Below are 56,266 nucleotides of genomic sequence, written 5' to 3' on the forward strand. Positions count from 1 at the left end.
GCGAATTCGGCCTGTCGGCCTATGACGCCGACGTCCTGGCTGCCAGCCGCGAAATGGCTGACTATTTCGAGGCGGTACAGCAGGCTTGCGGCGACGCCAAGTTGGCCGCCAACTGGGTCATGGGCGAACTCTCCAGCCTGCTCAACAAGGAAGGCCTTGAGATCGACCAGTCGCCGGTATCGGCCGAGCAACTGGGCGGCATGATCCTGCGCATCAAGGACAACACCATCAGCGGCAAGATCGCCAAGATGGTCTTCGAAGCCATGGCGACCGGCGAAGGCTCAGCCGATGAGATCATCGAGAAGAAGGGCCTCAAGCAGGTCACCGACTCCGGTGCCATCGAGAAGATGCTCGACGAGGTGCTCGCCGCCAACGCCGAGCAGGTCGAGCAATACCGCGCCAGCGATGAAGCCAAGCGCGGCAAGATGTTCGGCTTTTTCGTCGGCCAGGCGATGAAGGCGTCCAAGGGCAAGGCCAACCCCGGCCAGGTCAACCAGCTGCTCAAAAGCAAGCTGGAAGGCTGATTGACGGGGCGGGTCGTCAGGCCCGCCCCGCTTGCCCCGCCGCGCACCGCGCCGCTCGACGAGCGGCGACAGGTTGAACGGCTGTCTGGGTTGACGTTCAAAAGCTTTCCAGGCCATAGAACTGATCAGTCCCGCCCGGGAAGGATTGACGCATGCGAACCAGACTGCTGCTCATTGCACTGCCCTTGGCGCTGTTTGGTGGTTGTGGCGACACCCAGGAGGCCTACTCCAAAGCCAGAAACAGTTTTACCCAGCAAGGCATGGCTTCCTACTACGCGCGCAGCTTTCATGGCGAGGAGACTGCCAGCGGCGAAACCTTCAACCAGAACGAACTGGTCGCTGCGCACAAGACGCTGCCATTCGGTACGCAGGTGAAGGTAACCAACCTGGACAACGGAAGACAGGTTACGGTGCGAATCGTCGATCGCGGCCCGTTCGAACCAGGACGAATAATCGATCTATCGAAGGTCGCTGCTGCCAGGATCGACCTGCTCGAAGATGGCATCGCCAGGGTAAAAATCGAAAAAGTGAACCGATAGAACACGCACGTCCCACATCCGGAGTTTCGATGAGTTTGTTGACATTCGCCTATCTGATCGGCGGACTGGTATTGCTGGTGCTAGGCGCCGAAGCATTGGTACGCGGAGCCGTGAAGCTGGCCGCGCGCTTTGGTATTTCGCCGCTGATCATTGGCTTGACCGTCGTCGCGTTCGGCACCAGCGCACCGGAAACGGCGGTCAGCATCCAGGCCTCGTTGAACGGGAGCGGTGACATTGCCGTCGGCAATGTAATCGGCAGCAACATCGCCAACATTCTGCTGATTCTCGGGCTATCCGCACTGGTGGCTCCGTTGCTGGTGTCGCGTCAGCTGGTGCGCCTCGACGTGCCGGTGATGATCGCTGCCGGAGTGCTGACCTTCGGCCTCGCTTCGAATGGCACCGTAAGCCGTCTGGACGGATGCATTCTGCTGGCGCTTCTCCTGGCCTATACGTTGTTTCTGGTCATTGCCAGCAAACGCGAGACGCAACGTGCGCAGCGGGACGAGTTCGCCGTGGAGTATGGCGCCGAGGAGCAGGCCAAGCCATTCGGCTGGGTATTGCAGCTGTTGTTGATCCTGCTTGGGCTGGGCCTGCTCGTTGCCGGGTCCAACCTGCTGATCGAAGGCGCGGTGGCCTTGGCGCGAGCGCTCGGCCTGTCGGAGCTGGTCATCGGCCTCACCGTGATTGCCGTCGGCACCTCGCTGCCCGAATTGGCGACTTCATTGCTGGCCGTGTACCGCGGCGAGCGCGATATCGCTGTTGGCAATGTCGTTGGCAGCTGCATCTTCAACCTGTTGCTGGTGCTCGGTGCCGGGGCATTGGTGTCGACCAACGGCCTGTCCATTTCGCCCAATGCTCTGGCCTTCGATCTGCCGGTCATGCTCGCGGTATTTGCCGCCTGCCTGCCAATCTTCTTCTCTGGCTATCGAATCAATCGCTGGGAAGGCACGATGTTCTTCGGCTACTACCTGGCCTACACGCTCTACTTGGTGCTGTTTTCCACCGGCCTACCGGCGATTAATCTGCTACGTCATGCAATGACTTGGTACGTATTGCCCTTGACCGCCATCACGCTTTTGGTGATCTTTCTGCGCGCCTGGAAATACCAGCGCTGAGCGATGCCTTTCACTCCTGGAGCGCCCTTTCGTGTCCCTGATGACGTTCGTCTATTTGATAGCCGGTCTGGTGCTTCTTGTCGCCGGCGCCGAGGTTCTGGTGCGCGGCGCGGCCAAACTGGCAGCCCAGTTCGGCATCCCGCCGTTGATTATCGGCCTCACCGTCGTGGCCTTTGGTACCAGTGCGCCGGAGACGGCGGTGAGCGTGCAGGCATCGATAAACGGCAGCGGCGATATCGCTATCGGCAACGTGCTCGGGAGCAATATCGCCAACGTTCTGCTGATTCTCGGCATGACCTCGCTGGTCGCGCCGCTGATCGTTTCCCGTCAGTTGATTCGCCTCGATGTACCGATCATGATCGGCGCCAGCTTGCTCACCTACGCCCTGGCCTGGGACGGTACGTTAAGCCGGCTCGATGGCGCGCTGCTATTTGCCTTGGTTGTCAGCTACACGTTTTTCCTGATCATCAGCAGCCGCCGCGCCAGTGCAGCTGCAACCGCCGACGATGAGTTCGCCAGAGAATTTGGCCTCGATGCCCAACCCAAGCCCTACGCCAGCCTGATCAACGCGGGCCTGGTGATAGCCGGCTTGGTGCTCTTGGTGGGCGGTTCCCATTTTCTGGTGGAAGGTGCGGTATCGCTGGCCCGAGCGCTGGGTCTGTCGGAATTGGTGATCGGCCTGACCGTCATTGCCGTCGGCACTTCGCTTCCAGAACTCGCCACCTCGATACTCGCCGCTATCCGCGGCGAACGTGATATCGCCGTCGGCAACATCGTCGGCAGCAACATATTCAATTTGCTCTGCGTCCTCGGGCTGGCCTCGCTGGTGTCGCCGGAAGCGATCGGGGTGGCCGCCAATGCATTGGCCTTCGATTTCCCAGTGATGATTGCGGTGGCCCTGGCCTGCCTACCGATCTTTTTCTCCGGCTATAGCATCAACCGTTGGGAAGGCCTGCTGTTTCTGGCCTATTACATCGCCTATACGCTCTACCTGGTGATGGTCAGCACCGGGCGTCCCTTTGCCGAGACGTTTGGCGATGCGATGATCGGCTATGCCGTACCGCTGACCACCGTGACCTTGCTGGTGATCGCCAGCCGGGCCTGGCGGAAGCAACGTTGAACCCGTAGTGCTTTCTAGAGAGCTTGATCGGCAAACGCGCCGAGACGGGCCGCAAAGCCCGCCGCGCGTTGCTCGCTGATCAGCCCTCGCGGACCTGCAGCCGTGGCAGTTCGACCACCTGTGCGGTCTCTTCGTCACCCATACGATTCAGCGTGCCATCGACCACGGCACCGTTCTCCATGCTCAATTGGCGGTAGCGGATATTGCCCCGCACTCGCGCGTTGGAATGCAGCTCAAGCAGATGCTCGACCACCATGTCGCCAACGACGGTGCCGTCGATCAGCGCATCGTAACTGCTGACGTTACCCTCGATCCGCCCATCGGTGCTCAGTGCCAGGAGGCTATGGGTACCTGGCTTGTGGCACACGTTGCCCTTTACGGTGCCACTGACTTTCAGCCCTTCCTCGAACTCCATATCGCCGATCAGCGAGACATTGCTGGAAATCAGGCTTGAAAACTGGTCGATGCTGACCCGCACCGCCTTCTTTTTGTTGAACATCATCTACTCCAAAGTATCAACGGGCTTTCTTCTGCTGCCGGAAGAACGCCAGATCCGTCTGTAGTCGCTCGATCTGCGCGGACAACCGGGCGATGCGCCCGAGCAACTGCTCCTGCGTCGCCTCGGCTTCCTGCCGCTGTAAGCGGCCCTGTTCGAGTGCGTCCTGAAGCATCAGATTTTCAGCGCCGAGGGTGGCAAGCCGTTGCTCGTACGCGGCGTGTTCATGGTCCCGCAGGTACAGCAAGGCGGCGATCAGACACAGCTTCGCAACGCAGAGCAAAAGCCATGGGCGGATGGGACGTGCGGCCAGCAAACGGTGTTCGGCACGCACCAATTCGCGCGTATTGGACCTTCTAATCATCGGCCTGAGCATCGTCGGCCCGTTCAAGATCGCCAAGGGCGAGGAAGCGCTGCGGATCGACGAAGCGTCCCTTGTGCAACACCTCGAAATGAAGGTGCGGACCAGTGGAGCGACCGGTGGAACCGACCGCGCCAATCCGCTGCTCAGGGGTTACCAGATCTCCGGCCCGCACGTACCGTCGAGACAAATGCGCGTAGCGAGTCACGAGCTGGTTGCCGTGGTCGATTTCCACCACCTTGCCGTATCCGCCGCGGGTACCGGCGAAACGAACCCGCCCTCCGGCCGCGGCGAGCACATCGGAACCGGCGTGCAACGCGAAATCCACTCCCGAGTGAAAGGCGACCTGCTTTTTGAACGGGTCGATTCGATTGCCATAGGCCGACCCCAGCCGCGCCGCACCGACAGGACGGCGAGATGGAATCGCCATGAGCGCGGCATTGCGCTCGGCCACGCGCGCCATCATTCCGTCGAGTACCACCCGCAAACAGAGCGCGGAGGTCTCGGTGCGCTGCAGATCATCCAGCGATACGCTGTCGGCCAGTGACAGCTCATCCGGACAGCCTTGTGGCGGCAGCAGGATGCCGCCCTGCCCTGAGCTGTCGGTCGGCTGCTCCGGCACCAAAAGTGGAAGAAGTGTTGGATCGAGGGCTGAAAGCTGTTCGCTGAGGATCCGCTGCTCACCCATCATTTCCTGCAGCGCGAGCACATCGGACTGCAGCGATTTCAACCGACCGACCACCTTACCTACGCGTGCAATGGCAAAACGACCTTCGCTGTCCAGACCAGGCTCGCCCAGGCGGGCGGACTCCTCCACTGAGCCAATATCCCGCCCGATCCAGACGCCGCCAGCGAAGGTCCCGAGATTGACCAGCAACAACAAAGCCAGCCCTGGGACGAGCCTACGGCGCAGGCTGACGACACGATCGGCATCGCGGGTCAACGAACGGTTCGAAGGAGTGAAAAACGGCATCGTGCAATCCCCGGAAAACAAGGCGGCCACCCTCGGCAGGCGGCCGTCGGCATCCAGAGCAATGTGACCGAAGCGGCTATTTTTTTCTGAGGCCTATTGACCGATTGCGACCATTGCAGAGCGCCTCTTAAGCCCAAAGGCCGAAAAGCCGATATCGATCACAATCCCGACGGACCGGGTTAGATCCAGCCCAGCCAGCCGAGCAGGAGAAGCCCGGCATTGATGCTCAGCGCCGCCATCAGCGTGGTGAGTACGATGATGATCGCGGCCAGTTGGTGATTGGCGTTCACCGCCCGTGCCATGACGAAGCTGGCTGAGGCCGTGGGGCAAGCAAAGTAGAGAAACAGGATACCCAGATCCGCGCCACGGAAACCGCACAGCCAGGCTCCCACTGTCGCCAGCGCTGGCAGCCAGACCATTTTCATCAGGCTTGAACTCATCGCAATGCGACTGCTTTCGCGCAGCACCGAGAGCGATAGCGTGCCGCCGATGCAGATAAGCGCCAGCGGCAGGGTCATCTGCGCGAAATACTGACCCGAGGTCATCAGCCAGTCCGGTAGCGGGATCCGCCAATAGGCAAAGGGGACGGCCAGCGTCACTCCGATGACCAAAGGATTGCGCAGGATGCTGAGCAGAATGGCGCCGGCGCTGGCACGCCCGTCCGGGTTGTAGATGGCTAGAATCAACGCCGAGAGGCTGTTGTAGACCAGTATCACCAGACCCGCCAGAACGCCTCCCAGCGACAAACCGTAGTCCCCGTAGAGGCTGGTCGCCAGCGCCAGGCCGACGATGCCGTTATTGCCGCGAAATGCGCCCTGAATGTAAACGCCGCGGTCCACCAGCGGGCAGCGCCAGAGCGCCCAGGCCCAGGCCAGAAAGAAGGTCATCACGGTGGCGATGACGTAGTAGCTCAACAGCGCCGGCTGCAGCGCGGCGTTCAGATCGGCGCGGATGATCGATATGAACAGTAGCGTTGGCATCGTGGCCTTGAATACCAGCGCCGAAGCCGTCTGGATAAAGGCAGCATCGATCCAGCCCAGTCGCTTGAGCGCGACACCGATGAACAGCATGACGAAGACCGGGGCGGTAATGCTCAGGGTCTGGATGGCAACTGAAAGCATGAATGGGCTCGGCGGCAGAGACGCCGCCTATGGTAGTCGCTTATGAGCTGGAAGCTGGAAGCTGGAAGCTGGAAGCTGGAAGCTGGAAGCTGGAAGCTGGAAGCTGGAAAGTCTTCGGTCCGCTTTGAATTCCGTCAACTTTACTTGCCGCTTTCAGCTGCTGTGCATGCACCCGGCGCCAGACGACTCGCTTCAAGCTTCAAGCTGCTTTTTACCGCCTTACCGGCCGCTTCTGCAGTTTGCGTTGCAACGTCCGCCGATGCATGCCCAGTGCGCGCGCCGTGGCGGAGATATTGCCGTCATGCTCGGCGAGCACGCGCTGGATGTGTTCCCACTGCAAGCGATCCACCGACATCGGGTTTTCCGGCACCAGCGTATCCAGATCGGCATGCTTGGAAAGCAACGCCGCCAGCACATCGTCGGCGTCGGCGGGCTTGCACAGGTAGTTGCAGGCGCCACGCTTGATAGCCTCGACGGCCGTGGCGATGCTCGAGTAACCGGTGAGAATCAGTACCTTCATCTCCGGGTCCAGTTCGAGCAGCTTGGGCAGCAGGACCAATCCGGAGTCGCCCTCCATTTTCAGGTCCAATACCGCGTAATCGGGCAGTTCCTGCTTCGCCAGCTCCAGGCCTTCTTCGGCCGATCCGGCGATGCTGACCAGCAGGCCCCGGCGACTCATGGCTCGGGCCATGACCCGGGTAAATGTCGGGTCGTCATCCACCAGCAGCAGATGAGGCTGTTCTTCGCCTTCGTGCTGCAACTCTTCGGTCATGTTCGCATTCCTCGCATTGTGGTCACGTCAGATTCAGGCCCGTACCGAACCACGCGGCAAGCGCAACTCGGTCAGGGTGCCACCGTCTTCGTGATTGTAGAGCTTCACCGTTCCGCCGGCGCGGGTAACGCTGGCCTGGCTCAGAAACAGACCGAGGCCGAAGCCCTTGCCCTTGGTCGTGATGAAGGGTCTGCCGATCTGCTCGGCGATGGCCAGAGGTACGCCAGCGCCATGATCTCGAATGGTCAGTTTGATCCACTGCGCGTCCCAGTCCAGACGAATGTCCAGGTTGTCCGGGCTGGCATCGGTGGCGTTATTCAGCAGGTTGAGCAGCGACTGCCCAAGATCCGCTGGTGGCATCAGGCGCGGCGGGGTGCCCTTGCCCAGGCACTGGAAACGATAGGTGGCCTCAGGGTGCATCAGATGCCAACGCTGAAGCACCAACTCGACCCATTCGCGCACGGTCTGCTCGACGACCGCCTGACGACGGTCCGCCTCCGCCGCACGCACAAGCTGGCGCAGACTTTCCTTGCACAACTGCACCTGCGACTGCAGCAGCGCCAGATCTTCGTTCAGCTGAGCTTGCTGGTATTCCTGACGCAGTTCCTTGAGCAGCACGCTCATGGTCGCCAGGGGCGTTCCCAATTCATGCGCGGCACCCGCCGCCTGTGTCGCCACGGCCAGCAGCTGCTGGTCACGCATGCTTTCCTCACGCCGTTGGGCCTGGAGCTGTTCCTGGCGCCGCAGCTGCTCGGCCATGCGTGCCACGAAGAAGGTGATCAATGCCGCAGCCAACGCGAAGCTCAGCCACATCCCGTAGACCAGCAGCGTGGTGCGATCGACCGGTGGCACGATGACCGGGTCATACCACACCAGCATCAGGGTATAACCCGCAAGCGCCAGGCCAGACAGAACCACCGAATACAACCAGGGCAGTGTCGCCGCGGCAATGGTAAGCGGCACCAGATAGTAGGAAACGAACGGATTGGTCGAGCCGCCCGAGTAGTACAGCAGCGCGCTGTGGATCAGCAGATCGGTGGCCAGATGCACGGCGTACTCGAACTCGGTCACCGGCCAGGGGCCGCGCAGTCGCAACGCCGTGCCCAGGCAGATCAGTGCAGAGACAGCCAGCGTGACCCCTAGATGAAACCAGGGCAGACCGAACAGCTGCGTAGCGTAGGCGAGCCCCACCGCGCCCGCCTGAGCACCCAGCACGAGGATGCGGATCAGGGTGAGCAGACGGAGGTTCTGGCGACTGGCAGACAGCAGGTGAACGGATGCGTACATGGGTTCTCCAAAGGAGTCGGGAGTATAACCAAGCCGCCTGAACGACAACTGATCTGCGGCAACGCGACGCACGAAAACCTGCACGGAGGCCGTCAACCCGCTAAAGTCTCTGCGCCGCACCGCTGGTGCTATCGAATCCAGGAGCTTTCATGTTCGTTTCCGCCCCTCGCAGCCTTGCTCTGCTGGCCTGCATCGCCTGCCTTCCCGCTGTTGCCGACGAGCAACATTACAACCAGATCTCGCTGCATGCCGAGGCCAGCAGCGAAGTCGCTCATGACCGCATGCATGTCACGCTGTACAGCGAGGCCCAGCATGAAGACCCGGCGCAACTGGCCGCGCAAACCACCCAGGCCATGAACAAGGCTCTGCAACATGCGCGTCAGGTGAAAGGTATCGTGATCAGCCAGGGCAGCCGCAGCAGCTATCCGGTCTATGAGGAAAAGGGCCAGCAGATCACCGCCTGGCGCGAACGCGCCGAACTACGCTTGGAAAGCGGTGATTTCGCCGCGCTGTCCAAGCTGACCGGGGAGCTGATGCAGGACCTGAAAATGGGCGGTATGCAATTCAGCGTTTCCGACGCGATCCGCAAGCAGAACGAAGACGCCCTGCTCAAAGATGCCGTCGCCGCCTTCCGCGCCCGAGCCCAACTGGCCACCGAGGCATTGGGTGGCACCGACTACCGCATAGTCAACCTCAACCTGGGCAGCGGCGGCGGTTATCAACCGGTGATGCGCAACTTCGCCATGAAGAGCATGGAGGCGATGCCGACACCCGATGTAGAGGCCGGAACCCGCCAGGTCAGCGTCAGTGCCGACGGCGTCATCGAAGTGCAGATGCCCTGATTCGACACCGCCACGGTGACGAGCCGAGGCCATGCGGTCTCGGCTCGTTTGCACCTGGCACGGGCATACACAGCGCCGCGTAACCGTTACCGCAGAAACAACAACGCCGCGAAAATCGCGGCGTTTTGCGTAACGCGGAGGCTTAGATGTAGTAGGCCTTCAGCGGCGGGAAGCCGTTGAACTCCACCGCACTGTAACTGGTGGTGTAGGCACCGGTGGAGAGCCAGTACATACGGTCGCCGATGGCCAGGTTCAACGGCAAGCCGTACTTGTAGTTCTCGTACATGATGTCGGCGCTGTCGCAAGTCGGGCCGGCGATGACCACCTCTTCCATCTCGCCCTTCTTCTCGGTCCAGATCGGGAACTTGATGGCTTCGCCCATGGTTTCGATGAGACCGGAGAACATGCCCACATCGGTGTAGACCCAACGCTCGACGGCGGTCCGCGACTTACGTGCCACCAGCACCACTTCGCTGACCAGAATGCCCGAGTTGGCGATCAGCGAGCGGCCCGGTTCGAGGATGATTTCCGGCAGGTCGTCACCGAAGTCTTCCTTGAGGAAGCGGATAATTTCCTCGGCGTAGGTTTCCAGGCTGTTGGTGCGGGTGATGTAGTTGGCCGGGAAGCCGCCACCCATGTTGATCATCTTCAGTTCGATGCCATCTTCTTCTTTCAGACGTTCGAAGATCACCTTGACCTTGGCGATCGCGGCGTCCCATACGGAGATGTCGCGCTGCTGGGAACCCACGTGGAAGGAGATACCGTAGGGCTCTAGCTTCAACTGGCGCGCCAGGATCAGCAGATCCATCGCCATATCGGTCTGGCAGCCGAACTTGCGCGAAAGCGGCCAGTCAGCCGTAGTCGAACCTTCGGTGAGAATCCGCACATAGACTTTCGAACCCGGTGCGGCCTTGGCGATGTTGCGCAGGTCGGCTTCCGAGTCGGTGGCGAACATGCGCACACCCTTGTCGTAGAAGTAGCGGATGTCCTTGGCTTTCTTGATGGTGTTGCCGTAGCTGATGCGCTCCGGGCCAACGCCGCGGGACATGACTTTGTCCAGCTCGTAGATCGAGGCGATGTCGAAGTTCGAGCCCTTGTCACGCAACAGGTCGATGATCTCGACCGCCGGATTGGCCTTGACCGCGTAGTAGACCTTGGCGAATTCGAAACCGGCGCGCAGATCGTCGTATGCCTTGTCGATGGTTTCGGTATCGATGACCACGAACGGTGTTTCGTGCTGGTCAGCGAAGGTCTTCATCTTCTGGAAGGTGGATCGGGAATAGTAGTCTTCGATCTTGATCGACATGCATGGCTCCAAATCGGGAAACGTAAAGTCGGATTAGGGGTAAGCAAGAACGCCTGATCAGTTTCCCCACTTTGGTTCGCCTACTTCCCAAGGCATGTCGCCGAGTATCACGGCCAAATCGACAGCACAGGTGCAGTGACTTGGTGAATCCTGATCTCTCGTCGTCAGTACTTGAGCCGGATGGATCGTTGCCAGCATGGACGTTCGGGCGCGAACTGTAGAACCACAGCTGTTTCAGATCAATGAAAAATCCACGCTCGTTCCATTTTTTGCCGCATCGGCGAACCTACCCTACTCAAACCGACAGATGTGCTGCGGCGATGTTCCATCCGCCTCGCCCCGCTGCGGATCGACGGCCCCGTGACGGACCACGCCCGAGCGCGCCCTTTGCGCTATAATCGCCGGCTTTTTCCGACACGCTTTCAATACCGGGACCGCCATGACCTCTCAGGCCGCCGAAGTCGCGAAGCGCCGCACCTTCGCCATCATTTCCCACCCCGACGCGGGCAAAACCACCATCACCGAAAAGCTGCTACTGATGGGCAAGGCGATTGCGGTGGCCGGTACCGTGAAGTCGCGCAAATCCGACCGTCACGCGACCTCCGACTGGATGGAAATGGAAAAGCAGCGCGGCATTTCCATCACCACCTCGGTGATGCAGTTCCCCTACCGCGAGCACATGATCAACCTGCTCGATACCCCCGGCCACGAAGACTTCTCGGAAGACACCTACCGCACCCTGACCGCGGTGGACTCGGCATTGATGGTGCTCGACGGCGGTAAAGGTGTCGAACCACGCACCATCGCGCTGATGGACGTCTGCCGCCTGCGCGACACGCCCATCGTCAGCTTCATCAACAAGCTCGACCGCGACATCCGCGACCCCATCGAGCTGCTCGACGAGATCGAAGCGGTTCTGAAGATCAAGGCGGCGCCCATCACCTGGCCGATCGGCTGCTACCGCGACTTCAAGGGTGTGTATCACCTCAAGGACGATTACATCATCGTCTACACCCCGGGCCACGGGCATGAGCGCACCGACGTCAAGATCATCCAGAAGCTCGACTCCGACGAGGCGCGCAAACATATCGGCGACGAATACGACCGCTTCGTCGAACAGCTGGAGCTGGTCCAGGGTGCCTGTCATGAGTTCGACCAGGACGAGTTCCTCAGCGGCCAACTGACTCCGGTGTTCTTCGGCACCGCGCTGGGCAATTTTGGCGTGGACCATGTGCTTGATGCGGTCGTCGACTGGGCGCCGCGCCCACTGCCGCGTGCCGCCAACGAGCGCGTTGTCGAGCCGGTCGAGGACAAATTCACCGGTTTCGTCTTCAAGATCCAGGCGAACATGGACCCCAAGCACCGCGACCGCATCGCCTTCATGCGCATCTGTTCGGGCAAATACGAAAAAGGCATGAAGCTGCGCCATGCGCGCATCGGCAAGGACATCCGTATCGCCGATGCCCTGACCTTCTTCTCCAGCGAGCGTGAGCAACTGGAAGAAGCCTGGGCCGGCGACATCATCGGTCTGCACAACCACGGCACCATCCAGATCGGCGATACCTTCACTGAAGGCGAAAACCTCGGTTTCACCGGCATCCCGCATTTCGCCCCGGAACTGTTCCGCCGCGTACGCCTGAAGGACCCGCTGAAGTCCAAGCAGCTGCGCCAGGGCCTGCAGGAACTGGCCGAAGAAGGCGCGACCCAGGTGTTCTTCCCCGAGCGCAACAACGACATCATCCTCGGCGCGGTGGGTGTGCTGCAGTTCGACGTCGTCGCTAGCCGCCTGAAGGAGGAATACAAGGTCGAGTGCGCCTACGAGGCGATCAACGTCTGGTCGGCGCGCTGGATCGAGTGCGACAACGAGAAGAAGCTCAAGGAATTCAGCGACAAGGCCTACGAGAACCTGGCACTCGACGGCGGCGGCCACCTCACCTATCTGGCACCGACCCGGGTCAACCTGAGCCTGATGGAAGAGCGCTGGCCGGATGTGAAATTCAGGGCGACGCGCGAGCATCACTGACAGGCGATCATTCGTAGGCACCGGCCTGGTGCCTACGAGAGTGGCGCCTGAAGTTACCAGCGGGATTGGCCTTCAGCGAGGCAAGACACCGCGGCCTGCGCATCCCGTCGCACGATTCGAATCCCTCTACCAATCCAGTGCCAGGCGACTCTCGAAGTGGCGTGGCTCGCCGCTCAGCGGATCGCGAAATTCCAGGCCGCGTGCCAGCAGTTTGAGCGGGTTGGCGTAGTCGTCCTGATCACGACGACTGCGCTCGATCAGCTCCGGATAAAAGGGATCGTTGCAGATTCCGGCTCCCAGCGTGGCCATCTGCAAACGCAATTGGTGCTTGCGTCCAGTCACTGGGAAAAGTGCGTAGCGCCAGAACGCACCGCGGCGCTCCAACACCTCGATACGCGTCTCGCTGTTGGGCGCGCCATCACCCTGTTTCATCAGAAAGAACGGATCGCCCTCGACCATGTGCAACCGCTCCTGCCGCGGAAAGTCGAGAGCGGGTAGCGCCGGGCAGATCGCTTCGTAGCGCTTGTCGATCCGGCGCTCGCGAAACAGCGCCTGATAGCGGCCACGGCTTTCGGGATTGGTGGAGAACAGCACCAGCCCGGCAGTCAGCCGATCAATGCGGTGGATGGGTACCAGATCGGGATTGCCCAGACGTTTGCTCAGACGCGCCAATAGGGTTTCGTTGACGTACTCGCCGGCCGGCATCACCGGCAGGAAATGCGGTTTGTCCGCCACCAGCAGATGCTCATCGAGGTGCAACACCTGCTCCGCGAAGGGAATCGGCTTTTCCTCCGGCACTTCACGAAAGTAGTGAACCCTCAGCCCCACTTGATAGGGATGATCAACCGCGAGCGGCCGCCCGTCGGCGCCCAGCACGCGTGCTCTGGCGAAGCGATCCAGCCAGGTGGCGCGATCAATCGCGGGGAAATGCGCGCATAAGCAATCGAGCACCGAGGGCCAGTCGCCCTGGGGCAGATGCAGGGTGCTGCGGGCGTTGTGGGCAGTGGCGGACATGACGACGACGCACATGGGAATTGGCCAGCGATGATACCCGACTGCATCGTGCCGACCGTCGGTTCATATCGATTTCACCATTGGTGGTGTCGATTTGGCTCGGTGTCGATCGACCATCCGAGCATGCATCGAAAACCATCGATGCTTCATTCGCTCGTCCCGCAAGCGGAGGTTTACGATGAACAACCATCCGATCGTTTCCCGTCAGCAATGGCTGGCCGCCCACAGCGAACACCTGCTCAGAGAAAAGCAGGTCACCCACCAGCGCGAAACCCTCGCAGCCGCCCGCCGCGAACTGCCCTGGGCATTGGTGGACAAAGACTACCGATTCCAAGACGCACACGGCTCGGTGGGCCTGGCCGAGCTGTTCGAAGGGCGCAACCAACTGATCATCAAGCATTTCATGTTCGGCCCCGACTGGCAGGAAGGCTGCGTCGGCTGTTCCTTCGAGATGGACCATCTGCAAGGCGCACTGGTGCACCTGACCCACCATGACGTCAGCTTCGCCGCGGTGTCGCGGGCGCCCTTCGCGGCGCTCGAAGTCTTCCGCCAACGCATGGGCTGGCAAGTCCGCTGGGTATCGTCTGCTGGCAGCGATTTCAACCGCGACTTTCATGTCTCGTTCGATCCCGAGGACATCGTCGAAGGCAAGGTCTTCTATAACTTCACCTGGCAGCCGTTCGTCTGCGAAGAGCTGTCGGGCTTCAGCGTGTTCTATCGCGACGAGGACGGACGCATCTTCCACACCTTTTCCGCTTATGGGCGTGGTGCCGAAGAGCTGCTCGGCAGCTATGTGCTGCTCGATATGACACCCAATGGGCGTAACGAAAACGGGCCGCAACATAACCTGACCGACTGGGTTCGCCATCACGACCGTTACGACAGCGACGATCGCGTCGACTCGACTGGGCGCGTCAGCTCAAGCGACCATCGGGGATCGGCGGATTGCTGCCATCGCACCTGAACGCTCGCCGTCGCCGCAAGGAATTCTCGGGAAACCCTCACCGCACTACCCGGTCCAGACTAGAACGACCAGGCATGTTCTAGGGCTGCCCAAGCCGCTTATCCCACGCGTACTGTGATTGTTTGGGCGCCTGCGATACCCCAGCCCTACTGGCCTGAAGAGTTCTCAGCCGAATCAAGCGAGGTTTCCATGGCAATGACAGTGGGTGACTACGTGATCGAACGCCTCTACCAATGGGGCGTTCGCCGCATTTACGGCTACCCCGGCGATGGTATCAACGGGGTGTTCGGCGCTCTCAATCGTGCCAACGAGAAGATTCGCTTTATCCAGGCTCGGCACGAGGAGATGGCGGCCTTCATGGCCGCGGCAGACGCCAAGTTCAGCGGCGGCCTCGGCGTCTGTATCGCCACGTCCGGCCCAGGTGCCGCGCATCTGATCACCGGCCTTTACGATGCGCGGCTGGATCACATGCCGGTGCTGGCGATCACCGGGCAGAAATCGCGCACTGCGCTGGGCGGCCATTATCAGCAGGAGATCGATCTGCCTGCGTTGTTCAAGGACGTGTCCGGCGCGTTCGTCGAACAGGCCAGTGCACCCGCCCAGGTCAGACACCTGATCGACCGGGCGATCCGCACCGCGGTGGGCGAGCGTAAGGTCGCGACGGTGATTCTGCCCAACGACCTGCAGGAGGCCGAGTACAGCGAGCCGCCGCGGGCCCACGGCGCCGTGCATTCGGGTGTCGGTTACACCCGACCGAAGATGGTGCCTTACGACGCAGATCTGCAACGCGCGGCCGAAGTGCTCAATGCCGGCGAGAAGGTGGCCATCCTGGTGGGTGCCGGCGCGCTGAACGCCACCGACGAAGTGATCGCCGTGGCCGACAAACTCGGTGCCGGGGTAGCCAAGGCGCTATTGGGTAAGGCCGCGGTGCCTGACGACCTCCCCTGGGTCACCGGCTCCATCGGCCTGCTCGGAACCGAGCCAAGCTACAAGCTGATGACCGAGTGCGACACTCTGCTGATGATCGGCTCGGGCTTCCCCTACTCCGAATTCCTGCCCAAGGAAGGCCAGGCGCGCGGCGTGCAGATCGACCTAAAGGCCGACATGCTCAGCATCCGCTACCCGATGGAGGTGAATCTGCAAGGCGACTCGGCCGAAACCCTGCGCGCGCTGCTGCCATTGCTGCAGGAAAAAACCGAGCGAAAATGGCGCAGGCACGTCGAAGAGTGGCGCATGGACTGGGAGCATCTGCTGGAAAACCGCGCCATGGTCGAGGCCCATCCGATCAACCCGCAGCGCGTCGCCTTCGAGCTATCGCCCCGCCTGCCGGATAACGCCATAGTCACCAGCGACTCAGGTTCCTGCGCCAACTGGTATGCCCGCGACGTGAAGATGCGCCGCGGCATGATGGGCTCGCTGTCCGGAGGCTTGGCCTCGATGGGCGCAGCCGTGCCTTATGCGATAGCCGCCAAGTTTTCGCACCCGGAACGCACGGTCGTGGCGATGGTGGGCGATGGCGCGATGCAGATGAACAACATGGCCGAGCTGATCACCGTCTCCAAATATTGGCAGCAGTGGCAGAACTCGCAGTGGATCTGCTGCGTCTTCAACAACGAGGACCTCAATCAGGTGACTTGGGAGCAGCGCGTGATGGAAGGCGATCCGAAGTTCGAGGCGTCGCAGGATATTCCCAACGTACCCTACCACCGCTTCGCCGAGTCCATCGGGCTGAAGGGCATCTACGTCGACCGTGAAGATCAGGTCGCGGCCGCCTGGGACGAGGCGTTCGCCGCGGACCGGCCGGTGGTGCTCGAATTCAAGACCGACCCCGACGTGCCGCCGCTGCCGCCGCACATCAAGCTGGAGCAGGCCAAGGCCTATGCGTCGGCGTTGCTGCATGGCGACCCGGACCAGGGCGGGATCATCAAGCAATCGGCCAAGCAGGTGCTCAGCAAGGTCCTGCCGGGCCGCCACGCAGACAAGGGCAAGGACCGGAAGTGAGCGGGCGTCCTGGCGCCAACAGGTCATCCCGCCCATCGCCTGCCGCACCGCCGATCGCATTTGGATTCTGGTGGGGTGAGGCGGACTGAAGCGAAGCAGACTTTTAGCGCTTGTCGATGGAAACAAGCGCCGCCTCACCGGCCTCGCTCTGGAAGCCGATCCGCACCTCGTCGCCTACGGCCAGGCCGTCGAGTTGCTCGCGCCTGGCCTGGAACTCCATGCTCGAGGCCGGCCATTTCAATGCGGGGACCGGGCCGTGGGCGATGGTCACCACGCCGCGCTCGTGATCGATGGCCTCGATGGTGCCAGTGGCCCGCATGACCGGCTCGGACATCAACTCGGTAGCCGGCCCGGCGTCGATTTCCGGTGCTTCTGCCGGCTCCGTCGGTTTGAGCAGATCCTGCGCCACTACCGGTTGAACGAGCAGCACCAGGCTGAGCGCGACGCAATGAAGCGGTTTCATGACAGGCCTCCCGGGACAGGTGGACGTACGCTGCATTGGACAATAGCGCCTCGACGATTACTGCTAGCGGGCGATTTTCCCGGCATCGCGCTCGTTCAGCTTCGCGTAAGCCACGTTCCGTAATCTGTGAATCGTCGAAACCCACACAGGAAAACCAAACCATGAAAACACTGACTACCCTGATTACCGCCGCCACCCTCGCCCTCGGCGCCAACCTGGCCATGGCCCGCGACCTTGGACCGGACGAAGCGCTCAAGCTGCGCGATGCCGGCACCATTCAATCCTTCGAGAAGCTCAACGAGGCAGCGCTGGCCAAGCATCCGGGCGCCACTGTCGAGGAAACCGAGCTGGAGGAAGAATACGGCCGCCACATCTATCAGCTTGAACTGCGTGACGACAAAGGTGTGCAATGGGACATGGAGCTCGACGCCAAGACCGGCGAAGTGCTCAAGGACCATCAGGACGATTGATGCGACCCACCACTCTTCTCAGCGTTCCCCTGACCATACTGCTCGCCGCCACCCCGGCGGCGGGCCGTGACCTGGATCAGGACGAAGCCCTGCAGCTACGCCACGAAGGGCTGATCATGCCGCTGGAGGCGCTCGTGCAGCGCACCATGGAGCGCTATCCAGGCGCTCGGCTGCTGGAAGCCGAACTGGAAGAAGAAGATGGGATCTACGTCTATGAAATCGAATTGCTCACAGCCGACGGCGTCGCCCGCGAACTTGAATTGGACGCGCGCGACGGCCGCCTGCTCAAGGACGAAGAAGACTGATGCGCCTGTTGTTGGTCGAAGACAATGTGCCGTTGGCCGATGAACTGATCGCCAGCCTTGGCCGCCAAGGCTACGCCACCGATTGGCTGGCCGATGGTCGCGACGCCGATTACCAGGGCGGCAGCGAGCCCTATGACCTGATCGTTCTGGACCTCGGCCTGCCTGGCAAGCCGGGGCTGGAGGTCTTGCGCGCCTGGCGCGCACGCGGTGTTTCCACGCCGGTGCTGGTCCTTACTGCGCGTGATTCCTGGGCCGAACGCATCGAAGGCCTCAAGGCCGGTGCCGACGATTACCTGACCAAACCCTTTCACCCGGAAGAACTGCAGTTGCGCATCCAGGCGCTGCTGCGGCGCGCCCACGGCGTGGCCAATCAACCTTTACTGCAGGTCGGCGGGCTGGCCCTGGACGAAGCGCGCCAGCGTTGCAGCCAGGATGGCCAGGACGTCGAACTGACCGCCGGCGAGTTCCGTCTGTTGCGCTACTTCATGCTGCATCCCGGCCAGCTGCTGTCGAAGACCCAGCTGGCCGAACATCTATATGACGGCGAAACCGAGCGCGACTCCAACGTCATCGAAGTGCATGTCAACCGACTGCGCGGCAAGCTCGGTCGCAAGCTGATCGAAACTCGTCGCGGCCAGGGTTATCGCTTCGGCGGCGCGTCTTGAAGTCCATTCAGCGCAGCCTCAGCCTCGGGCTGATTTCAGGCCTGCTGCTGGTCGGTCTGCTATTGGTGCAGACCAGTCTGTGGCTATTCGAAGCCGGCCTGCGGCGCAACCTGGCGATCGACCTGCGGGAAGAGACCGAGGGCCTGCTGATCGCCATGGTCCAAGGCACGGACGGCTTCCAGCTGGACCCGAACCGGCTCAATCCTCGCTATCAGCGGGCGTTTTCCGGCCACTATTTTCGCATCGATCTGCCGACGCGCAGCTGGCGATCCCGCTCGCTGTGGGATGCCGAACCGGCCTGGCCCACCACCAACGGTTTGGCCAGCGACCTCCTCGAAGGCCCGCAGGATCAGCAACTGCTGAGCTTTCGTGCCGAATACCGGCGCGGCGGGCAGACCATCGTCATCAGCGTCGCGCGCGACTACACGCCCGTGCTCAAGAGCTTCGCCCAGGTTCGTCTGGGCGGACTGGGCCTGGTCGGCTTGGCGCTGCTGGTGTTTCTGCTGCTGCAGCGCTATGCGGTTAAGCTCGCCATGCGCCCGTTGGAGCGCGCGCGCCAGCAGATCGCTCAGCTGCAGCAAGGCGAGCGTCAACAGCTGGACATCCAGGCGCCGCTCGAATTGCAGCCGTTGGTGGAACAGATCAATCACCTGCTGGCGCACACTGACGAGACCCTCAAGCGCTCGCGGCACGCCTTGGGCAACCTGGGTCACGCGTTGAAAACGCCACTGGCGGTGCTCGGCAGCCTCATCCGACACGAGGAACTACAGCCTCATCCGCAGTTGCAGGCGGCTCTTCGCGATCAGCTGGAGCAGATCCAGCAACGCGTCGCCCGTGAGCTGGGGCGCGCACGGTTGGCCGGCGACGTGCTACCCGGCGCCTATTTCGATTGCGCCGAAGAACTCGCGCCGTTATTCGAGACGCTGAACATGATCCACCGCCGCGATCTTCATCTGCATTGGCACACGCATGAAGATTGCCGCCTGCCCTGGGATCGAGAAGACATGCTCGAACTGCTCGGCAACCTATTGGACAACGCCTGCAAATTCGCCCGCTCGGAAGTGCTGTTGAGCATCGATCGGACGCCGGGCGGCTACCTCATTCGGGTAGAAGATGACGGACCGGGCATTCCAGAAGACCAACGCGAAGCGGTACTGGAACGCGGTATTCGCCTCGACGAGCGCGCCGAAGGACACGGACTGGGGCTTGGCATCGTGCGGGATATTCTGGCCGCCTGGAACGGTCGGCTATCGTTGGAGCAAAGTTCGCTCGGCGGTTTGCGGGCAAGCGTTCACTTGTCGACGCAGCCGCGCCGCAAAGAATAACCAGGGGGTCAGGAACAGACGGATCGGCGAGGTTTTTACTGGCCGCGCGCCAGCTCGTTACGCATATCTTCCAGGATAGTTTCCACCAACAGGCCGTTCTGTACCTGACGACCGGAGACCATTCGAATGGCTTCGGTGCCGTTGATGGGGTAGCCGACGCGAACGACCAGATAGCCATCGTCCTGCGGCTCCACGCGAGTTTTGTAGTCAGCCGGAAAGTTGTCGGCAAGGTGACGGGACAGGGTTTTCATGAAGACCTCGTGCGCTGAGTCTGAAACAAAGACCTGGCAATGCACTCGGAGATTCCGAACCACTCATCGGATGACCGTCGGTCGACAAAAAACTGTAACGAGCGCGTCCGCCCAGGTTCACTTTCCCTCGTCTCTGCCGTAGGCCAGCCAGGCCAGAACACCCATGCCGGCAAAGGCAGTCGCGGAAAGCAGCAGCGCGTTCAATAACAGGCTCATGATGTCATCGTCCTCGTTTGGCTCGCTTGATGTACGCCCCGAATATATGTAGCTTCGCGCGACACGTCGAGCCACCCGATAGTCGCGTGTAAAGTTTTCCAGCAGATGAGGCGAACATGAAAAGGAAGCAATCGATCAGCCAGATCCGCTGGGACCTGGCGCTGCGCTATCGCCTGATCGAGACGGTGGCCTGGTGGGAAGGTCGTCTGACGACCGGACACCTGATGCAGAGTTTCGGCATCAGCCGGCAACAGGCTTCGAAGGACATCAACACCTACCTGAACGAGCATGCGCCGAAAAACCTTACATATGACCGCCATCTGAAGGGCTACAAGCCAAGCAAGGGGTTCACCCCGCTGTTCATCGATGGCAGCGCCGGCGCCTACCTGCACCTGCTCGACCAGAACCGCGACCGCGCGCCGCATATCGAAGGCCTGGCGCTGGCCTACGCGCATACCGAGGTGCTGCACATGCCTGACCGCAGCATCCGCCCGGAAGTCTTGCGGCCGATTCTGAAAGCCTGCCGTGAAGGGTTGCGGCTGGAAACCGAATACGTGTCCCTCGCCCACCCCGACGTCGAAATCCGTGTGATGGCACCGCACACCCTGGTCTTCACCGGAACTCGCTGGCACGTGCGCGCCTACTGCGAGAAGAACCGCGGCTTCCGCGACTTCGTGCTCAGCCGCTTTCGCGGCGAGCCGGACCTGATGGATGAAAGTGACAACACCCAGGACGCCGACGAGGCCTGGAACACGCCGGTCGAGGTGATCATCGAGCCCGATGCGCGCCTGACGCCGGAACAGAAGGCGATCATCGCAACCGATTATGGGATGGAGAACGGTGAGTTACTGATTAAAACGCGCGGTGCGCTGGTGCAATACGTGCTGCAGCGGTATCAGATCGATCCCAACACCGTGCAGGCCAATGCAGCGGCGCAGCAGATTCAGGTGAGGAATCTGCAGGGGTTGAAGGGGTGGTTGTACACATGACTCGGCTGCGCAGCGTCGTGCATAGAGGCGAGTTTATCCGTCCATCTTCGCCCGTCTGGCCGGTTGCGAGGGGGACGGCAACGAGCCGGGAGATATATCGCTTCTTGGCTTTTTATAGGGGCGCGTTTGGGCGCGCAGCATTACCGGCTTCGACACCGAAGTTCGGCGCCGCACTTTCATCGGTCGTCACTGCAGGTTGCGCCTCGCACGGCGCGTTACTTTTTCTTGTGTGGCCAAGAAAAAGTAACCAAAAAGAAGGCCACCCCTGCATCCGGGTTTTGCTGCGCAAAACTTCCCTCCCTCCGGCGCCGCTCCGGGGGGCGTCGCGAAGGGCCATCCCTGGCCCATCACTCCTCGCTCGGCGTCCATGCCTCGCGTCCCCCTACGCAACGCCTACGCTCGGCCTCGTGAAGGGGACTCGGGACCGAGGCGTCTGGAAGTTTTTCAGCAGCGACAGCAACAAAGCGCCTTCCTCATTTGAGGACGAACAGGCCGTCAGACGACGCCGAACGCCCCTTTCAGGAGGCCGAATGGAATCCGCGCGGAGGGGAGCGAGCGGCATGGATGCCGCGAGAGGCGTAAAGGGCCATGGATGGCCCTTGTACGCCGGCCCCCGGAGCGCGGATGGAATGAGGGAAGTCTCGCGAAGCGAGACCCGGATGCAGGGGCAAGACCTTTTGGTTCCTTTGGGCGGGGCCGGCCATCCGGCGACTGCCAAAAGGGACTCGCCCAGCAGGGCGAAACCAATGCCCCAGCCAACCCAGCCAATGGGTATCACTCAGCGAACCCAAAGACAAAGCCAAGGCCAAAAGACCTCGCAAGCAAGGACTCGGCGCGCCCCTCGCGGCTACAAAAGCATCTCGCAAATTCTGCGCCCAGCCTCGCATCCAGTCGCGCCCCGCCGCGACTCCAACGAAAAAAGACCCCTCGTATGCGCCTGATCCACACCTCCGACTGGCACCTGGGCCAAACCCTTCACGGCCAGGACCGCGACTACGAACATGCGCAGTTCCTCGCCTGGCTGCTCGACCAACTGATCGTCCATCAGCCCGACGCACTGCTGATCGCCGGCGATATCTTCGACACCGTCAACCCGCCGCTCAAGGCGCAGGAGCGCCTCTACGATTTCATCGTCCGCGCCCACGAAAAGCTGCCGCAGCTGGACATCGTCATGATCGCCGGCAACCACGATTCTGGCGGGCGCATCGAACTCCCAGGTCCCTTGATGCGACGGCTGAACACCCACGCTATCGGCCGCATCAGCTGGCTGGCTGACCATCAACTCGACCACGGCCGCTTGCTGGTGCCGCTGCACGATGCCCGGGGCCAGGTCGCCGGCTGGTGCCTCGCCCTGCCCTTTCTGCGCCCGGCGGAGGTTACCGGCGGTGAGACGGGTGAGGACTACATGGCCGGCATCCGCCATGTGCACCAGCACCTGATTGCCGCGGCCGAAGCGCAGCGCCAGCCCGGCCAGGCGCTGATTGCCATGAGCCACGCGCATATGGCCGGTGGCGCAGTGTCGGAGGATTCGGAACGCAACATCGTCATCGGCAATGCCGAGGCGCTGCCGGCCAGCCTGTTTCCTGAACCCGTCGCCTATGTCGCCCTGGGTCACCTGCACAAGCCGCAGAAGGTCGCCGGACAGGAGCGTATTCGCTACAGCGGCTCGCCGTTGCCGCTGTCGTTCGGCGAGATCAACTACCCGCATCAGGTGCTGCTGGTGAGTTTCGATGGCGATCAGTTGAGCCGGATTGAAAGCCTGCCGGTGCCACGCGCGGTGGCGATGATCCGCATCGGCCGCGCCCCGCTGGCCGAGGTGATCAGTCAACTCGAAGCCCTACCGCCGGTGGGCCTGTTCACCGAGAACCTGCCTTGGCTGGAAGTACGGGTGCAGCTCGACGAGCCTCAGCCCGACCTGCGCCAGCGCATCGAAGTGGCGCTCGCCGGCAAGGCCTGCCGCCTGGTGCGCATCGCCAGCGAATACGCCGGCAAACGCGGCGAGGCCGACTCGGAGGTCCTGCTCGGCCTCGACCAGATCACGCCACAGGAACTCTTCGCCCGCGCCTGGGAAGAACAGTTCGGCAACCCGCCGGACGAGCAGGCGCTGGACGATTTCGCCAGTCTGCTGCAAAGCGTCGAGTTCGCCAGCGAAGGAGACGGCAAATGAAGATCCTCGCCATCCGCCTGAAAAACCTCGCCTCTCTGGCTGGCGAGCAGGTGATCGATTTCACCGCCGAACCCTTGGCCAGCGCCGGCCTGTTCGCTATCACCGGGCCCACCGGGGCGGGCAAGAGCACCATCCTCGATGCCTTGTGTCTGGCGCTGTTCGGCAGCACGCCACGACTCGACGGCGCCTCGCTGCTGAGCAAGGTGCCTGACGGCAACGACGAGATCGGCAGCGGCGACGAACGCAACCTGCTGCGCCGCGGCTGCGCCAGTGGCTATGCCGAGGTGGATTTCGTCGGCGTCGACCAGCATCGCTACCGCGCCCGCTGGGAGGTCAAGCGCGCCCGCGAGAAAGTCGACGGCCGTCTGCAGGCCAGCAACCAGAGCCTGCTGGACCTGAACCGCGACCAGTTGCTGGCCAGCGGCAAGAAGCGTGAATTCAAGGAGCTGCTGGAAGCCAAGCTCGGCCTGACCCTGGCGCAGTTCACCCGCGCGGTGCTGCTGGCCCAGAGCGAGTTTTCGGCGTTTCTCAAGGCCGACGACAACGACCGCGGTACCCTGCTGGAAAAGCTCACTGACACAGGGCTCTACAGCCGCCTGGGCCAGGCTGCCTTCGAAGCGGCCAAGCGCGCCCGCGAAGCGCTGGCTGCGCTGCAACAACAGGCCGGCGGCGTACAGCCACTGGAACCCGAGGCGCGCCAAGCGCTGGAAGCGTTGCATGAGCAACAACAGGCCGAACTCAAGACCCTGCAACAGCAGCTCGAAGCGCTCAAGCAACAGCGCCAATGGTTGCAGGACCTTTCCCGTCTGCAAGGCGAGCGCGACAATGCCCGGCGCCAGCTCGCCGAGGCCGAAGAAGAGCAGCAAAACCTAGCCGATGCCCGGCGCATTCTCGGGCTGTTCGACCAGTTGGCACCGCAACGCCATCGTTTTATTCGTGAACGTGAACTGGCGCCATTGTTGGCCAAGGTCGACGAGACCCTGGCGCGCCATCAGCGCGAGCACACGGACGTGGAGCGCTGCGTCGGGCAATTGGAAGAGGCCTGCCGCGCCTCGACCGAGGCGCTGAAAACCGCCGAACAGCAGCACAAAGCCGCCGAGCCCGGGCTCGCGCGGGCTCGCCGTGAAGAAGAACGCCTGAGCCACCTCGACAACGATCTGCGGGAAGCGCGCGAGCAAGCCGAACAAGCCGAACTGGCGAGCCAGGCCGGCGACACAACGTTGGCCCAGCTGCGCCAGCAACAGGAACAGACGGCCACGCAGCTCGGCGCCCTCGTCGAATCGCTCATGCGCAGCGCCGAATTGCAACCGCTGTGCGCAGCCTGGAGCGGCTACCGGCCACGCCTGCAACAAGCGGTGCAGATTGCGGCTCGGTTGCAACAAGGTCGACAGGAATTGCCGGCGCTGGAAGCCACCGCCATTGCTGCCGAAGCCGCGCAAACCACGGCCCGCCAGGCGCTCGAAGAGCTGCAGAAGCAAATCGGCGGTGAAACGAGCCTCGGCGAGCAGCTTGCCAAACTGACGACTGGACTCGAAGCCTCCCGCAAGGCCGAGCGCGGACTTGAAGGCCTGCACAACCTATGGTCTCGCCAGCAACAGTTGGCCAATCAGCAGCGCGCTCTGCAAAGCGAACAAGGCCGCCAGCAGGACGAACTCGATGCCCTCACCCAGGCCGGCAAGCTGGCGCGCGGCGAGCGCGACGAAGCGGAGAAGACGCTGAAGATTTTGCAGGCGCTGCTGGATCGCCAGCGCCTGGCCCGTAGCGCCAATGTCGAGGCCTTGCGCGCCGCGCTGGTACCGGGCGAGCCGTGCAGCGTATGCGGCAGCGCCGAGCATCCCTGGCACGACGGCGACGCGCTGCTCGCCGCCCTCGATCAGCACGATGAGGGCGAAGTCGAGCAGGCGCAACGCCACCTCGCCGCCCAGGACGAAAAACTGCAAGCCCTGCGCGATCAGCACATCGTCCTCTCCACCGGGATCAAACAGAACGGTCAGCGACAGGGGGAAATCGCCGATGAGCTGGCGAAGCTGGAGGCTCAACTCTGCGCCCTGCCCAGCTATTCCGACCTGCTGAGCCAGGCGGAAACGGATCGCCAATCTTGGCTCGACAGCCGTTTGGCCTCGCTCAAGGCCGACATTGCCCACGCCAATAGCCGTCAACGTGAGCTGCTCAAGTTGCAACAGCGCAGCGAAGAACTGCTGAACGCTGCGCAGCGGGCCCGCGAAACCTGCGTTCAGGCCACCCAGGCCTTGGCCGGGCAGCGCGATGCCATCGCCCGCGACAACGCGCGACTAGAAGAAGAGCTGGCCGAATTCGCCGATCTGATGCCAGCCGCCCTGCTCGCGCGCTGGCGCGAGGCGCCTGCCGATACGTTCATGCAACTGGACGGCCAGGTCGAGGCCCGACGCCAGCAGCTCGAGCAGCAGACCGAGCTGGCAGACGAACAACAGCAGCGCCAGGCAGCACTGGAGCGCGAGCAGCTACAACAACAGCATCGCCTCGACCAGCACAAGGCCTGCACCACCCGTCTTGCCGAGCTGCAAACACGGGAACAGGCCTGTCGCCAGAGCCTGCGCGAAAGCCTCGGCGAACGGCCCAGCGCCCAGGCCTGGCAGCAGCAATTGGAAAAGGCCATCCAGCTCGCCCGTCATCAGCAGGCCGCAATCGACCGGCAACTGAACGAGGCGCGCCTCGAGCTGACCCGGCTCGCGAGCGAGCAGCACAATTGCGCTCAGCGCCGTGCCGAGCTGCTGGCCGAGCGCAGCACGCTCAGCGAAGAACTCGCGAGCTGGCGCGCCGCGCATCCCGACTTGGACGATGCAACCCTGGAGCAGCTATTGCAGCTGGACGACACGCTGCTCGCCGAAGCGCGTGAACGTCTGCGTGCCAACACCGAACAGCTCGCCCGTGGTCGCGAGCGCCTCGACGGCTGCGAGCAGAGGCTGAAGGCACACCAGTCTGGACAGACGAACCCACCGGACGCCGAAACGCTGGAAACCCAATTCAGTAGTCAGCAAGCCAGCTGCGACAGGGCCGAGCAGCGCAGCACCGAAACCCGCGCCGCACTGCTCGACGACGATCGCCGGCGCAACCAGAGCCAGGCGCTGCTCCAGCAGATCGCCGACGCGACCGCCGAAAGCCAGCGCTGGGGGCGTATTGCCGCCTTGATCGGAACCAGCGACGGCGGAGCCTTCCGCAAGATCGCCCAGGCCTACAACCTCGACCTCCTGGTGCAGCATGCCAACGTGCAACTGCGCCAGCTGGCCAGGCGCTATAGGCTCAAGCGCGGCGGCAGTCCGCTGGGATTGCTGGTGATGGACACCGAGATGGGCGACGAGCTGCGCTCGGTGCATTCGCTGTCCGGCGGCGAAACCTTCCTCGTCTCGCTGGCACTCGCGCTGGGCCTGGCGTCGATGGCGTCGAGCAAGCTGAAGATCGAATCGCTATTCATCGATGAAGGCTTCGGTAGCCTCGACCCCGAATCGCTGCAGATCGCCATGGACGCGCTGGACTCGCTGCAAGCCCAGGGCCGCAAGGTCGCGGTGATTTCGCACGTAGCGCAAATGCATGAACGGATTCCGGTGCAGATCCAGGTGCAACGGCAGGGTAGCGGCCAGAGCGGCCTGCGGATCACCGGAGGGGGCGGCTGAGCAACCGGCCTTGGTGCGAAGTGAAAACGAAACCGGCAGACGTCGCTTGTGGCGGCGCCGCCAGGTTCCGCACGAGGAAGGGTGAAACGGGCCCACCGCTTGTGGCCGTGCGCCTGCCGCGACAACAGGTCATCGCGAACGGCGGCAGCATACGAACCCAAGCTTTCAACAAGCTGTCGATAATCTGAGCCCTGCCGAGCCTGCCGCCATGCCACGAACCCAACCCACCACCGACGCGCTGCGTGCCATGCACGAACAAGGCTACGTGCTGTTGCGCGAGGTGCTGCAGCCACGGCAGATCGACGAGGTGCGCGCCGCCATCGACCGCCTCGAACCTATCCATTGGGACTATCAAGGGCTGGTGGATGACCATTACAAATGCGTCTTCAATCGCGACCCACTCTGGCTGCCTTACCTCGACCTGCCAGGCGTCATCGAGCTCGTCGAAGCCTGCCTAGGCGCGGACTGCCATGTGATCGGCCAAACCGCCTGGCGCAGCCATCCGGGCTTCGTCGGTGGTGAGTTGCACGCCGATTACCTGGCGATGGAATTGCCGGAGGCGTTGCTGGCCGACCCCACCTTCAGGCTACCGATGCAGGTTTGCACGGCGCACATCTATCTCGACCGGATCGATGCGGACCTCTGCCCCACCCGCGTGATTCCCGGCAGTCACCGCGCCGGTCGTAAACCGCGCATGGGCGAAACCGATTGGAAGGGCCGTGAGCCGGAGCCGGTACTTTGCGATGCGGGCGACGTCCTGCTGTTTCGCAGCGACCTCTGGCACGCCGGCAGCCGCAACCGCACCGCCGACCGCAGCCGCTATCTGCTGCAGGTGCACTACGGCCGGCGCATGGTCGCGCAGAAGTTCTCGCCCTATTTGCAGTGGCATTTCAATCCCGACGTGCTGGGGGCGGCCACACCCCGGCAGCGACGCCTGCTGGGCGAGCACGAGGCCTCGGAATACGACTGAGCGAACAGCCCCTTTGGCATAGCTTCTGCAAAGCAGGACAGACCGGCCGCCGCATGCGGCCCGCCCAGTCCGACTCGCCAGTCCACCTCGAGAGGTATCGCCGATGATTTCCTGCCGCAGCCAAGTCACCCAAATGATCGTGTCCGCCAAGGTGCGGAAAAACCTCAGATGGGGCGATATCGCCGAGTCCATGGGCATGTCGAAGGAGTGGACGACAGCCGGCTGCCTGGGCCAGATGGCCTTCGACAAGGCTCAGGCGGAAACCCTTGGCAAGCTGTTCGAGCTGCCTGACGAGGCCGTGGCCTGGCTGCAGATCGTGCCCTATAAAGGCTCACTGCCGACCACGGTGCCCACCGATCCCCTGATCTATCGCTGGTACGAACTGGTCAACGTCTATGGCAGCACCATCAAGGAACTGATCCATGAAGAATTCGGTGACGGCATCATGAGCGCCATCGACTTCTCCATGAACATTCAGCGCCAACCGGATCCTAAAGGAGACCGTGTCAATGTGGTGCTCTCCGGCAAGTTCCTGCCCTACAAGAGCTACTGACCGATCAGCGAGGCAGGGCCTCAGGGCACGTTCGTGCCGAGCAGTTGCGCATTGGCCTGCTGCTCCTGTTCCTCGCTCAGTCGCAGCTGCGTCAGATAGGCCGCCAGCACCTCGATGTCCGCCTCGGACAGCTTGTCGACGATGCCGATCATCACCGAATCGGCTCGGCTCGGGTCCTGGGTACGGAAACGGTTCAGCGCCTTGCTGAGGTATTCGGCAGGCTGCCCCGCCAGCCGCGGTATGGTCTCCCGGCCCTGCGCATGGGCGCCGTGACAACCGGTGCAGGTACGCTGGAACAGCGCCGCGCCACGCTGGATCTGCGCCGCATCGCCGGTAACTGCGGAGGGCACGACCTTCTGCTGGCTGAAATAGACGGCAATGTTGACGCGGTCTTCGAGCGTCAGGTTCTTCGCCAGCTTCGACATTACGAAGTCGATGCGCTCGCCGTTGGCGAATTTCTCGAACGAGTGGAACAAGTAGACCGGATTCTGCGAGGCCAGGTTGGGAATATGCGGACGCTTGCTGTTGCCGTTCTCCCCATGGCAATAGCCGCAGAACAGCATGCGTTCCTGGCCGGCTGCATAGGCCTGTTCACGCCGCGCGGTATCGTCCATCAGGTATCGGAAGCGCTCCATCGCCTCCTCGCTGGCGTGGACGAAAGGAGCGAGGCAACTGAGCAGAACAAGGATGAATAAGCGCATGGGAGGTCCGGCACGGGTGAATATCGAAACGCGTAGCAGCCCGGACTATAAGGAGAAAAACAGCCTCGACACTGGCTCAAGTCAATAAAGACGCACACTGCAGCGCACACCGGCCTGCATCGGGAATTCGTTCGCACTGTTCATCGTGCGTATCGCTCCGAAATAGCGCACACCGCACCGCCGCATCTCGTCGATGCCCCATGCGCCACACTGCGCGTTATTGCCACATTGACCCGATGAGATAAAACTGAAGCCGTCGCATGCGCAATGCACACAGCCGCCTCGTATTCGACTAAAGTAGCGGCCCTTTTTGCCAGCACGAGCCGCGCACCATGCTAGATGGACATGCCGAACTGACCATGACCGTACTGATGACCCCGGACAAGGCCAACTTTTCCGGTAACGTCCATGGCGGCACGCTGCTGAAGTACCTCGATGAAGTCGCCTACGCCTGCGCCAGCCGTTACGCCGGGCAGTACGTGGTCACGCTGTCGGTGGATCAGGTCAACTTTCGCCAGCCCGTGCACGTCGGCGAGCTAGTGACCTTTCTCGCCTCGGTCAACTATGTCGGGACCACCTCGATGGAAATCGGCATCAAGGTCATCACCGAAGACATCCGGCAGAAAACCGTTCGCCACACCAACAGCTGCTTCTTCACTATGGTGGCGGTCGGCGAAGACGGTCGCCCCGCGCCTGTGCCCACCCTGCAGCCGCAAACCCCCGATCAGAAGCGCCGCTTCGCCCAGGCGCAGCACCGCCGGCAGATTCGTCGCGAGCTGGAAGAGCGCTACCGGGCGATCAAGGACGACTACTGAGGCGAGCAAACGCACCGTCCCGCGAACGTTATCGCGGGACCTGACGGCGGCGCCTGTGAAGCGAGACCGCAACGGCAGCAAAAAAACCCTATACAATTCGCGGCTTTTCGCATCCGCCATCCGAGGATTCGCCATGAGCGCTCTGCCAGCCTGCCCCCAATGCAACTCCGAATACACCTACGAAGACGGCCCGATGCTGGTCTGCCCGGAGTGTGGGCACGAGTGGTCTGCCAACGCGACCGAGCCGACTGGTGATGAGCAGAAGGCAATCAAGGATTCGGTGGGCAACACCCTGCAGGACGGTGACACCGTTACCGTGATCAAGGACCTCAAAGTCAAGGGCTCGTCGCTGGTGGTCAAGGTCGGCACCAAGGTCAAGAACATCCGCCTGGTAGATGGCGACCATGACATCGACTGCAAGATCGACGGCATCGGCGCGATGAAGCTGAAGTCCGAGTTCGTACGCAAGGTCTGACGAGCACACGCCTACAGGCCAGCGTGAGAGCGACCCGACCGCGTCCGGATCGATCGCCCGCTGGCGCCTGCACCCTGCTCTACTTACTCGCGGCTCAGATCGATCCCCATCACCAACGGATCATGATCCGAGGCCCGATAGGGTTCGCTGCTGTACAGCAACGAGTGCTGGCGTGGCGTCTTGAACTCCAGGTTGTAATCCAGCACCCGCGGCTCGTCGGCGTTGATGTGCCACTCGGTGGCGTCCTTGACCTGCGCTGCCAGACTGGCGCTGGCGAGACCGTGATCGAGGTAGCCCGACTGTCCGGCGAACACATAGGAATAGGCGTTGCCTTCACCGAAGCGCGCCAGCAGATCCGTATAGCCCGCCGCGCGAATCACATTGATCGGATCTTCCTTGGCGTAGGCATTGAGGTCGCCGAGGATCAGGCGATCCGGATCGTATGATCGGGTCGGATCGCGCCCCAGCCAGTCGACCAACGCCTGGGCGGCCCGCACGCGGGTCAGGTTGCAGTTGCCCTGGCCGTCGCCCATGTCCTTGTCGCCGATGTCATCGCAACTCGACCCCTTGGACTTGAAATGATTGACGACCACGGTCAGCCGCTCGCCGCTGCGGCGCTCGCGGAAGGTCTGCGCGAGCGCCGGGCGGTTCCGGGTGTCGTTGAAACGCGGATCGACCGAACCGTCCAGCACCGCGGCATCCTTGTGCGGGCTGACGATGTCCGTGCGGTAGATCAGGCCGACAGCGATCTCGTCGGTGCCCAACCGATTGCGCCGCGGATCGATGAAGGCATAGCGATCGCGCTCGGGTGAGGCCGCGTTGAGGCCGACCACCAGATCGGCGATGGCGCTTTTCTCACCGTAGCCGTCGTTCTCGATTTCCATCAGCCCGATGATATGGGCGTCCGCGCCAAGAATCGCGGCGATGATCTTGTCGCGCTGACGTTTGAACTCTTCCAGGGAGTGGGCGCCGCGCGAGGTCGGGAAACCACTACCGCGACCGTCACCGTTGAAGTAGTTGAGCACGTTGAAGCTCGCTACCCGCAGTCGCCCGCCGATAGGCTCCGGCGAGTCCGGCCTGGGGTTCTTCGCCACGAACTGCGGTTGTTGCGTCGGCTGCACCCGGTAGCTACTGGCCAGGTAATGCAGCACACCGCGCACGTCGCTTACCTCATAGCCGACCCGCAGCGTCCGGTAGGCATCGAGCTCGGGCGAGGGGTAGCGGATCGGATCCGGATTCTGCCCGCTGCGCCCGTCGTCGAGGATGATCCGGTTGAGGTCGTTCTGTGCCTGCAGACGTTGCGCCGGCTCGCCGGGCGACACCTTGTTGGTCGGAATCCACAGCCGCCCACCGGACGACAACACCACCTCGCCATAGCGGCCCAGGTCATATACCTCGCTGACGGTGAGGGTCTGCGTGAGGCGCACCTGCATACCTTCGTACCGTTCCAGCTCATCGGGCGAGGCAAGCGGCAAGCTGATCTGCGCCAAGCTGGGCAGCGGCTGCGCTTTGGCGACCAGACTGATCTGAGGAGACGTCAACTCCGTGAGGCCGTTGTATTCGGTGACCAATCCGCGTACCTGGACCCGATCGCCCACCTGCACATCCACGCCGTTGCCTTTCCCATAGACGTACAGGCCCTCGGAGGTGAGCGGGTCGTTATCCGTCTCGCTGTCCGGCGCCTGGATGAAGAAGCCGCCCAACTCGCCTTCGTCTTGGCCATTGTTCTGAAAATCAGCTACCACGATCCCTTCGACGATGACCGACTGATTGACTAGCGGGCTGCTATCACCCGTTCCCTGCACCTCGGCAATCGAGCGCCGCCCCGCATCTTCCCCGCCCGGCTCGCCTTCGCCGTACTGGCCCAGGTGGGCGAAGGTATTGACGGCATAACCCTGCCATTCCGTGGCCGGATCGAAGGTGTCGCTGGGGTCGCGATCACCGGTTGAGACCGACACCCTGCGCGTCAGGGTACGATCGGCCGTCTGCGTTTGCCCCGATCCCCAGGCGCTGCCCGGATCGACGCCGAGCTGGCCGATGCTATCGAGAATCTCCCCGGACGGCCCGCGCAACACGATGGCATCGTCGCCGTTGTACCAGCTGCCGCTGCCTCGCTGATTCGCCATGGTCTGCAGGGCCGAATCGGCGCTTTCATGGACCAGCACATGCACGCCGCTCGGCGCGACCTCACCGGCCAGGCCGATGCTCCGCCCGCTGCTGGTCGATCCGTTGAAATAGAAGTCGATCCTATAGCCGTCGAGCGGGACCGCCGTCTCGCCGGGGTTGTAGAACTCCAGCGCCTTGTTATTGCCGCTGCCCTCGATGTATTCGGAAATCAGCAGCTCGGCGGACGCCATCGACTGCGCGCCCAGCGAGACGACTGCCAGCAGTGCGGCGGCCAGGGGATGCGGCATGAAACGGACATTGCGGCGCATGGGTGTCGCTCCGTAGGCTCAGGCGTGTTGGGGTTCGAGGGTTTTGGAGAAGACCGAAGCGCCGTCGATGTCTCGAAGGGTGACGCTCAGGGTGCCACTGCGTGAATCGATTTCGACTTCACCGAAGAACTGGAAACCGGCATAAGGCGATGCGTTGGCGGTCGGCGGCGCCTTCTGGAAAACCGCCTCCGGACCGAAGGTCGCATCCAATGGATTGGGCCCGAAGCTGCCGGCATTCAGGGGCCCGGCGACGAATTCCCAGAACGGATCGAATTCCTGGAAGGCGGCGCGGTTGGGATGATAGTGGTGCGCCGCGCAATAGTGCACATCAGCCGTCAGCCAGACCGTGTTACGCACCCGATATCGCTGGATGAAGCCCAGCAGCTCGGCGATTTCCAGTTCCCGTCCCAACGCCGGGCCGTCCTGGCCATTGGCGATCGCTTCCCAGCGCGGCCGGCCGGCGGTATCGGTGCCATCCGGCACGTGCAGGCCGATGGGCATGTCGGCCGCGATGACTTTCCAGGTCGCGCGTGAACGGCGCAGCTCGCGCTTCAGCCAGGCCAGCTGCTCGGCACCGAGGAACGCGGTCTCGGCACTCTGTTCCGGCTGCAGGTTGTGCGTATTGGCACCACGATAGCTGCGCATGTCCAGCACGAACACGTCCAGCTGCGGGCCATAGGCGATCTTGCGGTAGACACGCCCCGAGGCATCCCGGCCTACCAGGCGCATCGGCGCGTATTCGAGGAATGCCTGGCGGCCACGACGGGCCAACAGCTCGATGTCCTTGACCTGATAGCGCTCGTCCAGCGTCTTGCCCGGCGACCAGTTGTTGGTCACCTCATGATCGTCCCACTGCCAGATCTGCGGCACCTCGGCATTGAACTGGCGCAGATTATGATCGAGCAGGTTGTAGCGATAGTTGCCGCGAAATTCGTCGAGCGTTTCGGCCACCTTGCTCTTGGCCTCAGTGACGATGTTGCGCCAGAGACGCCCGTCTTCGGCCTGCACTTCAGCCTGGATCACACCATCGGCGTAAATCGCATCGCCACTCTGGAGGAAGAAATCCGGGCGACGCTGGCGCATCGCTTCATAGATACGCATACCTCCGAAATCGGCGTTGATGCCCCAGCCCTGGCCACAGGTGTCGCCGCCCCAGACGAAACGGATGTCGCGCGCGCGCCGGGGCGCAGTGCGCAGATGCCCCAGCCAGGGTTCGCTCCGGACATGGTCGCGGGCGTCTTCGAAGCAGGCGCGGTAGAAAATAGACTGATCCGAGGGCAGGCCGCGCAGATCGATCCGCGCAGTGAAGTCCAGGCGCTCGTCAGTGACCGGTGATCTCATCTGCCGGGGATTGGTGAAACCGCTAGTGGTGTCCCACTCGACCACCAACCGTGCAGGTCGATCGCAGCGGCTCCAGATCACCGCGCGATCGGCCAGCACATCACCGGACTGAACGCCGTCGGTGATCCAGGGGCGCGCCGTGGGTGCCGCGATGATGGCAGGCGAAACGCCAAGCGCCGGTAGCGCCAAGCCAGCGCCGATGCCCTGCACCAGACGGCGGCGTGTGCGGTCCAGTTCGTTATTGGTTGGTTCGGTCATGATCGGTCCCCTTCGACTGTGGCTGAAGAAGGGTTTAAGCGACACGCTTGACAGAACCGTGACGCACAGACGAACGGTCGTCAAAAAAACGTACCTATCGATTCAGGTACACATGCCATCGAGCCGTTCAGGACTTGCGACCGTCACCCAAAAGCCGGCGAGACCTGAGCTTCACCCCGAAAGAGCACCGGTCGCGATGTGGCACACACTCATGAATCCGGCGATGGGTTATGTTCGCAGTGTCAAATCCAGGAGCACTCCCATGCGGCGTTATCTGTTCGTTTCTTCACTCATCGCCTCTCTCGCACTCACCGCCTCTGCTGCTCAGGCAGGGGTGCTGATCAATAGCCCGTACTGGGTCGTCGGTCTGACCTGTGCCAACAATCAAGAGTGCTACGCCGCCAGCAACGGCAGCTACACGGGCTCACTGAACGGCGCGCGGCGCTTCGAAGACCAGGCAAGGGCCGTGAAGTTTTTGAACAGCCTGACATCCAGCCTGCGAGACAAGTCCCCACGGCTTGAGCAGCATACGGAACAGCAATGCGTGGAGCCCAGTGATAACCGCAGATACCACGGGCAGCCCTGCTGAGTGACCGGGAATCTCACGTGTCCAACGCGGTGATACCCGCCAGCCGCCCTCTTCCCTAGCGAGACTAGAAGGAAGAGGGTGTGGCCATTGTGTCTTCTCCCAATCGTCCTATTTCTCGCCCTCGTCGAGCGTCCAGGCGATCACCGAGTCGCCGATCTTGGTGCCGAACGAACCATGCCCGCCGGCCATCTGCACCACGTACTGCTTGCCGGTCTTTTCCGACACATAGGTGATCGGCGTCGCCTGGCCGCCGGCGGGCAAGCGCCCTTTCCACAATTCTTTGCCGTTCTGCATGTCATAGGCGCGCAGGTAGTAGTCCAGGGTGCCGCTCATGAAGGCGACACCGCCAGCAGTCACGATCGGCCCGCCCAACGCCGGTGTACCGACGGGCAGCGGAATACCCAACGGCGCGCTATCGCGGCTGGTGCCATTCTTGTGCATCCAGACCTTCTTCATGGTGCGCAGGTCGACGGCCGTGACATAGCCCCACGGCGGCGTCTGGCATGGCAGGCCCAGCACCGACAGCAGCGGCCCCAGTCTGACCATGTAAGGTGCGCCAAGGTTGGGCTGTAGACCGGTCTCGCCGCCACCGGAACGCTCGTCAGGGTCGACCTCACTGCGCTTGACCATCGTTGAAACGAATGCCAGATAGTTCGGTGCGCCGAATAACAGTTGCCGGCTGGGGTCAACCGCAACCGATGGCCAGTTGAAGGTGCCGACGTTGCCTGGATAGATCAGCGAGCCCTTCTGCGACGGCGGCGTGAAGTCACCGTCATACCGCAGCTTGCGGAACTGGATGCGGCACATCATCTGATCAAGCGGCGTGCCGCCCCACATGTCGCGCTCGCGCAACGGTTCGTCAGGCGCATAGCTGAGCGCCGACGCCGGCTGAGTCGGGGCGGTAAAGTCACCATAATCGGTGCCCTGCGGCACGGAAAACTCCTCGACCGGTACGATGGGCTTACCAGTGCGACGGTCGAGCACGTAAAGGTCACCGCGCTTGGTCGGCTGGATGATCGCCGGAACCTTGCCCTGCGGCCCGTCGATGTCCACCAGGGTCGGCTGGGAGGGCAGGTCGCGGTCCCATAAGTCATGGTGCACGGTCTGGAACTCCCAGCGCACCTTGCCGGTTTCCAGATCCAGCGCGACCAGGGTCGCGGTGAAGCGCTCGGCCTCCGGCGTGCGCGGTTCAGCCCACTGGTCCGGCGTCTGGTTGCCGGTGGGGATGTACACCAGGCCCAGCGATTCATCCGCGGTGGCGACAGTCCAGGAGTTTGGGGTGCTGCGTACATAGGTCTCGCCCGGCGCCAAAGGCTCGGTGGCGTCGGGATTGCCCGGATCGAAATTCCACATCAACCGACCATTGCGTACGTCGTAGGCACGAATGACGCCGCCGGGAGAATCCACCGCACCATTATCGGTGACCGATCCGCCCACAATGACCAGTTTCTCGGTCACTACCGGCGGCGATGTTGGCAGGTAGACGCCCAGCGCGCCTTCACCGAGGCCGGCCTTGAGATCCACCACACCGCCATCACCGAAGTCTTCGCACGGCTTGCCGTCCTCGACATCGAGGGCAATCAGCGTGCTGTCGTTGGTGGGCAGGAACAACCGACGCTCGCAGCGCGCCGTCGGCTGATCCGGTTGTGCAGGCGCGCCCGCGCCATAGGCCGTGGCGTCGTGAAACGCGAGGCCGCGGCAGGTCATGTGCTGGTAATACTCGGCATCGCGGTTGATGCTCGGATCGAAGCGCCAGCGCTCCTCTCCGGTGTCGGCGTCCAGCGCGATGGCGATGCTGTGTGGTGTACAGATGAAGAGGTTGTCACCGACCTTGAGCGGCGTCACCTCGTAGGTGAACTCACCGGGATCGTTCGGTCCGGGCAGGTCGCCGGTGTGGTATTCCCAGGCCTTTTCCAGCGTTCCGACGTTCTCGGGGGTGATCAGATCGGCGGCAGAATAGCGATCGCCCTGGGCCGAGCCCCCGTAGGCCGGCCAACCACTCGCCGAACGTCCGGCTTGTCCGTCGGGACTAGCGCCCTGCATCTGCGCGTCGCTGAACTCACCCTGGATCGATGAGTAATCCTGCGTCAGCGAATAGCCTGCCATCAGCGCACCGGCCAGCAACCCTAGACCGAGCAAACCGCTGGCGCCGTCGCGCCAAACCAGGCGGTCATCCACATAGCGATTGACGAAAGGCAGGATCAGCCAAAGTCCGAGGATGCACCAAAGGTCGATCCGCGGCGCTAGCTGCCACCAGTCGAAACGAACCTCGTAAACCGTCCAGGCCAGCGTTCCCAACAGCAGCAACGCGTACAGCCAGATCGCCGCACGATGCCGGAGGAACAGCAGCGCGGCGACCACCAGCAGGCCGATGCCGGCGACCAGGTAGTACCAGGATCCTCCCAACGTCGCGAGGTAGCCGCCACCGACGGCCATCAGCGCGCCCAGCACCAGCACGACAATGGCGGTCAGCGTGATACGCAAGGGGCGGGGCCCGTATTCGATACTCATCCAGACTCTCCTGCCGATTTCATTTACAAACGGCTGGCGAAACGTTCTGATACAAAGCGTCAGCCAGCTATTAGTGGATACGACAGCGAGGCCTTAGTTCACGCTTTTTACGCACTCGCTCAAGCCACCGCACCAACAGCCAGCGGCTGTACCTCGGGCTTTTTGATCACCGCGTAGATCACCCCGGTCACCAGGCTGCCTACCAGAATCGCCAGCAGATACAGCAGCGCGTGATTGATGGCGTTGGGAATCAGCAGCACGAACAGGCCGCCGTGGGGCGCCAGCAACTTCGCACCGAAGGCCATCGACAGCGCACCGGTCAGGGCGCCACCGGCAATGCTGGCCGGGATCACCCGCAGAGGGTCTTTTGCGGCGAAGGGGATCGCGCCCTCGGAAATGAAGCAGCAGCCCAACACCAGCGCGGCCTTGCCGGCTTCGCGCTCGGTCTGGGCGAATTTGCGCCGAGCGATCAGCGTGGCGATGGCCATGCCGATCGGCGGCACCATCCCCGCGGCCATGGTGGCGGCCATCGGCGCGTAGCTCTGCGAGGCGAGCAGACCAACCGAGAAGGCATAGGCCGCCTTGTTCACCGGGCCGCCGAGGTCGACGCACATCATGCCGCCGAGCAGCAGCCCGAGCAGGATGGCGTTGGAGGTACCCATGGTGTCGAGGAACTCGGTGAGCCCGGCTAGCATCTTCGCTACCGGCGTGCCGACGATGTAGATCATCACCAGACCGGTGAACAGGCTGGCCAGCAGCGGGATAATCAGGATCGGCTTGAGCGACTCGATACTGGCCGGCAGCGGAACCCAGCGATTGACCGCCTTGGCCGCGTAACCGGCGACGAAGCCGGCGATAATCCCACCGATGAAGCCTGCCCCGAGAGTGCCGGCCAGCAGCCCGCCGATCATCCCCGGCGCCAGGCCCGGCCGGTCGGCTATCGAGTAGGCGATGTAGCCGGCCAGGAGCGGCACCATCAGCTTGAATGCCGTCTCGCCACCGATCTGCATCAAGGCTGCGGCCAGGGTGCCCTCCTCTTTGAACGCCTCGATACCGAAGACGAACGACAGCGCAATCAGCAAGCCACCGGCCACGACCATCGGCAGCATGTAGGACACGCCGGTGAGCAGGTGTTTGTAGACACCGGTCTTCTCGCCCTTCTGCTCGGTTCCGCTGCTACTGGCAGCCACGCTGCCGCTGAGCACCGCGGCCTCTTCCAGCGCGCGGTCGAGGGTCGCATCAGGTTGCTTCAGCGCGACACCGGTGCCGCAGCGGAACACCCGCTTGCCGGCAAACCGGGCGACGTCCACTTCGATGTCCGCAGCCAGCAAGACCACGTCCGCCTCTTCGATGGCCTTCGGCTCGAGCACATTGCGCGCGCCCACCGAGCCACGGGTTTCCACCTGCAGGGCGTAGCCTTTGCGCACGGCCGCTTGCTGCAAGGCTTCGGCCGCCATGAAGGTGTGCGCAACGCCGGTCGGGCAGGCGGTGATGGCGACCAGCTTGGGCTTGCCGCTGGTGTGCACGGCATCCGCTCCGTCGTCCTGCTGCAACTCGGTGGCCCCGTCCGCGGCACTGCGCAGGAACGCTTCGGGATCGAGCAGAGCTTCGGACGGCGTCGATTGAGCGACACGCTTGCCGATGAAACGCTGCAACGAAAGCGGCCCGGTCTTCACCACGACGACCAGGTCGGCACTGGCGATCTGCGCAGGGGTCAGCGGCGAACCGATGGCTTTGGGATCGTGGACCTCCACGGAGGTCGACCAGCCCAGACGATGGGCGGCCGCTTCGAGAAGGCGTGACGTGAGCACGCTGGTGACCATTCCGTTGGGGCAGGCCGTGACGATGAGAAGATTCATTCCTTCACCTCTTATTCGAATTATTGGCTGAGCGGCTGAAGCCGGACCGCAGCCTCCAGCTCGGCGAGTTGAGCCGGGTCGCTGATCCCGAAGCCGACCTGACCGACCGCCTGCGCGGCAATCGCGGTGGCGTGCGCCAAAGTGCGCTCACCAGGCCACCCTTCCAGCAACCCATGGAGCATGCCGGCCAGCAGCGAGTCGCCAGCGCCAACCGTGCTGATCACTTGGACCTTGGGCGGTTGTGCATGCAAGGACGCGCCCGGCGAGAACCAGCTGACGCCTTCTGCGCCCTGGGAAACGACCACGTGCTCGACGCCCTCGACCTGCAGACGCCAGGCCTCGCGGGCCAGGGCCTGCGATTCGGCGAGCGGAATTCCGCGCGCCTCGGCCAGTTCCTCTTCGTTGGGCTTGATCAGCCAGGGTGCGGTCGTCAGCCCGTCGCGCAGCGCAGCACCGCTGGTGTCCAGCGCGACCCGCGCGTCGAGCTGCTTGAGCGTGCGCAGCAGTTCGACGAACCACAGGCTATCCACACCGCGCGGCAGGCTGCCGGCGACCACCACCAGTTCATGGTCCGGAGCCAACCGCTTGAGCCGCAGCAGCAACGCGTCGCCCTGCGCCTCGCTCACCGCCAATCCCGGGCCGTTGATGTCGGTAACCTGTCCGCCAGCTTCGGCCAGCTTGATATTGCTGCGGGTGTCCCCCGCGACGCGGACGAACTCGTCGCTGAAGCCGCGCGCGGCAAACAGCTGCTCGAACGCTTGCGGATTGCCTTCGCCGAGAAAGCCGGTGACGGTCAGCTGATGGCCGAGATCGGCCAGCACTTGGGCCACGTTGAGCCCCTTGCCGGCGGCATGCACCTGCAGACTGTCGCTGCGGTTGACCTCGCCCAGGCGCAACGCCGGCAACCGCACGGTCAGGTCGAGCGCGGGATTGAGGGTGACAGTCAGGACACGGGCCATCAGCAGTGCTCCCCGACGAAGGTGCGCACCTCATGCGCGCCCGGCAGCATCAGCGCTTGCTGGGCCAGCCGCTGGCAGGCGGCGAAATTCAGCTCGCGCACCCGCGCCTTGACCAATGCGATGCTGCGCGCCGAGACACTCAGTTCATCGACGCCCAGCCCCACCAGCATCGGCACCGCCAGGGCGTCGGCCGCCAGCTCGCCGCAGACACCGACCCACTTGCCATGCGCGTGGGCCGCTTCGACGGTCATGCCGATCAACCGCAGGACTGCCGGATGCAACCCATCCGCCTGGCCGGACAGGCTCGGATGGCCGCGATCGATGGCCAGGGTGTATTGCGTCAGGTCGTTGGTGCCGATGCTGAAAAAGTCGACTTCCTGCGCCAGCACCGGTGCGATCAGCGCAGCGGACGGAATCTCGATCATGATGCCGACCTGCAGATCGGCCACCGGCAGCTCCACCCGCAAACGGTCGACCATGGCTTTGGCGGTGCGCCATTCGCCGATGTTGCCGACCATGGGAAACATGATCCGCAGCGGGCGGCCATCGGCCGAGGCGAGCAAGGCGCGCAGCTGGGTTTCGAGGATGTCCGGGCGTTGCAGGCTCAGCCGAATGCCGCGCACACCGAGGAAGGGGTTTTCTTCTGTCGGCATCGGCCAGTAGGGCAATGGTTTGTCACCGCCGACATCCAGCGTGCGCACTACCAGCGGGCGCCCTTCGAGCGCGTCCAGTACACGGCGGTATTCGGCTTCCTGGGTTGCCTGATCCGGTGCCTGGGAATGGTTCATGAAGACCAGCTCGGTGCGCAGCAGACCGATACCCTCGGCGCCCATCGCCACGGCCTCGGGCGTTTCACCGGCGGCACCGATATTGGCGGCGATCTCCACCGAATGGCCGTCACGGGTGGTCGCCGGCTCCATGCGTCGCTCGTTAGCTAACCGCTTGCGTTCCTCGCGCGTGGCGCGTTCGCTGCGTGCCTGCTCGAGCTGCGCGTCGGTCGGCGAGACCAGCAGTTCGCCGCGTTCGCCATCGAGCAGCAACAGGGTGTTCGGCGCCAACCCGAGCACGCTCGGACCCGCCCCGACAACTGCCGGAATGCCCAGTGCGCGGGCGATGATGGCGCTGTGCGAGGTGGCGCCACCACCTGCAGTCAGAATACCCGCGACGCGTTGGGCGTTCAGCGTGGCGACATCCGAAGGTGCCACCTCGTCCATCACCAGAATGTAGGCTTCGCTTGGTGCCTGTTCGGCCTCGACGCCGGTCAGACAGGCCAGCACGCGACGGCCGACATCGCGCAGATCCGCCGCGCGCTCTGCCAGCAACTTGTCGTGCAGAGCTTCCTGCTGCTGCGCCGCGCTCTCGATTTCATCCATCCAGGCCGCTTCGGCGCTGAGCCCCTTCTGCAAGCGCACCTGGATCTCTTCGCGCAACGCCGGATCGCGCAGCATGGCCTGGTGGGTGGTGAAGATCTCGCGAATGCTGGCGACCTGGCTCTCCTCGATCAACACGCCGATCTCGCGAAACACCTTGTCCAACGCCGCGTCCAGCCGCTGCAGTTCGACGGCCGGCGACTCGCCACGCGCGGGGTAGTCGATCGCTTGAGGCTTGCGCACCAGTACCGGGCCAATGGCAATTCCGGGCGACGCCGCGATGCCGCTTACCCTCTCCCCGGCGCGCAGTACCGCCTGTTCGATAAGCGCCTCATCGGGCAGCGCCGCGATAGCCGGCGGCTCGCTCGCCTCGCCCGCTGCCGGTAGCGGCTCGACCTCTTCGCCGAGGCCCTCCTCGACTGCGCGCACCAACGCGGGCAACGCATCACTGGCAATCGACGGCTCGGCCATGAACTCCAGCACCTGACCACGCTGTGCGCCCAGCGCGAGCAGCTTGCTCAGGCTCTTGACCGACACGCCAAGGCTTTCGCTTCCGGCCAGGCGCACACGGATATCGCCGTCGAACGCCTGGGCGGTTTCGGTCAGTTGCTTGGCCGGTCGCGCATGCAAGCCATGCAGATTGGCGAGCGGCACCTGCGCACTGGGCCAGTCAGCCGGGACCTCGCCGCCCAGGGCTTCGAGCACCACGCGGCTGGAAGTCGCCTGGCTCAGCTCCTGGCCACGCCCCTCGATCAGCAGATTGCACAATCGCTCGAGCATCGCGCGGTGCGCTTCTCCCAGACTGGCGAGCACGAACAATCCATTCAGGGGCTGGCCCTGGTGAGTCAGACCCGCGGCGGGTGTGACGAACGCCAGCCCGGGCCGCAGCACCGACTGCTCACTGCTCAGCCACCACAGGCCATCGCCCAGCGGCAGCGCCTGGTTCAGGGCCAACCCGGCATTGAAGCCGGGCTCCACGCACTGGGCACGCTTGAGGAGCTTGACGCCTTGCCAGGCCAACTCGTCGAAATCATCTGCGGCGACGCCCAGCCCCACCAGTTCGCCATCCAGCGCCAGCGCCTGCGGCGCGCCTTGCAGCAGATCGATGATCGCTTCGGGGGACTCGGCCTTTTGCAACGCCTCGCTGAGATCGCCCTCCCCCAGCGCTCGGGTCAAAAGCTGCAGCAACCGCAGGTGCTCATCCGAACGTGCGGCGATGCCGATAGCAAGGTACACCTGCTGACCGTTGCCCCAGTCGACGCCCTTGGGGAAGTGCAACAAGCGCACACCAGTGGTGAACACCTGATCACGGGTATCCGGCGTGCCGTGCGGGATCGCAAGCCCCTGGCCAAGAAAGGTGGAGCCCTGGGCTTCGCGTGCGCGCAGCCCGTCGAGGTAACCGGGTGCCACCAACCCGTCGGCCACCAGCACCTCGCTAAGCAGGGCCAGGGCGGCAGGCTTGTCGGCTGCCGTCTGATGCATGTGGATGTGCTGGGCATTCAACTCAAGCATGGAAGGCTCCTTGCAGGCTCGCGATTGTTTTTATAGCCGGTGCGGTATGACCGACAGGGTGCCGGCATCACCGGATTCCGGGCTGGCGCTTATGACCGAACCAATGCTGAAACGTTTCACCTCAGGCTGGCACATTACGCAATATTGAGTAATTCTAGAAGCCCGAATGCATACCACCCGTCTCAGGCCGCAGGATCTCTCTTGAAACTGATCGACATCGCCCGCCTCGCCAACGTCTCACTGACCACCGCCAGTTACGTTCTCAATGGCAAGGCGGCGCAGCGGCGGATAAGCCAGGCCACAGTCGAGCGAGTAATGGCCGTGGCCGAGCAGCAGGGCTTCCAGCTTGACCAGCAGGCCGCCGGTCTGCGCCGCGGGCTGTCGCGAACGCTCGGCTTCATCGTCCCGGACCTGGAAAACCCCAGCTATGCACGCCTGGCCAAATTGCTCGAGCAGCGCGCCCGTCAACGGGGATATCAGTTGCTGATCGTCGGCTCCGATGACGAACCGGACACCGAGCGCCAGGTCATTCAGGTGCTGCGCTCACGCCGCTGTGATGCGCTGATCGTCGCCAGCTGCCTGCCGGCGGACGATGCCAGCTACCGCAAACTGTTGACCGGTGGCACGCCCATTATCGCCCTCGACCGGGCGCTGGACGCCGAGCATTTCTGTTCGGTGGTCAGCGATGACAAGGAAGCGGCCACACAGCTGACGCAGTCGTTGCACGCGCCGGTAGATGCCCATGTCGCGCTCATCAGCGCGCGACCGGCCTTGCGTATCAGCCAGCAGCGCGAGCAAGGCTTCCGCCAGGCCCTTGCGCATCACCAGGGTCAGGTCAGCGTGCTGCAGGCCGAGCAGTTCAGCCGTGCCTGCGGCCGCGAGCAGATGCTCGCTCTGCTCGACCGCGGACCGCTACCCGATGCCCTGATCACCACCGCCTATGTATTGCTCGAAGGCGTCTTCGATGCCCTGCAGGAGCGTCAACTGCTATGGCCCGAGGCCTTGCGCCTGGGCACCTTCGGCGACGCGCAGCTGCTCGATTTCCTGCCGATCCGGGTCAACGCCATCTCCCAACAGCACGCGCAGATCGCCGATCTGGCGCTCGACCAGGCGATTCGCGCCATCGAGCACGGCGACTACCAAGCGGGAGAACGTGCCGTGGCACGGGTGCTCAAGGTTCGCCGCACAGACGCGCCGGCCTGAGGCGCCTACCCCTTGCGGGCAGCGACGCAGTGACGGAAGCTAGCCGCCTCCGAACGAGCCGCTTGCTGATGAACATCGAACAGATCACCCAACGCCTGCATGCGATCCGCGATCGCAACGACTGGCAGCGCTTTCATAGCCCGAAGAATCTGGCCATGGCCGCCAGCGTGGAAATGGCCGAACTGGTGGAAATCTTCCAGTGGCTGAACGAGGACGAGTCGCGCCAGCTGCCGGACGACACGCGTGAACACGTCGGACAGGAAGTCGGCGACATCCTTATGTATCTGCTATTGATGTGCAGCGAGCTGGGCATCGACATGGAACAGGCGCTGCTGGCCAAGCTGGCCGACAACGAGCGGCGGTTCGCCCGATGAGCGACCGCCATTTCGACGAGCTGGCCACGCGTTTCGCGCAGAAGATCTACGGTGGCGCCAAGGGCGCTATCCGTCTCGCCGTGCTACAGGCAGACCTGACGGAGATCCTCCCCGAGCGGCCACTGCAGGTGCTGGACATCGGTGCCGGTCTCGGCCACATGAGCCTCTGGCTGGCGCAGCAAGGCCATCAGGTGACCCTCGCCGAACCAGCCGAACCGATGCTCGAAGGTGCACGCGAGCGATTTGCCGAAGCAGGCCAGCACGCCACCTTTATCCAGGCGCCCTGGCAAGAAGTGGAGAGCCAGGTCGAGGGCCGGTTCGATCTGGTCATCTGCCACGCCGTGCTGGAGTGGCTGGCCGAACCACAGGCGATCCTGCCAGTACTGCATCGCCTGGCCGCAGCCGACGGCTGGCTGTCGCTGGCCTTCTACAACCGCGACGCGCTGATCTACCGCAATCTGCTCAAGGGACACTTCAAGAAGCTGCGCACGCAATCCTTTGCCGGTGAGCGCCAGAGCCTGACGCCGCAGCAGCCACTCGACCCAAGAGAGCTGGCGGCGCAACTCGCACCGCACTGGCGGGTCGAATCAGAAAGCGGCGTGCGGGTGTTTCACGATTACATGCCCGCCGATTTCCAGGCCCGCACCGAGCCGGCCGACCTGATCGAGATGGAACTGGCCTATCGCCGTCATCCCGCGTTCGCCAAGCTCGGACGTTACTTGCACTGGATGTGCCGGCCGAGCTGAGCGCCGGCCAGGAGGACATCATGTTCATGCGTGCTGCGTTGCCCCTGCTCTGCCTGAGTCTCACGGCCTGCCAGAGCAGCAACCCCTACCGCAGCGAGTCCGCGCCAATTCCGCCGGCGCCGCCGGTCGAACAGATCCAGTCGCCCACCTACCCGGCCGCGCCCAGGGATTTTTCCGCGTACCAGAGCTGGAGCTGGCGCAACCCGCCAGCAGGCAGCGCATCGCTTGCCGGCGAGGAGTTGCAGGAGATGATTGCCGGCGCCCTCGATCAGCGCGGTCTGCGCCCGGCGCCCGCGGGGAGCAACGGCGACGTGCAGATCAGCGCCAGCGCCCGGATGGAGACGCGCGTGCGACAGGTCTACGATGACTATGGCACTCACATCGGTGCCGGTCGCTATGGCGGTTACGGCCCCGGCTACGGTTCCGGCTTTGGCGTCAGCGCACCGGTGGTACGCAACTATGAAGAGGAAGTCGTCACCGTGCGCGTCGAGATGATCGACGGCGCGTCCGGCCAGACGGTCTGGAGCAACCGCGCCGAAGCCCGCAGCGGCGGCAAGCAGGCCGAGCGCAAGAACGCGGCGCGAGATGCGGTGAATCGCGCGTTGGCGGATTATCCTCCGCGCTGAACGCAGGTGCCTCAAGGAGATCGATATGGTGCGGCAATTGATGATGCTTCCCCTGCTGTTGCTCCTGGCGGCCTGCCAGAGCACACAGGTGCAACGCGACTTCGATCCACAGCGGGACTTTTCCGCATACCGCAGCTGGAGCTGGAAAGAGCCGGCGCTGCAATATCGCCCGGACGACCCCCGGATCAAAAGCGACCTCACCGAGCAGCGTATTCGCAGCGCGGTCAGCGAACAGCTCGATCAGCGCGGCCTGCGCCAGGCCCCGGCCGGCAACCAGGCGGATGTATTGATCCAGGCCTGGTTCATCGTCGATCAGCGCTCCCAGCAGTACACCACCACCTCGATGGGGGCGTGGGGCAGTCCTTGGAACGGCTTCTGGGGCGGACCGATGTTCACCGACACGCGCACCATCCATTATCAGGTCGGCACCTTGCAGGTGGACTTCTACGATGCGGCCGACGGCAAACTCGTCTGGCGCGGCAGTGCCGAGCAGGTCCTGCGCGACGATCCCGGCGGCCCACAGGAACGCGCCGGGATGTTCCGCGAGACCGTGGCCAAGGTGCTCTCGCAGTACCCGCCACACTGAGCAGTCGCCATCGGCCTGCTGTGTCTCGGCGGGCCTTGATTCCTATGTCCGTCTACGCCTGGTGGAATCTCGGCGGATGCCGACGGCTACCTGCGCTCGAAGGCGTAGAACAGGTTGGGTTCGCTGACCAAATAGAGGTTGCCGTGCGCATCGAAGGTCATGCCCTCGGCTTGCGGCACACTGTTTTTCAGCCCCGCGAAACCGCTCCACAATGAGCGAAAACTGACCAGATCGCCTTGTCCGTCGAGCTCCAGCACCATCTTCGCTTCGTCGCTGAGCAGCACCAGATGGCCGGTGCGCTCGTCGAAGTGTACCGATGCCAGATCGCTGGCCATGTCCTTGTCAGCGATCCATGCCTCGCGATCGATGATTTTCAAGTTCAGCTGGCCGTGCAGGCTTGCCTTGATACCCTGAATTTCGTAGAGCTTGCGCGGCGAATGCTCTTTGACCACGAAGAGGCGGTCGCCGTCACGATCGTAGCCCAGGCCCTCGAACCCCGAATTATCCGACGCCTCCGCCGGCAACGAGACCGACGCATAGTCTGCACGCTGCAAATTACCGGGTTGCGCCGGGACCGGCAGTATCACGATCGACTGACTGCGCTCCTCGGCGACCGCCAGCAGGTTGTCGCCCAGGTAGGTAATGCCTTCGACGTCGCTAAAGCCCTTCAGCGGGTAACGTGCGATGAATTCGCCGTTCAGGTCCAGCGCGACCAACTCTTCTGGATTGTTCACCACCGCCCATAGATGCTTGCGGCGATCGTCGAACGTTAACCCGGAGAGGTTATTACCCACCGACGTTACCGGCTGCGCCTCGACACGCACCTTATACTCCGGCAGCCAGAGGCTGCGCGCCTGGCGACTGTCTTCGTGCCAGGCCGATTGCAACGAGTAGAACACCCGCTCATCGAGGTGAAAGGTCGCCGCCGTGTAGAACAACCCGGCAGCCAGCAGACCCAGCGCCCAGGCACCGGGGCGTGCGCCCGGTAGCCATTGGGGGCGCACATCAGTAACGGATGGCATATTTTTTCTCGTTGGAGCAACGGCTACAGCCTGCTCGGGAAGGATTGCAATTGCATGACGGCGACCGATACGGCACTCATCAGCCTGTACTGACCCACCATTTGACTACCGGTTCAACCCGGGCCGTGGGAACTGCCGGACGGATTGATAGCCCAATGCCCCGAGGAACGGCTGCGCTTGCAGCTCCGATCACGGCAGGAGAGCACCATGCGGGTGGAAAGTTTTTTCGAATGGTTGGGCCAGGCGCTCGGCACAGTGATTCGCTACATCGTCGACGCACTCAGCGGCTTTTTCAGCCTGTTCGCCGACGCCGGGGCCAACTTCCTGGAAGGGCTGTCCAGGACCCTGGGCATGGACCGCTCACTGATCAGCCTGATCGCCCTGGCGATCGGCCTGATGTTGCTGGTCGGGGCCGTTCGCGCCTTCTTCCGGCGCTCGATCATCGCCGGTGTGATCTATCTGTTCCTGGGCCTCTGGCTGTTGAGCTGGCTGATTCACTGACAGCTGGAAGCTGGAAGCCAACGCGCGAGCGAACCATCAGCTCAGCGTTTCGATGAAACCTGAGTGTTCTTATCCCGCCACCTCATCCCTCGATTGGCCGCTCGCTTCGCCGCGACGTATCATGCCCCGCTGTCCTGGAGCTATACATGTCACGGCTATTGACCGCCTGGCAGCACGTCCCCACTCATAAACGAGTTTGGGCGCTGGCTGCGCCGATGATTCTGTCCAACCTGTCCGTGCCGCTGGTGGCCTTGGTCGACAGCGCGGTGATCGGCCATTTGCCGCATGCTCATCAGCTGGCATCGGTCGCGGTGGGCGCTAGCCTCTATACCCTGCTGGTATGGGTCATGGGCTTTCTGCGCATGGGCACCACCGGCTTCGCCGCCCAGGCCGCGGGACGCGAGGACGGAGGTGCGTTGCGCCAGGTGCTGCTGCAGGGACTGCTACTCGCGCTGGGATTCGCCCTGCTGCTGAGCCTGATCGCCCTGCCGCTCAAAGGTTATGCGCTGCAGCTGATGCAGCCTTCGGCCGAGCTCAATGACCTTACCCAGCACTACTTCCACACCCGCCTGTTCGGCTTGCCCGCCGCGCTGGCGAACCTGGCGCTGATCGGCTGGTTTCTCGGCACCCAGAATGCCCGTGCGCCGCTGGCGATCCTGCTGACCACCAACTTGACCAACGTCGCGCTGGATCTCTGGTTCGTCATCGGCCTGGACTGGGGCGTGGCCGGTGCCGCACGCGCCTCGGTGATCGCCGAGTGGAGCGGCGTGGTGATCGGCGTGGTGCTCACCCGTGGCGCCCTGTCGCGCTATCGCGGCCGCCTGGATAGCCACGCACTGCGCCGCTGGGCGAGCTGGAAACCCTTGATGTCCGTCAACCGCGACATATTCCTGCGATCGCTGGCGCTGCAACTGGTGTTTTTCCTGATCACGGTGCAAGGCACCCGCCTGGGTGATGCCACCGTTGCCGCCAATGCGCTGCTGCTCAACGGTCTGATGCTCACCGCCCATGCACTCGACGGGCTGGCCCATGCGGTGGAAGCCCTCAGCGGTCACGCCATCGGCGCGCAGAATCGGACCGAGTTGCGCCGTATCCTCACGGTAGCCGGTGGCTGGTCGTTGCTCGCCAGCCTCGCCTTCGGCCTGTTCTTTCTCCTGGGCGGCGAGCTGTTCATCGGCCTGCAGACCGATATACCCGCAGTACGCGAAACGGCCATCGTCTACCTGCCCTATCTCGCCGCGCTGCCCCTGGTTGCCGTATGGAGCTATCTGCTCGACGGCCTCTTCATCGGCGCCACCCGGGCGCGAGAAATGCGCAATGCGATGCTTCTTGCCGTGGCGATTTCGCTACCATTGGGCTGGCTGCTGCGAGCAATGGGCAATCATGGATTGTGGTTGGCCTTTCTCGCCTTCATGCTGCTGCGGGGTATCTGCCTTGCCAGCATCGCCCGACGCCTGCAGCGCCAGCGGCAATGGTTCCACTCGACCCATGCGGCACCCGCAGCAACCCTATCGAAAGGACACTGAAAAATGGCCTACGCCGTCGCGGCCTACCTGCACTTCGTAGCGATCTTCCTGCTCTTCGCCCTGCTGGTGCTTGAGCATCAGCTGTTCAGCCAACCACTGAGTCTTGAGCGGGCTCGCAGCCTGTTCCGCACCGATATTGCATTCGGCATCGTCGCCGGGCTGGTACTGATCACCGGCGCCGCTCGCGCCATGCGCTACGGCAAGGGCATGGACTATTACCTCAACAACAGTTTCTTTCATGCCAAGATCGGTGTGTTCGTGGCCGTCGCGCTGTTGTCCATCTACCCCACCGTCACTTTCCTGCGCTGGCGTCCAGCGCTGAAGGCCGGCCAGCCTCCGGCCATCAGCCCAGCGACCACCCGATGGGTGAAGCTGATCATCCGCGTCGAACTCCTTGCCCTGCTGCTGATCCCCCTGTTGGCCACCTTGATGGCGCGGGGGTTCGGCGTGATTGCGCAGTAAGGCATGAACCCCCACCACGTACATTGCCTCTGGCCGACGCCCCGCCACTGACGTTAAGGTCGACCCAAACCCACTCAGGGACGACCTCATGGCCGCCAAGCCCAGCAGCACCCGCCAGCAGATTCACCTCGCCGTACTGATCGATGCCGACAACGCGCCTGCGGCCATTGTCGAAGGCCTTTTCGAGGAAATCGCCAAGTACGGCGTCGCCAGCGTCAAGCGCATCTACGGCGACTGGACCAAGCCCAACCTCGGCAGCTGGAAGAAGGTACTGCTCGATTATTCGATCCAGCCAATTCAGCAGTTCGCCTATACCTCCGGCAAAAATGCCACGGACAGCTCGCTGATCATCGATGCCATGGATCTGCTCTACACCCGGCGCTTCGATGGCTTCTGCCTGGTTTCCAGCGACAGCGACTTCACCCGCCTGGCCGCCCGCCTGCGCGAGGAGGGCCTGACCGTCTATGGATTTGGCGAACAGAAGACGCCCTCGCCGTTCGTCTCCGCGTGCGACAAGTTCATCTACACCGAAATCCTCCGGGCCGACGCACCAAAGACCTCTCAGGAACCACCCAGCAATGGTGAGAAGTCTCCTACGCCGGCAGCGCCGGAAAAAACCGAGGAAGACACCAAGGCCGCCGACAAGAGCGCTCAGGTCAAATCGCAGAAGGTGCCGGTGGACTTCATCGCCAAGGTGCTCAGCGACATTGCCGACGATGAAGATGATTGGGTCCAACTGGGCCTTCTGGGCTCGAACATCAGCAAGCTCCGCCCAGCTTTCGATCCGCGGCTTTATGGCTTCAAGAAACTCAGCGACCTGATCAAGTCCCAGCCCAAGCGCTTCGAGCTGGAATCCCGCGGGACGACCTCGACCGGTGGCAAGGCGCTTTACGCACGCAATCTCAAATCTTCCAAATAGCCTTTCAGCCATTCAGGTCCCACACCGCATCGCATGTGCAGCGTCGCTGCCGCTGTCGCGGCACAATCATTTTGCAACCAATCCAATGACCAGCGCCGAACCCTCGCCCATCGAACCCTTCTAAGCACACACGACTCCAGGAGGTTCCCATGACCAAACCACTTCTCATCGCCTGCGGCCTGGCCCTTTGCGCGCCGATGGCCTTTGCCCAGACACCGAAACCCGAGGTCATCACGCACCTGAACGGGCTCGATGTCGAGGTCAGCGCCATGGGCGTGCCCACCTCGACGAGCGCCGAGGCTGGTGTCGAGCTGGTGGGCATTCGGGCGGTTCGGGTCATGAACAAGAGCGAAGAAACCGTGACCTGCGAATTCCACGTGCCGGATGAAGCACGCGCGGATACCTCGGCCCCACCGGTTTTCACCGTTACCTCGAACAGCCAGCGGGTCGAGCGGGTACCGGGAGACTATTCGCCCGACAAGCCCTTCGCGGAATTGACCTGCCGTGCCGCCAACCAGAGTGTCGGTACGCCGACGGCGGTGCCGTCCAGCGAGCCGAGTACCGAACCGGCTGAGGCTGAGACGCCTGCCGCTTCTGGCGCAGAGGACGGAGCAGTGCGATCACGGGAAGCGTCCGGCCGCGACCGCTGAGCGCCCCGACGCACCGTTTGCTCGACTACACGAAAACGGGCACAGGAGTATGGCGGCAGGCAGAACCTGTCCGCCGCGCTGTGATGCGCGTGAAAGTCCCCGTGTGCCTTCCGCTGGCGTTGCCTTTGAACTACACGCCTAGCCTCATGCCTGCGAGCCTGATTGGATGGAATCTGGATCCGCTCATGCACCTGCGCGGCCATTTCCGTCGAATCCCCCACGGGCTCCGTCATCTGCCGCCTGAGCCGTAACCCCGCCGAAGAATGGTAAGACGCCGAAGCGGATCTGACCGACCTCAACGCCGAGTTCTTCGTTGGCAGCGACCTGCCCTTGCAGGAGAGCCCTTACGGCATAGCTGCACGCATAACCACCTTAATTACCAGCCCTTACAGCGCGGCGATGCGAGCATCTGACAAATCCAATAATGGATCCATTGGAATTCACCTCACCTATTGCCCTCCGGAAAACATAACGTTTTAAGCCGAATAAGGGCGATAATCGGACATTTATCGGGCTTTTATTTGACATCAACCTAAAGCAAGGAAACTATTGGATCCAATAAAAACAAACACAGCCTGTGCTGGAGATCCTCTCATGTTTCCAAAAAACACTTGGTATGTAGCCTGCACCCCGGACGAGATCGCCGAGAAGCCGCTCGGCCGACTGATCTGCGGCGAGAAAATCGCTTTCTATCGCGGCCCGCAGGGCAAGGTCGCGGCGGTCGAGGATTTCTGCCCGCACCGTGGCGCGCCGCTGTCCTTGGGTTTCGTCGAAGATGGACAACTCATCTGCGGCTATCACGGCCTGAGTATGGGCGCCGACGGCAAGACCGCCGCGATGCCGGGCCAACGCGTGCGCGGCTTCCCATGTATCCGCAGCTACCCGGTGGAGGAGCGCTACGGTTTCATCTGGGTCTGGCCGGGCGACGCCGAGCAGGCCGACCCCGCACTGATCCACCATCTGGAATGGGCCGACAACCCGGACTGGGCCTACGGCGGCGGGCTGTTCCACATCAATTGCGACTATCGCCTGATGATCGACAACCTGATGGACCTGACCCACGAGACCTATGTCCACGCCTCGAGCATCGGCCAGAAGGAAATCGACGAGGTCGCGCCGGCCACCACCGTCGAGGGCGACAGCGTAATCACCAGCCGGCACATGCAAAACATCATGGCCCCGCCGTTCTGGCGCATGGCCCTGCGCGGCAACGGCCTGGCGGACGACGTCCCAGTGGATCGCTGGCAGATCTGCCGCTTCACCCCACCGAGCCATGTGCTGATCGAGGTGGGCGTGGCTCACGCCGGCAAGGGCGGCTACGAAGCGGCGGAGGCCGACAAGGCGGCGAGCATCGTTGTGGATTTCATCACCCCGGAGACCGAGACCTCAATCTGGTACTTCTGGGGCATGGCGCGCAGCTTCAAGCCCGACGATCAGGAACTCACCGCAAGCATCCGCGAAGGCCAGGGCAAGATTTTCTCCGAGGATCTGCAAATGCTCGAGCAGCAGCAGGCCAACCTGCTGGCGCACCCGCAGCGCCAACTGCTCAAGCTGAATATCGACGCCGGGGGCGTGCAGGCGCGGCGCATCCTTGAACGACTGATCGCCGCAGAACGGACCCAGGCCACGTTGCCCGAGCTGATCGCCAGTAGCTGATCATCAGGCCCGGCATAGCCCATCCCCTTACCGATCAAGGAGCCGACCGTGATCGAAGTCATAGTGATTGCGCGCCACAACCAGGCCGAGGACATCTGCAGTTTCGAACTGGCCCGAGCCGACGGCGCACCGCTGCCCGCATTCACGGCCGGCGCGCATATTGACGTACACCTGCCCGGCGGCCTGGTCCGCCAGTATTCGCTGTGCAACCACCCGGACGAAAACCACCGCTACCTGATCGGCGTTCTAAAGGATCCCGCTTCGCGCGGCGGCTCCCAGACCATGCACGTGCAGATACAGGTCGGCCAGACGCTGTCAATCAGTGAGCCGCGCAATCTGTTTCCCCTAACCGAAGATGCCCGACGCAGCCTCCTGTTCGCCGGCGGCATTGGAATCACACCGATGCTGTGTATGGCCGAACGTCTGCACCAGCTCGGTGCCGATTTCGAGCTGCATTACTGCGCTCGCTCGGTCGAGCGAGCAGCCTTCCTCGACCGCTTGCGGGCAGCGCCATTCGCCGACCGGGTACAGCTGCATTTCGACGATGGCGCGGCCGCACAGCGGCTCGATGCCAGCGCTCTGTTGGCTGAGCCCGGCGCCGATACACACCTGTACGTGTGCGGACCGGGCGGCTTTATGGCCCACGTGCTGGATACCGCCAAAGCCCAAGGCTGGGCCGACGAACGCGCGCACCGCGAGTATTTCGCCGCCGCGCCCGTCGACCATGCGCACGACGGCAGCTTCGCCGTGCAGCTCGCCAGCAGCGGCCAGATCATCCAGATCCCTGCCGACCAGAGCGTGGCCGAGGCCCTTGACGCCGCCGGCATCCTGATACCGTTGTCGTGCGAACAGGGGATCTGCGGCACCTGCCTGACCGGCGTGCTGGCCGGCGAACCGGAACACCGCGATCTCTACCTCAGCGAAGAAGAACAGGCACGCAACGACCAATTCACCCCTTGCTGCTCGCGGGCGAAAAGTCCGTTGCTGGTTTTGGATCTGTAAAGCGTACTACGCAGGCGCCGCCGCCTTCCGAATTAGGCTGGCGCTTATCCAGCTTCGTCCGCCTGGCTCTTGTGGATCACTTTGAGCCCTTCACTGGCGGTTTTGGCCGGTCCGAAGATCTCCGCGTAGCGCAGAGTCGCGTTGGCATGCTCGCGCATGATCGCTTCGGCCCGGGCACCCTGGCCGTTGATCAAGGCGTCGAACACCGCGTGGTGCTGCATATGAGCGAAATTGAAGCGGCGATACTCGCGCGCCATATCATGCAGGTCGACCGCCAGCGAGCTGACCGAGGCGAACGGCAGGTGGTCGTTGCGCGACAGGGCGTCGGCGATGGCAGGGTTGCCGCTGGCTTCGAGGATCAGCTGATGGAAGTGCATGTTCAGCTCGTGGTAGGCCTCGAGATCCTCCTCCGTGACGTAGCCTTTGCCGAACAGCCGGTCGCCTTGCTCCAGACATTCGCGTAGAGACTGACGCACCTCGGCATCGATGCCGCGCTCGGCGGCCTGGCGCGCGGCCAGCCCCTCGAGCACTCCGCGTACCTCGACCGCGCCGGCAATTTCCACGGGGCTGACTGCGCGCACCGTGTAACCGCGCCCGGCGCTCTTGGCCAGTAGGCCCTCTTGTTCCAGGGTGCGAAAGGCGATGCGCACCGGCGTGCGGGATACTTCCAGCAATTGCGCCGTAGGAATCTCTGCGATGCGCTCACCCGCCACCAATTCCCCGGAGGCGATCATCTTGCGCAGCGCGATCAAGACCCGCTGACCCGGCTTACTCATGGGATTTCCCACTCCTCGACCTGACGGACGCCATCATAGCGCAGCCGAACAGCGCTCAAGCCGGGCTGGATAAAGCATCTGCCGGAAACGCGACCACCGCATCGATAGACCGTTCAGCGGAACGCGGTGGTAAGGCGATGAGCGGGCACGGATAACAAAGCGCCAGCTGTCAGAATGACATCACTGCTACAGACGAGCAGCCACCTTCTAATCCGAGCATGAGCCTGCGAACCATGTCTTCTGAAAAACTCTACACCATTGTTCTGGAACATAGTCTGGAGGTACTCCTTGAGGCCGCCACAATGGAGCAGGTCGAGGCGTTCTGGGATGCGCATGACACCCGCTATTTCGGCCTGCGCATGGAGGAAGAAAACAACTACCACGCGCGGGTGATCGTGACTGACGAAATACCCGAGGAAGAAGAAGCCGATCTCTGTATCGGCTGATCTGTCACTCGTCGTCGATGAGTCGGGCGGCCATGACCTGCTTGCTGTCGAGCTGAAAGAACAATGTGGCGGCCAGCATCGACATCCCGCCGATGCACAGGAACGTCAAGTGGAACGCTTGCAGCACGGCCTCGCCGTCAGCGCCCGGGACCGTGAAGCCGCCCAGCAATGCGCCCGCCGAAGCCACCCCCAGGCTCATCGACAACTGCACCACCACCGATAACAGGCTGTTGCCGCTGCTGGCATTCTGGTTGCTGAGCCCGACCAGGGTCACGGTGTTCATCGCGGTGAACTGCATCGAATTGACCATGCCGATCAGGCTCAGCTGCAGCAGCAGAAGCACTGTCGGTGTGTGTGCGTCGATTGTCGCGAGGCTCGCGATCAGACTGCCCAGCAACAAGGTGTTACCCACCAGGATGCGCCGGTAGCCGAGCCGGTCGATCAGCGGTTTGGCCAGGGGTTTG

At 63.0% G+C, this 56,266-nt stretch carries 52 protein-coding genes and 1 pseudogene (2 of these 53 running past the window's edge); 33 read left to right on the plus strand and 20 right to left on the minus strand.

Annotation, left to right across the window (positions count from 1 at the left end; all coding sequences use genetic code 11):
• From gatB to ACL0K2_RS09040, 4 genes are all read left to right on the plus strand, one after another.
• Positions 1-524, plus strand: partial view of an Asp-tRNA(Asn)/Glu-tRNA(Gln) amidotransferase subunit GatB gene (gene gatB, locus ACL0K2_RS09025; RefSeq protein WP_045163525.1) — the 3' portion only. It extends 922 nt beyond the left edge of the window; 524 of the gene's 1,446 nt are visible here — the last part of the coding sequence; the start codon falls outside the window, past its left edge; it ends in the stop codon at positions 522-524.
• 152 nt (positions 525-676) lie between these two features.
• Positions 677-1,063 carry a septal ring lytic transglycosylase RlpA family protein gene (locus ACL0K2_RS09030; protein ID WP_413044256.1) on the plus strand — a complete coding sequence of 129 codons (387 nt, stop codon included), beginning with the start codon at positions 677-679 and terminating at the stop codon, positions 1,061-1,063.
• 29 nt (positions 1,064-1,092) lie between these two features.
• Positions 1,093-2,178 (plus strand): calcium/sodium antiporter, encoded by a 1,086-nt coding sequence (locus ACL0K2_RS09035; protein WP_045163527.1) that lies wholly within the window; start codon positions 1,093-1,095, stop codon positions 2,176-2,178.
• A gap of 31 nt (positions 2,179-2,209) precedes the next feature.
• Positions 2,210-3,298, plus strand: a complete 1,089-nt coding sequence (locus ACL0K2_RS09040) for a calcium/sodium antiporter (protein WP_045163528.1) — start codon at positions 2,210-2,212, stop codon at positions 3,296-3,298.
• Between the two features lie 79 nt (positions 3,299-3,377).
• On the opposite strand, the gene ACL0K2_RS09045 is transcribed toward ACL0K2_RS09040, so the two are convergent.
• The 6 genes from ACL0K2_RS09045 to ACL0K2_RS09070 all read right to left on the minus strand — a co-directional run bounded on the left by ACL0K2_RS09045 (position 3,378) and on the right by ACL0K2_RS09070 (position 8,308).
• On the minus strand, positions 3,378-3,797 hold the full coding sequence (locus tag ACL0K2_RS09045; RefSeq protein ID WP_045163529.1) for a bactofilin family protein: 420 nt from the start codon (positions 3,795-3,797) through the stop codon (positions 3,378-3,380).
• Positions 3,798-3,813: 16 nt separating this feature from the next.
• Positions 3,814-4,158, minus strand: a complete 345-nt coding sequence (locus ACL0K2_RS09050; RefSeq protein ID WP_230623682.1) for a hypothetical protein — start codon at positions 4,156-4,158, stop codon at positions 3,814-3,816.
• Positions 4,151-5,128, minus strand: coding sequence for a M23 family metallopeptidase (locus ACL0K2_RS09055; protein ID WP_413044257.1), 978 nt, complete (start codon positions 5,126-5,128; stop codon positions 4,151-4,153). The genes ACL0K2_RS09050 and ACL0K2_RS09055 overlap by 8 nt, the downstream gene beginning before the upstream one ends.
• A 179-nt stretch (positions 5,129-5,307) precedes the next feature.
• Positions 5,308-6,249 (minus strand): AEC family transporter, encoded by a 942-nt coding sequence (locus ACL0K2_RS09060; RefSeq protein WP_045163532.1) that lies wholly within the window; start codon positions 6,247-6,249, stop codon positions 5,308-5,310.
• 211 nt (positions 6,250-6,460) lie between these two features.
• The gene (locus ACL0K2_RS09065; RefSeq protein ID WP_045163533.1) at positions 6,461-7,021 is read right to left on the minus strand and encodes a response regulator transcription factor; all 561 of its coding nucleotides are present in this window, start codon (positions 7,019-7,021) and stop codon (positions 6,461-6,463) included.
• Between the two features lie 33 nt (positions 7,022-7,054).
• Positions 7,055-8,308: an ATP-binding protein gene (locus ACL0K2_RS09070; protein ID WP_045163534.1), complete on the minus strand. Its 1,254-nt coding sequence runs from the start codon at positions 8,306-8,308 to the stop codon at positions 7,055-7,057.
• 149 nt (positions 8,309-8,457) lie between these two features.
• On the opposite strand from ACL0K2_RS09070, the gene ACL0K2_RS09075 reads away from it, so the two are divergent.
• A complete protein-coding gene (locus ACL0K2_RS09075) occupies positions 8,458-9,150 on the plus strand; it encodes an SIMPL domain-containing protein (RefSeq protein ID WP_045163535.1) in 693 nt (230 codons plus the stop codon).
• Between the two features lie 142 nt (positions 9,151-9,292).
• Here ACL0K2_RS09075 and ACL0K2_RS09080 read toward each other — a convergent pair whose 3' ends face one another.
• Positions 9,293-10,456, minus strand: a complete 1,164-nt coding sequence (locus ACL0K2_RS09080) for a type III PLP-dependent enzyme (RefSeq protein ID WP_045163536.1) — start codon at positions 10,454-10,456, stop codon at positions 9,293-9,295.
• Positions 10,457-10,895: 439 nt separating this feature from the next.
• Between ACL0K2_RS09080 and ACL0K2_RS09085 the strand changes: the two genes are divergently transcribed.
• Positions 10,896-12,479: a peptide chain release factor 3 gene (locus ACL0K2_RS09085; protein WP_045163537.1), complete on the plus strand. Its 1,584-nt coding sequence runs from the start codon at positions 10,896-10,898 to the stop codon at positions 12,477-12,479.
• 126 nt (positions 12,480-12,605) lie between these two features.
• Here the strand turns inward: ACL0K2_RS09085 and ACL0K2_RS09090 are convergent, their stop codons facing one another.
• The gene (locus tag ACL0K2_RS09090) at positions 12,606-13,493 is read right to left on the minus strand and encodes a pseudouridine synthase (protein ID WP_196298693.1); all 888 of its coding nucleotides are present in this window, start codon (positions 13,491-13,493) and stop codon (positions 12,606-12,608) included.
• 178 nt (positions 13,494-13,671) lie between these two features.
• On the opposite strand from ACL0K2_RS09090, the gene ACL0K2_RS09095 reads away from it, so the two are divergent.
• Together ACL0K2_RS09095 and ACL0K2_RS09100 are read left to right on the plus strand one after the other, a co-directional pair.
• Positions 13,672-14,457: a DUF899 domain-containing protein gene (locus tag ACL0K2_RS09095; RefSeq protein ID WP_413044258.1), complete on the plus strand. Its 786-nt coding sequence runs from the start codon at positions 13,672-13,674 to the stop codon at positions 14,455-14,457.
• A gap of 189 nt (positions 14,458-14,646) precedes the next feature.
• Positions 14,647-16,458 (plus strand): thiamine pyrophosphate-requiring protein, encoded by a 1,812-nt coding sequence (locus ACL0K2_RS09100; protein ID WP_413044259.1) that lies wholly within the window; start codon positions 14,647-14,649, stop codon positions 16,456-16,458.
• A 103-nt stretch (positions 16,459-16,561) separates the two neighbouring features.
• Here the strand turns inward: ACL0K2_RS09100 and ACL0K2_RS09105 are convergent, their stop codons facing one another.
• Positions 16,562-16,921 (minus strand): copper-binding protein, encoded by a 360-nt coding sequence (locus ACL0K2_RS09105; RefSeq protein WP_045163540.1) that lies wholly within the window; start codon positions 16,919-16,921, stop codon positions 16,562-16,564.
• A gap of 161 nt (positions 16,922-17,082) precedes the next feature.
• Between ACL0K2_RS09105 and ACL0K2_RS09110 the strand changes: the two genes are divergently transcribed.
• Genes ACL0K2_RS09110 through ACL0K2_RS09125 form a run of 4 tightly spaced genes read left to right on the plus strand, consistent with a single transcriptional unit; the run spans position 17,083 to position 19,686 of the window.
• Positions 17,083-17,391: a PepSY domain-containing protein gene (locus tag ACL0K2_RS09110; RefSeq protein ID WP_239610499.1), complete on the plus strand. Its 309-nt coding sequence runs from the start codon at positions 17,083-17,085 to the stop codon at positions 17,389-17,391.
• Entirely contained in the window at positions 17,391-17,696 is a 306-nt protein-coding gene (locus tag ACL0K2_RS09115) for a PepSY domain-containing protein (protein ID WP_045163542.1), read from the plus strand. Before ACL0K2_RS09110 ends, ACL0K2_RS09115 begins: the two co-directional genes overlap by 1 nt.
• A complete protein-coding gene (locus ACL0K2_RS09120; RefSeq protein WP_239610498.1) occupies positions 17,696-18,361 on the plus strand; it encodes a response regulator transcription factor in 666 nt (221 codons plus the stop codon). The genes ACL0K2_RS09115 and ACL0K2_RS09120 overlap by 1 nt, the downstream gene beginning before the upstream one ends.
• Positions 18,358-19,686, plus strand: coding sequence for a sensor histidine kinase (locus ACL0K2_RS09125; RefSeq protein ID WP_045163544.1), 1,329 nt, complete (start codon positions 18,358-18,360; stop codon positions 19,684-19,686). The genes ACL0K2_RS09120 and ACL0K2_RS09125 overlap by 4 nt, the downstream gene beginning before the upstream one ends.
• Before the next feature lie 35 nt (positions 19,687-19,721).
• Here ACL0K2_RS09125 and ACL0K2_RS09130 read toward each other — a convergent pair whose 3' ends face one another.
• Complete coding sequence (locus tag ACL0K2_RS09130) at positions 19,722-19,937, minus strand: hypothetical protein (RefSeq protein WP_045163545.1); 216 nt, start codon at positions 19,935-19,937, stop codon at positions 19,722-19,724.
• A gap of 332 nt (positions 19,938-20,269) precedes the next feature.
• Here ACL0K2_RS09130 and ACL0K2_RS09135 point away from each other — a divergent pair, with 332 nt between their 5' ends.
• The 5 genes from ACL0K2_RS09135 (at position 20,270) to cynS (ending at position 28,482) form a co-directional block, all read left to right on the plus strand.
• On the plus strand, positions 20,270-21,142 hold the full coding sequence (locus ACL0K2_RS09135; RefSeq protein WP_413044260.1) for a helix-turn-helix transcriptional regulator: 873 nt from the start codon (positions 20,270-20,272) through the stop codon (positions 21,140-21,142).
• A 931-nt stretch (positions 21,143-22,073) separates the two neighbouring features.
• Complete coding sequence (locus tag ACL0K2_RS09140; protein WP_413044261.1) at positions 22,074-23,309, plus strand: exonuclease SbcCD subunit D C-terminal domain-containing protein; 1,236 nt, start codon at positions 22,074-22,076, stop codon at positions 23,307-23,309.
• Positions 23,306-26,959 carry an AAA family ATPase gene (locus ACL0K2_RS09145; RefSeq protein ID WP_413044262.1) on the plus strand — a complete coding sequence of 1,218 codons (3,654 nt, stop codon included), beginning with the start codon at positions 23,306-23,308 and terminating at the stop codon, positions 26,957-26,959. The genes ACL0K2_RS09140 and ACL0K2_RS09145 overlap by 4 nt, the downstream gene beginning before the upstream one ends.
• A gap of 208 nt (positions 26,960-27,167) precedes the next feature.
• The gene (locus tag ACL0K2_RS09150) at positions 27,168-27,929 is read left to right on the plus strand and encodes a phytanoyl-CoA dioxygenase family protein (RefSeq protein WP_413044263.1); all 762 of its coding nucleotides are present in this window, start codon (positions 27,168-27,170) and stop codon (positions 27,927-27,929) included.
• Between the two features lie 103 nt (positions 27,930-28,032).
• A complete protein-coding gene (gene cynS, locus ACL0K2_RS09155) occupies positions 28,033-28,482 on the plus strand; it encodes a cyanase (protein WP_045163550.1) in 450 nt (149 codons plus the stop codon).
• Positions 28,483-28,502: 20 nt separating this feature from the next.
• On the opposite strand, the gene ACL0K2_RS09160 is transcribed toward cynS, so the two are convergent.
• Positions 28,503-29,183 carry a c-type cytochrome gene (locus ACL0K2_RS09160; protein WP_413044264.1) on the minus strand — a complete coding sequence of 227 codons (681 nt, stop codon included), beginning with the start codon at positions 29,181-29,183 and terminating at the stop codon, positions 28,503-28,505.
• A 332-nt stretch (positions 29,184-29,515) separates the two neighbouring features.
• On the opposite strand from ACL0K2_RS09160, the gene ACL0K2_RS09165 reads away from it, so the two are divergent.
• Positions 29,516-29,998 (plus strand): acyl-CoA thioesterase, encoded by a 483-nt coding sequence (locus ACL0K2_RS09165; protein ID WP_045163552.1) that lies wholly within the window; start codon positions 29,516-29,518, stop codon positions 29,996-29,998.
• 133 nt (positions 29,999-30,131) lie between these two features.
• On the plus strand, positions 30,132-30,473 hold the full coding sequence (locus tag ACL0K2_RS09170) for a zinc ribbon domain-containing protein YjdM (protein ID WP_239610491.1): 342 nt from the start codon (positions 30,132-30,134) through the stop codon (positions 30,471-30,473).
• Positions 30,474-30,556: 83 nt separating this feature from the next.
• Here the strand turns inward: ACL0K2_RS09170 and ACL0K2_RS09175 are convergent, their stop codons facing one another.
• Both ACL0K2_RS09175 and ACL0K2_RS09180 read right to left on the minus strand, forming a co-directional pair.
• Positions 30,557-32,908, minus strand: a complete 2,352-nt coding sequence (locus tag ACL0K2_RS09175) for an ExeM/NucH family extracellular endonuclease (protein ID WP_413044265.1) — start codon at positions 32,906-32,908, stop codon at positions 30,557-30,559.
• 18 nt (positions 32,909-32,926) lie between these two features.
• The gene (locus ACL0K2_RS09180; RefSeq protein WP_045163554.1) at positions 32,927-34,507 is read right to left on the minus strand and encodes an alkaline phosphatase D family protein; all 1,581 of its coding nucleotides are present in this window, start codon (positions 34,505-34,507) and stop codon (positions 32,927-32,929) included.
• Between the two features lie 262 nt (positions 34,508-34,769).
• Between ACL0K2_RS09180 and ACL0K2_RS09185 the strand changes: the two genes are divergently transcribed.
• On the plus strand, positions 34,770-35,096 hold the full coding sequence (locus ACL0K2_RS09185) for a hypothetical protein (protein ID WP_045163555.1): 327 nt from the start codon (positions 34,770-34,772) through the stop codon (positions 35,094-35,096).
• 108 nt (positions 35,097-35,204) lie between these two features.
• Here the strand turns inward: ACL0K2_RS09185 and ACL0K2_RS09190 are convergent, their stop codons facing one another.
• The 4 genes from ACL0K2_RS09190 to ptsP all read right to left on the minus strand — a co-directional run bounded on the left by ACL0K2_RS09190 (position 35,205) and on the right by ptsP (position 43,307).
• Positions 35,205-37,607, minus strand: coding sequence for a membrane-bound PQQ-dependent dehydrogenase, glucose/quinate/shikimate family (locus tag ACL0K2_RS09190; protein WP_239610490.1), 2,403 nt, complete (start codon positions 37,605-37,607; stop codon positions 35,205-35,207).
• Positions 37,608-37,726: 119 nt separating this feature from the next.
• Positions 37,727-39,466 carry a PTS fructose-like transporter subunit IIB gene (locus tag ACL0K2_RS09195; RefSeq protein WP_413044266.1) on the minus strand — a complete coding sequence of 580 codons (1,740 nt, stop codon included), beginning with the start codon at positions 39,464-39,466 and terminating at the stop codon, positions 37,727-37,729.
• Positions 39,467-39,486: 20 nt separating this feature from the next.
• Complete coding sequence (gene pfkB / locus ACL0K2_RS09200) at positions 39,487-40,425, minus strand: 1-phosphofructokinase (RefSeq protein ID WP_413044267.1); 939 nt, start codon at positions 40,423-40,425, stop codon at positions 39,487-39,489.
• Positions 40,425-43,307, minus strand: a complete 2,883-nt coding sequence (gene ptsP, locus ACL0K2_RS09205) for a phosphoenolpyruvate--protein phosphotransferase (RefSeq protein WP_239610487.1) — start codon at positions 43,305-43,307, stop codon at positions 40,425-40,427. Before ptsP ends, pfkB begins: the two co-directional genes overlap by 1 nt.
• 201 nt (positions 43,308-43,508) lie before the next feature.
• Here ptsP and cra point away from each other — a divergent pair, with 201 nt between their 5' ends.
• From cra to ACL0K2_RS09230, 5 genes are all read left to right on the plus strand, one after another.
• Positions 43,509-44,510: a catabolite repressor/activator gene (cra, locus tag ACL0K2_RS09210; protein ID WP_413044268.1), complete on the plus strand. Its 1,002-nt coding sequence runs from the start codon at positions 43,509-43,511 to the stop codon at positions 44,508-44,510.
• A 68-nt stretch (positions 44,511-44,578) separates the two neighbouring features.
• Positions 44,579-44,884, plus strand: coding sequence for a nucleotide pyrophosphohydrolase (locus ACL0K2_RS09215; RefSeq protein WP_239610485.1), 306 nt, complete (start codon positions 44,579-44,581; stop codon positions 44,882-44,884).
• Complete coding sequence (locus ACL0K2_RS09220; protein WP_413044269.1) at positions 44,881-45,630, plus strand: methyltransferase; 750 nt, start codon at positions 44,881-44,883, stop codon at positions 45,628-45,630. Before ACL0K2_RS09215 ends, ACL0K2_RS09220 begins: the two co-directional genes overlap by 4 nt.
• Before the next feature lie 20 nt (positions 45,631-45,650).
• Positions 45,651-46,256 (plus strand): DUF4136 domain-containing protein, encoded by a 606-nt coding sequence (locus ACL0K2_RS09225; RefSeq protein ID WP_239610484.1) that lies wholly within the window; start codon positions 45,651-45,653, stop codon positions 46,254-46,256.
• 25 nt (positions 46,257-46,281) lie between these two features.
• Positions 46,282-46,842, plus strand: a complete 561-nt coding sequence (locus ACL0K2_RS09230; RefSeq protein WP_239610483.1) for a DUF4136 domain-containing protein — start codon at positions 46,282-46,284, stop codon at positions 46,840-46,842.
• Between the two features lie 86 nt (positions 46,843-46,928).
• Here the strand turns inward: ACL0K2_RS09230 and ACL0K2_RS09235 are convergent, their stop codons facing one another.
• Complete coding sequence (locus ACL0K2_RS09235; protein WP_045163564.1) at positions 46,929-47,864, minus strand: SdiA-regulated domain-containing protein; 936 nt, start codon at positions 47,862-47,864, stop codon at positions 46,929-46,931.
• A 207-nt stretch (positions 47,865-48,071) separates the two neighbouring features.
• Between ACL0K2_RS09235 and ACL0K2_RS09240 the strand changes: the two genes are divergently transcribed.
• From ACL0K2_RS09240 to ACL0K2_RS09270, 7 genes and pseudogenes are all read left to right on the plus strand, one after another.
• The gene (locus tag ACL0K2_RS09240) at positions 48,072-48,365 is read left to right on the plus strand and encodes a hypothetical protein (RefSeq protein WP_045163565.1); all 294 of its coding nucleotides are present in this window, start codon (positions 48,072-48,074) and stop codon (positions 48,363-48,365) included.
• A gap of 146 nt (positions 48,366-48,511) precedes the next feature.
• Positions 48,512-49,891 (plus strand): MATE family efflux transporter, encoded by a 1,380-nt coding sequence (locus tag ACL0K2_RS09245; RefSeq protein WP_045163566.1) that lies wholly within the window; start codon positions 48,512-48,514, stop codon positions 49,889-49,891.
• Between the two features lie 3 nt (positions 49,892-49,894).
• Positions 49,895-50,353, plus strand: a complete 459-nt coding sequence (locus tag ACL0K2_RS09250) for a DUF2214 family protein (protein WP_045163567.1) — start codon at positions 49,895-49,897, stop codon at positions 50,351-50,353.
• Between the two features lie 88 nt (positions 50,354-50,441).
• Positions 50,442-51,272 carry an NYN domain-containing protein gene (locus ACL0K2_RS09255; RefSeq protein ID WP_045163568.1) on the plus strand — a complete coding sequence of 277 codons (831 nt, stop codon included), beginning with the start codon at positions 50,442-50,444 and terminating at the stop codon, positions 51,270-51,272.
• 149 nt (positions 51,273-51,421) lie between these two features.
• Positions 51,422-51,793: pseudogene (locus ACL0K2_RS09260) on the plus strand (hypothetical protein); the annotation flags it as partial.
• Between the two features lie 723 nt (positions 51,794-52,516).
• Positions 52,517-53,578: an aromatic ring-hydroxylating oxygenase subunit alpha gene (locus ACL0K2_RS09265; RefSeq protein WP_239610480.1), complete on the plus strand. Its 1,062-nt coding sequence runs from the start codon at positions 52,517-52,519 to the stop codon at positions 53,576-53,578.
• A gap of 48 nt (positions 53,579-53,626) precedes the next feature.
• Entirely contained in the window at positions 53,627-54,580 is a 954-nt protein-coding gene (locus ACL0K2_RS09270) for a PDR/VanB family oxidoreductase (protein ID WP_045163571.1), read from the plus strand.
• A 44-nt stretch (positions 54,581-54,624) separates the two neighbouring features.
• Here ACL0K2_RS09270 and ACL0K2_RS09275 read toward each other — a convergent pair whose 3' ends face one another.
• Complete coding sequence (locus tag ACL0K2_RS09275; protein WP_045163572.1) at positions 54,625-55,356, minus strand: GntR family transcriptional regulator; 732 nt, start codon at positions 55,354-55,356, stop codon at positions 54,625-54,627.
• 233 nt (positions 55,357-55,589) lie between these two features.
• On the opposite strand from ACL0K2_RS09275, the gene ACL0K2_RS09280 reads away from it, so the two are divergent.
• Positions 55,590-55,802 carry a hypothetical protein gene (locus ACL0K2_RS09280; protein WP_045163646.1) on the plus strand — a complete coding sequence of 71 codons (213 nt, stop codon included), beginning with the start codon at positions 55,590-55,592 and terminating at the stop codon, positions 55,800-55,802.
• 4 nt (positions 55,803-55,806) lie between these two features.
• On the opposite strand, the gene mdtD is transcribed toward ACL0K2_RS09280, so the two are convergent.
• Positions 55,807-56,266, minus strand: partial view of a multidrug transporter subunit MdtD gene (gene mdtD, locus ACL0K2_RS09285; RefSeq protein WP_239610477.1) — the 3' portion only. It continues 953 nt past the right edge of the window; 460 of the gene's 1,413 nt are visible here — the last part of the coding sequence; its start codon lies beyond the right edge, outside the window; the stop codon is at positions 55,807-55,809.

The sequence above is a fragment of the Pseudomonas sp. YJ42 genome (assembly GCF_047225135.1).
Taxonomy (GTDB): domain Bacteria; phylum Pseudomonadota; class Gammaproteobacteria; order Pseudomonadales; family Pseudomonadaceae; genus Stutzerimonas; species Stutzerimonas stutzeri_E.

Excerpts from the sequence above, each read along its gene's own strand:
- ACL0K2_RS09180 (WP_045163554.1), bottom strand. The coding sequence starts at position 34,507 with ATGACCGAACCAACCAATAACGAACTGGACCGCACACGCCGCCGTCTG.
- ACL0K2_RS09250 (WP_045163567.1), top strand. The coding sequence starts at position 49,895 with ATGGCCTACGCCGTCGCGGCCTACCTGCACTTCGTAGCGATCTTCCTG.
- ACL0K2_RS09220 (WP_413044269.1), top strand. The coding sequence starts at position 44,881 with ATGAGCGACCGCCATTTCGACGAGCTGGCCACGCGTTTCGCGCAGAAG.
- ACL0K2_RS09030 (WP_413044256.1), top strand. The coding sequence starts at position 677 with ATGCGAACCAGACTGCTGCTCATTGCACTGCCCTTGGCGCTGTTTGGT.
- ACL0K2_RS09035 (WP_045163527.1), top strand. The coding sequence starts at position 1,093 with ATGAGTTTGTTGACATTCGCCTATCTGATCGGCGGACTGGTATTGCTG.
- ptsP (WP_239610487.1), bottom strand. The coding sequence starts at position 43,307 with ATGCTTGAGTTGAATGCCCAGCACATCCACATGCATCAGACGGCAGCC.
- ACL0K2_RS09160 (WP_413044264.1), bottom strand. The coding sequence starts at position 29,183 with ATGCGCTTATTCATCCTTGTTCTGCTCAGTTGCCTCGCTCCTTTCGTC.
- ACL0K2_RS09235 (WP_045163564.1), bottom strand. The coding sequence starts at position 47,864 with ATGCCATCCGTTACTGATGTGCGCCCCCAATGGCTACCGGGCGCACGC.
- ACL0K2_RS09055 (WP_413044257.1), bottom strand. The coding sequence starts at position 5,128 with ATGCCGTTTTTCACTCCTTCGAACCGTTCGTTGACCCGCGATGCCGAT.
- ACL0K2_RS09045 (WP_045163529.1), bottom strand. The coding sequence starts at position 3,797 with ATGTTCAACAAAAAGAAGGCGGTGCGGGTCAGCATCGACCAGTTTTCA.
- ACL0K2_RS09130 (WP_045163545.1), bottom strand. The coding sequence starts at position 19,937 with ATGAAAACCCTGTCCCGTCACCTTGCCGACAACTTTCCGGCTGACTAC.
- pfkB (WP_413044267.1), bottom strand. The coding sequence starts at position 40,425 with ATGGCCCGTGTCCTGACTGTCACCCTCAATCCCGCGCTCGACCTGACC.
- ACL0K2_RS09105 (WP_045163540.1), bottom strand. The coding sequence starts at position 16,921 with ATGAAACCGCTTCATTGCGTCGCGCTCAGCCTGGTGCTGCTCGTTCAA.
- ACL0K2_RS09225 (WP_239610484.1), top strand. The coding sequence starts at position 45,651 with ATGTTCATGCGTGCTGCGTTGCCCCTGCTCTGCCTGAGTCTCACGGCC.
- ACL0K2_RS09140 (WP_413044261.1), top strand. The coding sequence starts at position 22,074 with ATGCGCCTGATCCACACCTCCGACTGGCACCTGGGCCAAACCCTTCAC.
- ACL0K2_RS09150 (WP_413044263.1), top strand. The coding sequence starts at position 27,168 with ATGCCACGAACCCAACCCACCACCGACGCGCTGCGTGCCATGCACGAA.
- cynS (WP_045163550.1), top strand. The coding sequence starts at position 28,033 with ATGATTTCCTGCCGCAGCCAAGTCACCCAAATGATCGTGTCCGCCAAG.
- ACL0K2_RS09110 (WP_239610499.1), top strand. The coding sequence starts at position 17,083 with ATGAAAACACTGACTACCCTGATTACCGCCGCCACCCTCGCCCTCGGC.
- ACL0K2_RS09050 (WP_230623682.1), bottom strand. The coding sequence starts at position 4,158 with ATGATTAGAAGGTCCAATACGCGCGAATTGGTGCGTGCCGAACACCGT.
- ACL0K2_RS09240 (WP_045163565.1), top strand. The coding sequence starts at position 48,072 with ATGCGGGTGGAAAGTTTTTTCGAATGGTTGGGCCAGGCGCTCGGCACA.
- ACL0K2_RS09060 (WP_045163532.1), bottom strand. The coding sequence starts at position 6,249 with ATGCTTTCAGTTGCCATCCAGACCCTGAGCATTACCGCCCCGGTCTTC.
- ACL0K2_RS09080 (WP_045163536.1), bottom strand. The coding sequence starts at position 10,456 with ATGTCGATCAAGATCGAAGACTACTATTCCCGATCCACCTTCCAGAAG.
- ACL0K2_RS09145 (WP_413044262.1), top strand. The coding sequence starts at position 23,306 with ATGAAGATCCTCGCCATCCGCCTGAAAAACCTCGCCTCTCTGGCTGGC.
- ACL0K2_RS09280 (WP_045163646.1), top strand. The coding sequence starts at position 55,590 with ATGTCTTCTGAAAAACTCTACACCATTGTTCTGGAACATAGTCTGGAG.
- ACL0K2_RS09195 (WP_413044266.1), bottom strand. The coding sequence starts at position 39,466 with ATGAATCTTCTCATCGTCACGGCCTGCCCCAACGGAATGGTCACCAGC.
- ACL0K2_RS09185 (WP_045163555.1), top strand. The coding sequence starts at position 34,770 with ATGCGGCGTTATCTGTTCGTTTCTTCACTCATCGCCTCTCTCGCACTC.
- ACL0K2_RS09075 (WP_045163535.1), top strand. The coding sequence starts at position 8,458 with ATGTTCGTTTCCGCCCCTCGCAGCCTTGCTCTGCTGGCCTGCATCGCC.
- ACL0K2_RS09100 (WP_413044259.1), top strand. The coding sequence starts at position 14,647 with ATGGCAATGACAGTGGGTGACTACGTGATCGAACGCCTCTACCAATGG.
- ACL0K2_RS09090 (WP_196298693.1), bottom strand. The coding sequence starts at position 13,493 with ATGTCCGCCACTGCCCACAACGCCCGCAGCACCCTGCATCTGCCCCAG.
- ACL0K2_RS09165 (WP_045163552.1), top strand. The coding sequence starts at position 29,516 with ATGCTAGATGGACATGCCGAACTGACCATGACCGTACTGATGACCCCG.
- ACL0K2_RS09230 (WP_239610483.1), top strand. The coding sequence starts at position 46,282 with ATGGTGCGGCAATTGATGATGCTTCCCCTGCTGTTGCTCCTGGCGGCC.
- ACL0K2_RS09085 (WP_045163537.1), top strand. The coding sequence starts at position 10,896 with ATGACCTCTCAGGCCGCCGAAGTCGCGAAGCGCCGCACCTTCGCCATC.
- ACL0K2_RS09135 (WP_413044260.1), top strand. The coding sequence starts at position 20,270 with ATGAAAAGGAAGCAATCGATCAGCCAGATCCGCTGGGACCTGGCGCTG.
- ACL0K2_RS09065 (WP_045163533.1), bottom strand. The coding sequence starts at position 7,021 with ATGACCGAAGAGTTGCAGCACGAAGGCGAAGAACAGCCTCATCTGCTG.
- ACL0K2_RS09070 (WP_045163534.1), bottom strand. The coding sequence starts at position 8,308 with ATGTACGCATCCGTTCACCTGCTGTCTGCCAGTCGCCAGAACCTCCGT.
- ACL0K2_RS09115 (WP_045163542.1), top strand. The coding sequence starts at position 17,391 with ATGCGACCCACCACTCTTCTCAGCGTTCCCCTGACCATACTGCTCGCC.
- ACL0K2_RS09170 (WP_239610491.1), top strand. The coding sequence starts at position 30,132 with ATGAGCGCTCTGCCAGCCTGCCCCCAATGCAACTCCGAATACACCTAC.
- ACL0K2_RS09215 (WP_239610485.1), top strand. The coding sequence starts at position 44,579 with ATGAACATCGAACAGATCACCCAACGCCTGCATGCGATCCGCGATCGC.
- ACL0K2_RS09245 (WP_045163566.1), top strand. The coding sequence starts at position 48,512 with ATGTCACGGCTATTGACCGCCTGGCAGCACGTCCCCACTCATAAACGA.
- ACL0K2_RS09255 (WP_045163568.1), top strand. The coding sequence starts at position 50,442 with ATGGCCGCCAAGCCCAGCAGCACCCGCCAGCAGATTCACCTCGCCGTA.
- ACL0K2_RS09265 (WP_239610480.1), top strand. The coding sequence starts at position 52,517 with ATGTTTCCAAAAAACACTTGGTATGTAGCCTGCACCCCGGACGAGATC.
- ACL0K2_RS09275 (WP_045163572.1), bottom strand. The coding sequence starts at position 55,356 with ATGAGTAAGCCGGGTCAGCGGGTCTTGATCGCGCTGCGCAAGATGATC.
- ACL0K2_RS09190 (WP_239610490.1), bottom strand. The coding sequence starts at position 37,607 with ATGAGTATCGAATACGGGCCCCGCCCCTTGCGTATCACGCTGACCGCC.
- ACL0K2_RS09120 (WP_239610498.1), top strand. The coding sequence starts at position 17,696 with ATGCGCCTGTTGTTGGTCGAAGACAATGTGCCGTTGGCCGATGAACTG.
- ACL0K2_RS09095 (WP_413044258.1), top strand. The coding sequence starts at position 13,672 with ATGAACAACCATCCGATCGTTTCCCGTCAGCAATGGCTGGCCGCCCAC.
- ACL0K2_RS09175 (WP_413044265.1), bottom strand. The coding sequence starts at position 32,908 with ATGCGCCGCAATGTCCGTTTCATGCCGCATCCCCTGGCCGCCGCACTG.